The following is a 57,671-nucleotide window of genomic DNA, read 5'->3' as shown; positions in this document are numbered from 1 at the left end:
ACTGACCCGGCTATGGTCAAGGGCCGCCAGTGCTGGCAGAGGGTTATCCATAAGTAGGCTGTAAGGGTCGTCCTCCGCAATATGGAGGTGGTGCCGTTGTGCGACTGCAAGAATATCCTTGCGCCGCTGTAGGGACATTGTGGCGGTTGTAGGGTTGTGGATTGTTGGAATGCAATAGAGCAGACGGGGGTGGTGCTGCGCACAAACCCGGTCAAGCTGGTCTGGCATCATGCCTTCCTTGTCGCTGTCCACACCAACCAGAATAAGGTCAAACTGTGCGGCAATGGTCCGGATGCCGGGGTAAGCAATGCGGTCCGTGACAATCACATCACCCGGTTGCGTATGCGTGCTGACAATGGCGGCCAGTGCGCTCTGGCCGCCTGGGGAGATCATGATCTCGTCTGTCCGGCGTTGGCCGATTATCGGGGCAACCCATTTTGCACCCAACTGACGCTCTTCAACAGTTCCACCGGTCACACGGTAAGACATCAGGCTGTTCAGGTCCTGCTGCTTGAGGATCGCTGCGATGTCCGTCTGAATAATCCGCTGCAAAGGCGGGTCTTGCGGGATGGGAGGAAGGTTCATGGTCAGATCAACCACCGCAGGGCCTGTGTGGCGCCAGTGGCTTTCCCCCGCACCAACACGAATGAAGGTGCCCCGGCCGACTGTTGCGTCAATCAGCCCTCGTCTGCGCGCCTCAGTAAAAGCGCGCGTAACGGTTGTCAGGTTGGTGCCAAGATGCTCTGCAATTGTCCTTTGCGGGGGCAGTTTATCGCCGTCCCTGAGGTCGCCTTTGCGAAGGGAATGGGCAAGGGCATCGACCAGAGTCAGATAAATGGCATTCGGGCTCTGGCTGATTTCCTCTTTCCAATGGGCGAGGTAGGACTGTTCGGGCATGCGACGGGGGTTCCGTATGTTCGAAAAATATATTCGATCTCATACCATACAATCAGTACAATTTTTAGAGGATTATGTTGCCCAGAAGTTGCGGGAGCGCTTTGTTACATTAAATCGAGGGCCGAGCCTCCTAAAAGGCAGGATCAAGACGTGGCTGCAAATTCAATAAAATTGCGCAGATAGTGAATATCTTCATCGGTTTCGCGGTATCCAAGGAATATCTGCTTCGCAATGCCTTTTTTGCCAAGTTTAATGGGGTGGAGTTCAAAGCGGGGGGCGTATTCTTCCACCAGCCACCCCGGGAGTGCAGCCACACCACGACCGTGTGCCACCATAACCAGCATAATATCCGTTGTTTCGATCTGCTTTTGCTGCCTTGGGCCAATACCTGCTGGTTGCAGGAATTGCGTGTATATGTCCAAACGCTCAGGTGGCACCGGGTAGGTAATCAGGGTTTCACCCGCAAGTTGTTCTGGCAAAATGAACTTTGTATTCCGTAAAGGGTGTTGGGGGCCAACCACCAAAACAAGTTCATAATCAAAAACCGGCGTAAACTTTAGTCCCGGTTTATAAAGTGGGTCTGGTGTAACCAGAATATCTATTTCATTACTGAACAATGCGCCAATGCCGCCAAACTGGAACTTTTGCCGCACATCCACGTCAACCTTTGGCCATTGTTCCAGATAAGGAGAAACAACTTTAAGTAGCCACTGATAGCAGGGGTGGCATTCCATACCGATGCGAAGAGTGCCACGCTCACCATTGGCAAATTGTTCAAGCCGTTTTTCTGCAAGCTCAAATTGGGGAAGCATGCGGTTTGCCAAGGATAACAGCCACTCGCCAGCCTGGGTAAGAACAAGGGAGCGTCCTTCCCGGCGCCATATTTTTACGTCAAGCTGGCTTTCAATCTTGCGTATGGCATGGCTAAGGGCGGGCTGGGTAAGGTTCAGGCGCATTCCGGCAGCCGTCAACGAACCTTCTCGTGCGACGGCTTGAATAATGGCCAGATGACTGCGCTCAAGGATACCCATGCCACACCTTATTGATACAAAATATTCACGTTACTGTATAAACATATCAGTTCTGTTCATTTTCATAAACACACACCCTATGTTTTATCCTGCATGGCTTTTACGGCCTATGGCTCCATAAGCCCTTCAGGCAGAGAGTTCGTGACGGACAATTTTTGCACCGGCACCTAAAGCGTGGAGCTTGGCTGTGGCCACATGGCGCGGAAGAGGTGCCATGCCGCAATTGGTGCACGGGTAGAGTTTGTCTGCATCCACAAATTTAAGGGCCTTGCGCAGGGTGTTGGCAACATCATCTGGTGTTTCAATAGCATGGGTTGCGACATCAATCGCGCCAACCATCACTTTCTTACCGCGCAGCAGTTCAATCAGATCCATTGGAACCCGAGAGTTCTGGCACTCCAGAGAAACCATGGAGATATTGGATTTCTGGAGATTAGGAAAAATCTCTTCATACTGCCGCCACTGTGTGCCCAGTGTATTTTTCCAGTCAATATTGGCTTTTATGCCGTAACCATAGCAGATATGAACGGCTGTTTCGCATTTAAGGCCTTCAATAGCTCTCTCTAATGCAGTGATGCCCCAGTCATTCACTTCATCAAAAAAAACGTTAAAAGCAGGTTCATCAAACTGGATAATATCCACGCCTGCGGCTTCTAACTCTCTGGCCTCCTGATTGAGAATTTTGGCAAATTCCCATGCCAGTTTTTCGCGGCTTTTGTAATGGCCATCATAGAGTGTATCGACCATCGTCATGGGGCCGGGTAGAGCCCATTTGATTGGTTTTTGTGTGAGTGTGCGTAAAAACCTTGCATCATCAACAAAAATTGGCTTTTCGCGGCTCACGGCACTGACAACAGACGGCACACTCGCATCATACCGGTTGCGGATTTTGACTGTCTGGCGGTTTTTAAAGTCAACACCGCTCAGGTGCTCAATAAACGTAGTGACAAAATGCTGCCGTGTCTGTTCACCATCGCTGACAATATCAATGCCTGCGCGATTTTGATCATCCAGTGTCAGGCGCAATGCATCCTGTTTGCCCTCGATTAATTCCTGCCCGTGTAGTTTCCAGGGTGACCAGAGTGTTTCGGGCTCTGCAAGCCAGGAGGGCTTGGGCAAGCTTCCTGCTGTTGCTGTGGGGAGGAGTGCTGTTGTCATAGGAGTAAAACCTTGTTGTTCTGGTTAATCAGGCAGAGTAACTGGCAGACCACTGCTCAAGACGCGCGTGATATGGCTTGATAAAACTCTCCTCCGTGTATTTGCCTTGGGCAGTCGCCAGTTTGCTGCGTTCTTCCCGGTCATAAACAATGCGGGTGAGAGAATAATCCTGATGGCTCAGGCTGGGTTGGTAGCTTTGTGGTGCTACAGAATTGGCATTATATATTTCAGGACGATAAATTTTTTGAAACGCCTCCATTGTGCTGATTGTACTGATAAGTTCCAGCGTTGTGTAATCGGAAAGTAAATCACCAAAAAAATAGAAAGCCAGTGGAGCCACACTGCGGTAGGGCATAAAGTAACGGACCTGCATGCCCATTTTTTCAAAATAATGATCAGTTAACGAGTGTTCCTGTTGCCTGTATTCAACCCCCAGAACAGGGTGGTGGTTATCTGTTCGGCAATAGGTTTTGTTGGTAGAAACGCTCAGGCATATAACCGGAAGCTTATTGAAGTTTTTCTTGTAGGCAGAAGAGTGTACAAAACTCTTAAAAAGATTTCCGTGCAGATAACCAAAGTCAGGTGGAACGTGGAATTCAGGCTTATTCTTGTTGTAATTGGGCAATAAGACGCTGAAATCATAATCACGGACGTAAGAAGAAAAATTATTCCCGGCAAGCCCTTTAATCTGTTGATTGCTTTTTTGATCAATAATTGTCGTGTTCAGGATTTCGATCAGGGGGAAAATACTGTTTGTGCTGTCACGATTGATATGGAGCCCCACAGAAACAATATCGAGCGCAACAGAATAGCGGTTGGCCTTGGGATTATCCCAATGTGCCAGATCATTAAACCGATTATTGATCATCCGGAGCACGTTGCGCAGGTTTTCCTGACGATTGTCTCCTCTGGCCAGATTGGCAAAATTGGTTGTGAGACGTGTGTCGGTTGAAGGGTGATAGTTCTCATCAAACGGGATGCTCTTAATTTGGAATGAGGACTCTGTAATCATGGTCGAACTCCCTCCTGTTTTGTCAGAAAGCAGATTTCATCTTCCGGGAGTTGAGAACCTCACGGTTTATGCTTCTGTTTTTCAGGTTATGTTTAGTAGTGTTCTGCGTTTAAGCTGTGGTGAACTCTTTATGCCTGAACACAATATTGAATAAAAATGATTTAATTTCATTAATCCATGAATATCATTCATAGGTTGCAGGCTAGGGATCCAGATGCTCAGCCGCCTGGAGAGCATGTGCTGTGATGCCCAGACCTTTTCTCCCATTACCAGCAGGCATGTAGCCTCTAAACACCCCAAAACGTCTATTCATGAGTATAATTCATGATCATGCTCGTTTTATTGGGGCTAGTCCTGAGAGAGTTCGTTCCTTATGTCCTAAAGCAACCTCAGTCGCTGCTACAGTTTTTCAGGTTAATGCTGTTTGCTGCTTATGTGCGCTGTAGGGAAAATCATGGCTACGGATTGCTATAATACCGAGGCGGAATGGATAATATCTCTCAAACAGTTTCTAAAATAACTCGGAGCGCCAATCAGTCAGCCGGGGGTTGGGGGGCGGTGCTGGCCATGTCTCTGGGTGCGTTTGCACTTGTCGCATCCGAGTTTATGCCTGTTAGTCTTTTAACCCCGATTGCGGCTGATCTGCATATTACAGAAGGGCAGGCAGGGCAGGCTATTTCAGTTTCTGGCGCATTTGCGGTGCTGACCAGCCTCTTTATTTCCGCACTGGCCAAGGGGATTAACCGTAAAACCCTGTTGCTGGCCCTGATCGCCATGATGATCGTGTCGGGGAGTGTTGTTTCCCTTGCTCCGAATTATGTGGTGTTCATGCTCGGGCGGGCAATGATCGGTGTTGTTATTGGCGGTTTCTGGTCCATGTCTGCCGCTACGGCTATGCGGCTTGTGGAAGACCATCACGTGCCCCGTGCTCTTGCAATCCTGAATGGCGGAAACGCTCTGGCTACCGTTATTGCTGCACCTGCCGGTAGTTTTTTAGGCGGTCTTATTGGCTGGCGTGGTGCTTTTTTCTGTGTAGTGCCTGTGGCTGTTGTTGTTTTTGTCTGGCAGTTTGTCAGTCTCCCATCTATGGCGAGCGCGCGGCATCAGCAGTCGGCCAGTGTATTTTCTTTGCTGACACGACCGATTGTGGCTGTTGGCATGCTGGCGGTCAGCCTGTTTTTTATGGGCCAGTTTACGCTTTTTACTTATGTCAGGCCATTTCTTGAAGACGTTGCCCAGGTGAACGTATCCACTTTGTCGTTAATTCTGCTCCTGATGGGTATTTCTGGCTTTGTTGGCACTGTACTGATCGGGAATGTTCTAAAAAACAGTGTTTATCCAGCGCTGATTATTATTCCTGTCCTCATGGCTTTTCTGGCTACTGCTCTTATTGTTCTGGGTAAGTGGGTGGCTGTTTCCGCTGTTATACTTACGGCGTGGGGTTTGTTCGCCACGTCTGCCCCTGTGGGCTGGTGGACCTGGCTTGCCCGAACACTTCCGCAGGATGCTGAAGCCGGTGGGGGACTTATGGTGGCAGTTGTCCAACTTGCCATTACGCTAGGAGCGACCTGTGGTGGCATCCTTTTTGACGGGGTTGGGTATCAGGCCACATTTGCGGCCAGTGTAGTGGTGCTTGCGGTTGCGGCGCTGCTGGCGGCCACGACAGGGCGATTGGCCGGTCGAGGAGCATAAAACCTGTCAGGCATTCAGGCAGGACAAGCAACCGGATTTAACATTTTTGAACCACATACAGGATAGAATGCTTATGGAGATCAAACGCATAGGGGCCCAACCCTCCGCTAAAGGGCCGGTCGACTGGTTTACTGGGACGGTACGTATAGACCCACTTTTTAACCCGCCGGAGCCCTCTCAGGTAACCACCGCGCTGGTTACGTTTGAGCCGGGAGCCCGCACCGCCTGGCATACTCACCCACTTGGGCAAATGCTTATCGTGACGGCAGGGTGTGGCTGGGTGCAGCGTGAAGGTAGCCCGATTGAGGAAATTCATCCCGGCGATACAATTTGGTTCGCTCCGGGTGAAAAGCACTGGCATGGTGCGACAGCAACGACGGCGATGAGCCATATTGCAATTCAGGAAAAGCAGAATGGCTCCCCGGTTGATTGGCTGGAGCATGTTTCTGACACCCAGTATTGTAACTGATTGATTGCAGCTAAAAAGTTTTCCCCCTTTGGTGTTTGTGAGTGTGAAGGGAACATTACGCTCGGGCGGAACCAAAGGGGGAACTGCATAGGCTGTGGTGCGGGATTTTATTTTTCATTAAGTGTATTGTAGTAACGCATTACATGAATGCTGATGAAAGATAGATCCTGTGCGCAATAATTTTTTTATTAAAATATCCGCTTCGTTGATCTTAACAACCTGTTTTGCAGTGTTGCCTACCAATAATGCAAGTGCACGGGATAAGCCTCAGCCAGCATCTTCTGCTGTTATCCAAAAAGTGATTGAACAGGCTTATGACAAATACAAGCCTGTTATGGAAGGGAAAAATGCCAGTTATATTCCCTATCTGGCCAAGGCAGACGGCAAACTCTACGGCATTGCTGTTGTAACGGTGGATGGGCGGGTTTTCCGGATTGGGGATGCTGGGCACCCGTTCCCTGTGGAATCTGTTTCTAAAATTTTTACGCTGGCGGATGTTCTGCATAAACAGGGAGCAGAGAGTGTTCTGCATAAGATCGGCGTGAATGCCACCGGTCTGCCGTTTAATTCCGCACTGGCGGTAGAGTTGAATAATGACAAGCTGGGTGGCAGCCCGCCCCCCGGTAATCCGCTGGTTAATGCGGGGGCCATGGCAACAGCCAGTCTGGTCGAAGGTAAAACGTTGGATGCAAAATGGCAGAGCGTTATAGATACAGCATCTGCATTTGCAGGGCATACCTTGCATTTGAATGATAATGTTTACCGCTCAGAAATGGCCAGTAACCAGCACAATCAGGCCATTGCGATGCTGCTGCAAAGTTATGACCATTTATATGCCGATGTATCGGAAACAGTGGATCTTTATACGCGTGAATGTTCCTACGATGTAGATGCGGTTGATCTGGCAACTATGGGGGCCACTCTGGCCAATGGAGGGACAAACCCGCGTACCCATCATGCCGTGGTTGATGCCGCAACAAGCGCCCATGTACTGGCAGTTATGGCAACCGCAGGTTTGTACAATACGTCTGGCGAATGGCTGTTCAAGGTTGGCCTGCCAGGAAAAAGCGGGGTAGGGGGCGGTATTGTAGCCGTGGTCCCCGGTAAGTTGGCCATTGGTGTTTATTCGTCCCGCCTTGATGCGGCCGGCAACAGTGTGCGCGGGCAGCTTGCCGTGCAGTTTATTGCGCAGGCACTGGGCGCTAACATTTTTGCTGCAGAAGCGCAGTAAGCATTACATCAGGCAGACGTAACTCTGCGCTATTGTCGCGCAAAAGCGCAGGGCTTCCTCCCGCCTGTTATCCGTTAGGTGGTAACAGGCGGATGGACTTTTTGCGTGCCTTGACCACCAATGTATCAAGCTCAGACAGAAAGCGGGAGCGATCTGCCTTGCCAAATGTAGCGCTTCCGGGGGTGATCATTCCAGCCGAGCGCAGGTCAGTCATCAGGTTCCGCATGGCCAATGCCATGCCTATGGCATCCCCATCCAGCAACCGGCCTTTGTGTTCAAGAACATAAGCACCTTTTTCCACGCATCGTGCGGCTAAGGGAATATCAGCGGTTATGACAATATCCCGGCTTTGAACACGCTCGGCTATCCAGTCATCAGCTATGTCGGGACCGGCATCCACAACAATCCGCTCAATAAGTGGAGAAGCGGGGACAGCCATCATACGGTTGGAAACAACAAAAACATGCAATTTATAGCGCGTGGCAACACGGTACACTTCGTCTTTGACGGGGCAGGCATCGGAATCGATAAAAATACGGATCATTCTCGTAATTTGCCGCAGCCTTGCTTATGGAGCAAGCGGCACCATAGGCAGTATTGATAATTCTGTATCCCAGATAGAGTAATACAAAGGGGCACATATTCCGATCAATAGAGTAAGAAGTTCCTGTTGATATTATATACGGGAGTTTGGTGAATGAAGGTCAATTTTAAGCGTATGATGCTTTATGTATCCGGGTGTTTTGTCGCGGTGGGGCTGGCGGCAGCCACGTATCCGGTTATGGCCGATGCCCAACCGGATGTGATTGTGGATACTGCGCAAAATAGCGTGGAAAATGGCCATTCCATGCGTCCGCTATGGGTGCTGGTAGCGCAGCGTGGCCCGGACAATGAAGATGCCATGATTACGGCTTCATTTTATACCAAAGCAGCCTGTGAAGATGCATTGAAGTTTTTCCGTGAACAGCAGGAACATCCCAATCGTGAATTCCATGGGGTGTGCCTGCCATCAGGTGCAGCTTAAACCGCAGCCAGCAAGGTGCATGCCCAAATTACAGGGCTGCACCTTGGGGCGTGTTGAAGGTGTTTATAGTGGCCGCTCGGCCATATACGCATGGAACACACCAAACGATGTGTGTTTGCGCACGTTGCTAAAACCGACAGATTGCATGGTGCCCAGAATACGGGCGGGGGGAACGCATTCTTCTATTGTGTCCCAGTAATAGGCCATAAGTCTCCTGCTGTCCTGCGATGCCGCAACGCCGGACAGTAGCGGGACAACCCGGCCGAGGTAAAACCGCAGCATAAGTTGGATAAGCCGGTTGTCAGCCCGCCCGATCTCAAGGATCAGCACATGGCCGCCGGGTTTGAGCACATCCAGATAACCTGCAAACGTTGCTCTAAGGTCCTGCACATGCCGTAAGGCGTAGCCCATGCTCAGCATGTCCATGCTGGCAGGGGCAACTGGCAGGGCCTGAGCATCTGCCAGCACAACCTGAATGGGCAGTTTGTCGCGGCATTGCTGGAGCATGCCTGCGCTCATATCCAGCCCGATAATGTTGGCGGCATCCGTTATGGTTGCGGCTTCCTGCGCAACAAGGCCCGTGCCGGTAGCAACATCCAGCAATGTCTGCCCGGCACGCAGCCCGGCCATGCGCAACATCCAGCGTCGGTACCATTTGCCGGATCCGAGTGAAAAAACAGCGTTGATCCGGTCATAATAGCCGGCGGTTTTATCAAAAATAGAGCGAACAAACTGCCTGTGTTCCCCCTTGGTGCGATAATAGTCAGGCAGGACAGGGTGAGGTGGGCAGGGTATGCGCTCAGACATTGCCATTTCCGGTTCAATGATCTTGGTATTCGGTTCTTACCGTAATTGAGGTATGTGGACCAGTCTTGCTGTATTTTATTCTGGTTTTGACCCACAGGTATGCCTGCCATGTTCCGCTGTATTGTTCTTGTTCCATCCTATAACTCCGGGCTTTTGCTGCGGAGCACGGTTTCTGCCGTGCTGGCAGTCTGGCCGGATGTAGTGGTGGTTACAGATGGCAGCACCGATGGCAGCGACCGTACACTGGATGATATGCTGCCAGCGCATGCAGGGCTCAAAATCCTGCATCTGGCACAAAATGGGGGCAAGGGGCACGCAGTTTTGCAAGGGGCGTTATGGGCCTTGCAGGCAGGCTACACGCATGCCTTGACCATGGATGCAGATGGGCAGCATCCAACGCAGGCTGTACCGGATTTTATTGCTCTCTCCCGTTCCGCTCCGCAGGCTCTGGTATTGGGCGTGCCGGTCTTTGGGCCAGAAGCACCCGCTCTGCGCGTGTGGGGGCGCAAGTTATCCAATATCCTCATTGGTATGGAAACAGGGGGCGCTGTTAAAGATTGCCTGTTTGGTTTTAGGGTTTATCCACTCAAACCACTGGTCACGGCTCTTCAGGCATCACGCTTTATGCGCGGCTTTGATTTTGACCCGGAGGTTGCCGCGCGTATGGTCTGGCAGGGAGTGCCCGCGCTCAATAAACCCGCCGCTGTGCAGTATTTCAACGCAGCCGAAGGAGGGATTTCCCATTTCCATTATGTGCGGGACAACACACGGCTCGTTTTTATGCATCTGAGGTTGTTGTTTGCATGGGCGAGGCGTGTGTGTTGCGGAAAGCCGTTATCGTCGTCCTGAGCGATACGTGCTGGAAGTTGCGTATGACAAGGCGCCTGACACCTGCCTCCATAACCATGAACAACAGCGCCATGGCAAATGTGCCCCCAGAGAGCGGCCATTGCCACATGCCAGCAGGCCCGAACCAGAACAGCAGCGGCGGTGTGGTCAGGGCTGCGGCAAAAAACATGGTCCAAAAAACCGTTAGTGCGTGTGTGTAGAGTGCAATATCCGCCCGCAAGGGGCCATGTACCCGGCTGGCCATAACAGCAACAAGCGGCTGCCGGGATGGCAAAAGGGAGCGGCCAAAAACGAACAGCATCATCCCCAGAGAAGCCGCATAAAGCACGCAGCCATCGGCAACTGTTGCCTGGTGTGGCCAGTACACGGCCAAAGGCACAAGGCAGATAGCCATAACAGCACTTGTTTTAAGGTGCCGGCTTAGTAGAGCAAACGCCATGCACTGCATGAGAAGCGAGATAATACTAACGGGAATTGCTGCGTAAGGTGTATAGGGTATATGCCCAAGAAGAATTGATAGGGACACAAGCATAGCACCAGCCCCACGCCGGAAAGCTGTGTGTCTTTCCAGCCATGTTGGCTTTGCGATAATGCGTGTTTGTGTTAGCTCACTCATGATATCTGCACTTAACATGAGACATGCTGTGAATACGACCCGCTCGACAACAATACAAACGCCTTTTGAGCATGAAGTTGCAGAACGGCTTGTTGCAGCACTTCAGCTTGAAGTCACGGCTGAAGAAATTGCTCCCGAGGCCCCCCTGTTTGGGGAAGGGCTGGGTCTTGATTCCATTGATGCGCTTGAAATTGCCCTGTTTGTCGGGCGTGATTACGGCGTGGCCCTGCGGTCGGAAGACCCGGATAACAAAAAGATTTTTAGCTCCTTGCGGTCTTTGTGCGCATTTGTGCAGGCAAATCGCACTGCTGGGTGAATCTGATGCCCAATATGAGGCCTGACCAGCAATGGCCTGATCTTTCCCTTGTTTATGCTCCTGACAGATCGCTTTTTCTGACCGATCAGGGGGCTGTTACAGGGTGGAGTTTTCTGCATGCCGCCCATGCGGTGGCTGCCTTGCTGCCCGACTGCCCGATTGTGCCTGTCTGCTCAGGTGTGAGTCATTTTACACTCCTGTTTGCAGCAACCCTGCTGCGGGGGCAGCATGTGCTGCTGAGCAGCGAGCGTAATCCCGCCCGGCTGGCAGAGCTCGCGCAGGAGCATAATGCCGTCTGTGTCAGTGTTGAGGGAGATGCCGAGAGCGCATTGCTGGCCGGTAACGGGCTAACGGTGCCAGATGTTCTGGCTATGCCTCCATCGGCTGAAAGTGCGGCTCGGCCTTGCCATAACCCTGTCATCAAGCCGGATACACTGGTGGCGCTGGTTTTTACCTCGGGGAGCACAGGGCAACCGGTCGGGCATCGTAAATACTGGGGTGGGCTGGTTACACGCAGCGTAACAGCACGTGTGCTGCTGGACCCGGATGATGCCCCGGCCTGTCTGGTTGGCACTGTGCCACCGTACCATATGTACGGGTTTGAGGCATTGGTGCTGCAATGCCTGAATACGCGCGTTACCGTGGTTGCAGGGGGCGGTGGTTACCCGGCGGACTGGCAGGCCAGTCTGAACCGGGCTTTTGCCCCGCGCATTCTGGTCACAACACCTTTGCAGTTGCGCACCATGTTGCGTTCGGGGTTAGCTTGGCCAGCTATCCGGCGCGTGGTCTCGGCCTCGGCCCCGCTTGCGCCTGAGCTTGCCGCTGAGGCAGAAGAAGTGCTGGGGACAGAAGTGACCGAGATCTACGGTTCGACAGAAACAGGCTCCATGGCCATCCGGCGGACGGTGAGCGGGGCACACTGGCAGTGGTATAAAGGTGTCACTCCGCATGAACGTGCTGATGGTGTTGAAGTTTCAGCACCGGGTGTGCCGAGCTATCTGCTCGCCGATTTTATTCAAACTCAGAGCGATGGTACATTTTTGCTGCTGGGCCGCATGAAGGACGTGGTCAAGCTGGGTGGCAAGCGGACGTCTCTTGCTGCGCTGAATGCAGTGTTAAACGCCATTCCCGGTGTGGAGGATGGGGCATTTCTGCCTCCTGAAGGTGAAGCCACCAATGTTCTGGCCCGGATGCAGGTTTTTGCCGTATCCTCCACCTTGAGTGCCCAGAGCATTCTGCTGTCCCTGCGGGAGCAGATTGAGCCGGTTTTTCTGCCGCGTAGCGTCAGACTGGTACCTGCCTTACCCCGCAATGCGTTGGGTAAGCTCACCTTGCAGGCGTTGCGTGCCATGGCAGGGCAGGCCATGCAGGAGGAGGAAGTCGGGTCTTTTACGCTGCCTTCTGATCATCCCTGCCTGCCGGGCCATTTTCCCGGCAATCCGGTTGTACCCGGTGTTTTGCTGCTGGAGGCCGGGCTGGAACAGTTGGGGCAGGCCGGGTTGCATGTGGATATGGTCAAATTCCTGCATCCGGTTCTTCCGGGCCAGAAAGTGATTTTTCTGGCCCGGAGTACAGGTTCCGTTGTGCGCCTGACCGCCAAGTTGAATGATCAGCCTGTCATGCGGGCCGTGTTAAAGGCAGAACAAGAGCATGCCACGCACGGCTGACAGGCGCTGGGTTGTGCCGGAGCGGGGTAACCGGTTTGCCATGCAGGTTGCGCTACTTTTGGCCCGCAAGGTTGGAAGGCGGCGGCTGGGGTGGCTTCTTGGCCCCATTACGCTGTATTTTTTTCTGCATAACGGGGCGGCCCGTCGGGCATCGCGCGCTTATTTGCGTCGTGCTTTGCCCATCCGCTCCACAATAACCACCATTATGCGGCATATGCGGTGCTTCGCACAGGTTGTGCTGGACCGTATTTTTTTTCTGCAAAACACCACGGACATGCCACATGTGCGGGTTACGGGGCGGGAGTGCTTTTTACAGGCTCTGGCGGGTGGGCGAGGGTGCCTTTTGCTGGGGGCGCATATCGGGTCGTTTGAAGCGCTCAGGGCTCTGGGGCGGGAGCACGGCATAACATTGCGCATGCTCATGTACCGCTCCAATCTGGGGGGAGCCACGGATGTGCTGGAGACGCTGGACCCTACTTACGCACAAACCATTATTGCCATCGGGCAGGTGGATACCATGCTCCGCGTTGCGGAAAGCCTGGGGCGGGGGGAAGTGGTTGGTATTCTGGGGGACAGAACGCCCGATACAGACCGGTGTATCCGCACAAAAATGCTGGGGGGGGATGTTTTGCTCCCCGAAGGGCCTTTCCGGCTGGGGATGGCTACAGGCGCTCCCATTGTGCTCGTAAGCGCCATACGTGCAGCAGATGGTGTTTATGACGTAAATTTTGTGCCGTTTGGTGTGCCTTACCCCACATCCCGGCAGGGACGGTCCGCTTTTGTGCAACAGGCGGCGGAGCGATACGCGGGCTGGATGGAGGCGCTGTGCCGCAGGCACCCGTTCTCATGGTTTAATTTTTATGATTACTGGAAAGACCTGCCGTGAAAGTTTTTTCTCTTCTGGTGGCATGGGGGCTGCTTGCAGGCATGGGGCAGGCATGGGCGGTCGATAACGGGACAGACCTGACCGGGCAGATTATTGCACATCTGGGGCAGGTGCCCGAGCGTGCGCAGCCTTTCCATGAACAAAAGGATATGGCGGCTCTTACGCACCCATTGCTCTCCAGTGGCGTGCTGCTGTTCCATCGCCCCGCATATCTGGAGAAAAACACGCAGGCCCCACGCCCCGAAAAACTGGTGATCGACGGGAGTATGGTCTCCATCCAGCGGGGGGCGGGGAGTGTGCATAATGTACCGCTGTCGCAAAGCCCTGCTCTTGCACTGCTGGTCACAACCATGCGCGCACCGCTGGAAGGGGACATGGCAAGTCTGACGCATGATTACACCCTGAGCGCACAGGGCGACCTTGGTGCATGGACACTTAATATGGCGCCTCTTTCCCCGCAGGCGGTGCATCTGGTGCGTCTGGTCGTGCTGAAGGGGCGCAATAACGCCATACAGAGCCTGAAGATTGTGCAGGCTAATGGGGATGTGCAGACCCTGACCCTCGACCCGTGAGGCCGCGTAGAAAGCCTGGGGTTCTGGCCGTTACGCTGGCGGTGTCGGTTCTGTTTGCCGTGCTGGTGTTCCTGAATATCCCGCTGCGGATGGATATGGCGGGTTTTTTACCCAAAGGCCATGATGACGGAACACGCTTTTTATTGCGCGAAGTGCAGGGCGGTGTAGCGGGCACTGTTATCATGCTGGGGGTGGAGGGAGCTCCTGAGCCCGAACTTGCCCGGCTTAGTCTGGGCCTGCACACAGCCCTTGCGGGGGATTCCCAGTTTGTTTCTGTCCTGAATGGTGTTTTTGCCACGGATCAGGCCGAGGCCTTGCGTAATCTCCTGTTTGAGCACCGCTACCAGCTTGCCCCCGATAATTCTGTGCGCAAGCTGGATGCACAGGCACTGGGGCAGGCGTTTTCCAATGTTCTGGATGGGCTGGATTCCGCAGCAGGCTCCGTTTTGTCGGATGCACTCCTGCGGGACCCGACAAACGCGTTTGTGCAGACTGTGCGCGCATTGGAGCCGGATGTGCGTGTCCGGGTGGTGCAGGGCGTCTGGTTTGCGCCGGACCGGCCACGTGCCCTGCTGTTGTTGCGCACGCAGGCCCCGGGTATGGACCTTGCCCGGCAGGCTCATGTTGAACAGACCATAACGGCGGCATTTGCCGCCTTGCACCCCGGTTCGGCCAGACTGCTCATGAGCGGCCCATCAGTTTTTGCCGTGTCCAGTGCGGCGGGCATGCGGCGTGATGTGGATATGATGGCGCTGTGTTCCTTTGCGCTGGTTGTGAGTATTCTTTACTGGCGGTTTCGCTCGCTGTGGGTGCTGGCAGCTATTGGTGTGCCGTTTTTGCTCTCGCTGAGCGTTGCCATGCTTGTTGTGCGTCTGGCCTTTGGCTTTGTGCATGGCATTGCATTCGGCTTTGGTATGACCATGCTGGGTGTGGCGCTGGATTACCCGGTGCTGCTTATCGGGCACCGTGACCATGGTGAAGGCCCACAGGCAACCCTGCGTCGTATAGGCCATAGTTTGCGGCTGGGTGTTGCAACGGCTGTGCTGGGGCTAACCGGCATGGTGTTTTGCGGGCTGCCCGGGCTGGCGCAACTGGGCGTGTTTGCTGCCGTGGGGCTTGTGATGGCAGCGCTTGTTACCCTGCATATCATGCCCAGACTGGTCGTTGCAGCAGATCTGGCACCGCATGTGAGCGGGTCGTCCGGGCCTTTGGCTATGGCAGAAGGCTGGCGGCACTACCGGGTTTTGGCCTGCCTGCCTGTTATGTTCTGCACGGTGGCGTTATGGCGCTCTCCCCCGCTCATGGACACACGCCTTACAGCCCTTAGCCCCCTGCCAGAGAAAACCCTGCGACTGGACGATTCATTACGCCGTGATCTTGGTGTACCGGACTCTTCACTCATGCTGGCAGTCTCAGGGCAGAATGCGCAGGCCGTGCTGGAGCGGGAGGAGGCTCTGGCACCAGTATGGATGCAATTGCAGCAAAAGGGCGCACTGGCAGGCGTGCAGGAGGCGGCACGCTTACTGCCTTCGGTGCAGATGCAGCGCAGCCGGGCCAGCCAGTTGCCGCCCCCGGCCGTGTTGCAGGTTGCTATTGCACAGGCAAGGGAAGGACTACCCTTCCGTGCAACGGCCTTTGATGCATTTGTGGCTGATGTGGCGCGTGCACGGCAAATGCCCCCGTTATTACCGCAGGATATGCTGGGCACGCCGGTTGGGGCGGCAATGGCTCCCTTGCTGTTTGCACGGGGCGGGCAATGGTTTGGCCTCGTTTTTCCGGAAAGTGTGAAGGACCATCAGGCTGTAGAACGCGCACTGGCTGGGCAACCGGATGTTCTGGTGCTGGATATGCGCAGGGAGGTGGATAGCCTATCGGCCTACCATACAGGCCGTACATTGCGTTGGATGGCCGTCGGGTGTGTGCTGGCGTTTGTCGTGCTGCTGGTTGGCCTGCGCGATGCCAGGCGCATGTTCCGCGTAATCGGGGCTGTGGCGGCGGTGCAGATTACGGCTCTGGGGGCGTTTGCCCTGTTACATCAGCCCCTTACACTCATTCATCTGATTGCCCTGCAGTTTGTGCTGGGGGTTAGTCTGGATTACGCTCTGTTCTTTGCGCGCCCCCAGCTGGACGCAGAAGAACGGGCCAGAACCATGCGCACATTGCTGACCTGCAATGCCATGACCGTGCTGACTTTTGGCCTTCTGGCAGCCTGCCAGACCCCATTACTGCGCGAAATTGGGATAACCGTTGCTTTTGGTGTTGCGTTAGCCATGATCTACGGCTTTCTTCTGGCTGGACAACGCCCGAATTTTGGACCACCGGACCGACCATGAAACCACTCGCCATTACTGCTGGAACAGTCCTGAGCGCAATCGGGCGAGGATTGGCCGCGACCGAAGATGCGCTGCTTGCGCGTCGTTCGGGGCTAACACCATGTGACTTTGCCGGAATAAAAACAGGCTATGTCGGCTGTGTGCCACAAGCTGGCACGCATGTGCTGGCGGGAGTTGCCCCCGGCTTTACATGCCGCAACAACCAGTTGGTGGATATGGCCTGTGCGCAGGATGGGTTTGCACAGGCAGTGCAGAGAGCCCGCCAGTTTTATGGTGCCCACAGGATTGCCGTGGTGCTGGGCACTTCCACGTCTGGTATTCTCTCAGCCGAAGATGCTTATGAAGCACTGGACCCGGTCACTGGTGCACCGCCCCCGGAGTTTGATCAGGCCCATACGCAGGACCTGTTCTCACTCCCCCGGTTTGTTGCGGCCCGGCTGGGGCTGGAAGGGCCAATACTGAGTGTTTCCAACGCCTGTGCCTCTTCATCCCGTGCATTTGTGGATGCCCGTCATTGGCTGGAGGCCGGGCTGTGCGATGCCGTTGTCGTTGGTGGGGCAGACAGCCTGTGCCGTATGACATTAAGGGGGTTTGCTGCCCTCGGGCTGGTGAGTGCGGAACCAACCCGCCCGTGCGATGCACTGCGCACCGGCATTTCCGTAGGGGAAGGGGCAGGCTTTGTTCTGCTCGAGCGTGAAGGCGCGCGCTCTGGTGCTGAGGTCATGGGGCGGTGGGTTGGTTATGGGGTGAGTAGTGATGGCCACCATATGTCCTCCCCCGATCCGCTGGCACGCGGGGCTGTGGCGGCCATGCGTGAGGCGCTGGAACGGGCCGGGCTGGATGTCACGCAACTGGACTATATCAATCTGCATGGGACCGGCACGGTTGTGAATGACGCCATGGAGGACCACGCCGTGCATACCCTGTTTGGCCGTAGCGTGCCCTGTTCCTCCACCAAAGGCTGGACGGGGCATACTCTGGGGGCCTCCGGGATTATCGAGGCCATGTTTGCTCTTGTGATGATGCGGGCAGGATTTGCGCCGGGCTGCCTGAATGTGCAGCAGATTGACCCCACATTTAACAGCCATGTGCTGACAGACACACTCCATAAGCCGGTCCAGCGGGTAATGAGCAATGCTTTTGGTTTTGGTGGAACCAATTGCAGCCTGATTTTTGAGGGCGTGTGATGCGGGTTTCTGTGCAAGGGATTTCGGTCTGGGGGCCGGGTTTGTCTGGGTGGCCACATGCCGCACGTGTTTTGCAAGGGCAGGAAGACTGGGCACCCGCACCGGTGCAGGTTCCGCCTGCTACCTGCCTGCCCGCCAATGAGCGGCGGCGTTGTGGCCCGTTAACCCGGCTGGCAATTGCGCTGGCGGAGGAAGCCTGCGCGCAGGCAGGCGTACAGGCGGCAGACATAAGGGGGGTATTCGCCAGTTCCAATGGGGATGGAGCTGTGGTGGATAGTATTTTAACCGCCCTGAGCACGCCCGGAGGAGAGGTTTCTCCGACCCAGTTTCATAACTCGGTGCACAATGCGCCAGCGGGGTACTGGACCATAGGGCACGCCAGTCTGGCTCCCGTTGTGGCATTGGGGTGTTATGACTGGTCTTTTGCGCAAGGGTTACTCAAGGCGGCTGCCGAATGTGTGGTGGAAAATGCGCCCGTGCTGTTTGTGGCCTATGACCTGCCCATACCCGGGCCAATTGGCAAAGTCCGTATTACGCACAACACATTTGGTTGCGCCTTTGTGCTGGTGCCACAGGCTAGGCAGGGCGCGGTTTGCAAGCTGGATATAACCCATGCTCCCGGTGCCGCGGCGCAGGATACAACCTTGCCCCCCCAACTTGCAGAGCTTGCGCGGAGTAACCCCGCGGCAGGGGGGCTGGCATTACTCCAGCAGATTGCCAGCGGGCAGGAGGGCATTGTGCATATGACCTGCCAGCCGGGGACCATTCTGGCGGAGGTAAAGCCATGTTAGAGCGTGTAAAGCTGGAGCGCGTGGATATTCTGGCCTTAATCCCGCATCAGGGTGCAAGTTGCCTGCTGGATACCTGCTCCTTCTGGTCGGATACCACATTGCGCGCGCATACAGCGGCCCATTTGCACTCGGATAACCCGTTGCGCCATGCTGGGCAGCTGGGGGTGCTGGTCGGGGCGGAAATGGCCATGCAGGCCGCGGCCCTCCATGGTGCCCTTACAGGGCAGACCATGGCCAGAACCGGCGGTTATCTGGCAGCCCTGCGAGACCTGCAGGCGCAGTGCGACCGGCTGGATTGTGCAGAATATGGCCTGTTGCAGATTGACGTCCTGCGCGAGCAGGTCGATAGCGCTGGTATGGTTTATGGTTTTTCCGTTCATTCCCAGCCGGGGGATCTGCTTTTGCAAGGTCGCGGGACAGTCATGTTTCAACGCGCTGTAGCTGGTGCAGGACGGGCTGAATGAAGCGCGCACTCGTAACCGGTGGCAGCAGCCCGATTGGAGCCGCCATTTGCCATAAACTGGCGGGGAATGGCCTGCATGTTCTGGTGCATGCCCATGCCTCACGCAGCAGGGCGCAGGAGGTTGTGGAGCGCATACGGGCCGAAGGTGGCTCCGCTGAATTATGGTGCTGCGACCTGACAGATGCCAATGCGACCAGACAGGCCCTGACTCCAGTGCTGGAAGCGGGCGTTCCGCAGGTTATTGTCCATAATGCAGGCACCCATGATGACGTAACAATGGCGGGTATGGCCCCAGCCCAGTGGCGGGATGTGCTGGCCGTATCGCTGGATGGTTTTTTTAACGTGGTGCAACCGCTACTGCTCCCCCTGACCCGTACCCGCTGGGGGCGTATTATTGCCCTGTCGTCCATTACCGCGCAGATGGGGAACAGGGGGCAGGTCAATTACGGCGCGGCAAAAGCCGGGCTGGAGGGGGCAGTACGCTCCCTTGCGCGCGAAGTTGGCAGCCGCGGCATTACAGTGAATGCCATAGCGCCGGGCATTATTGCTTCCCCCGCTACGGCAGCGGTTATGAGCGAGGCGGATATTGCCGCTGTGGTTCCGGCCCGCCGTGCGGGACAACCGGAGGAAGTGGCTGATCTGGTAGGGTTTTTGGCCTCGGAGCAGGCTGCCTACATTTCGGGGCAGACCATTGGGGTTAATGGGGGTATGGCATGAGTGGTTCTGATATGTCTGCGCGGGAATGCGATGTTCTGGTTATTGGTGGCGGGCCTGCGGGGAGCACAGCCGCTACGTTGCTGGCCCGGCAGGGTGTGTCGGTCATTATGCTGGAAAAAGATCCGCATCCCCGCTTCCATATTGGTGAGTCCCTGCTGCCCTGCAACATGGAGCTGCTCCGCGACATTGGCGTGCTGGATAAGGTGCGCGAGATCGGGGTATTTAAACCCGGTGCCGAATTTGTATCAGACCGGGGGGAGGGGCGGCTGGCTTTTCCCTTCAGCCAGGCGATCAGCCCGAAGGATACACATGCGTATCAGGTCAGGCGCTCTGAGTTTGATGAAATCCTGTTCCGCAATGCTCAGGCGCATGGGGTGGAAGCCCTTGAAGGCCTGCGGGTAACAGAAGCCCGTTTTACGCCCCGCCAGCCAACGCAGGTTGTTGCGCAGGACGAGGCCGGGCAAACCCACACCTTTACGCCCCGCTTTGTGCTGGATGCATCCGGGCGGGACGGATTTCTGGCGCGGCGTTTGCATACGCGGCATGCCGATAAAAATAACTCTACAGCCGCCATTTTTGCGCATTTCCGCAATGTTGAACGCCGTGAAGCGGATATGGAAGGCTATATTTCCATCCATCTGGTGGATGATGGATGGTTCTGGATGATTCCCCTGCGTGACAACATTATGAGCGTTGGTTTTGTGGGGGATAAAAATGCGTTCAGCTCCCATACCGGCCCCAAAACAGACCTGTTCTGGAAAAAAGTGGCGGAAAGCCCGAGTGTCTCAGAGCGTCTGGCACCAGCGGAACAGTTGGGGGAACTGACAACCACCGGAAACTACTCCTATTGCGCGGACAAAACATGGGGGGAAGGGTATTACATGATCGGGGATGCGTTTGCGTTCCTGGACCCTGTGTTTTCGTCCGGTGTGCTGCTGGCCATGAAGAGTGCTTACCGTGGAGCCCGGGTGGCGCGCGCATGGCTGCGCAGCCCCGCACAGGGGCGCAAGGCTGCCCGGCGTGAGGAATACTGCACACGGCAGGAAATGCGCCGCGTAGCCTGGCTGATTTACGGGATTAATGACCGGGTACAACGGGAGTTATTCCTCAACCCCCGGAATATCCTGCGGATGCGTGACGCCATTATTTCGCTACTGGCAGGGGACTTTGTGGGGCGCTGGCGGGTGCAGGCGCCTCTGCTGGCGTTCCGCTCCGTGCTGGCAACCATGCGCTGGAAATGGACGAAGAAGCGGGTAGCAAACTAAGCCCTTTTGCTACAAGAGCCTGCTGGTTGCCGAGCCATATGTAATAGGCATTATAAAACGCAGCAAAACCCGCAGGCTCTTTTTTCAGCCACTCAGCTAAAGGCCGGCGTTCCGCCGTGATTTGTGCGTAAAGTGTTTGATACCAGAGCAGGTTGGCATGCAGGTCATGGTAACGCGGTTGAGCCAGATAACGGCTGAATGCCCGGTTGTAGTGGCCAAGCAGTGGGTCATCATAAAAAATAAGGGACAGGTTGGTGTTATAGACCGCATTGGGGGTCTGTACGGGGGTAGAGTCCAGAATAACCCCCGGCTCCCCCGGTAGCCAACCATCACGCAGCAGGGTCTGGCGGGTCTGCGGGTCATGGAATAGGGCGTGGAGGTCACCCGGTTTGTGGCGGTCTGCCCGGTCCAGCAGGTTGACCACCTCGTTTTTGGGAACAGGGAAGGTCAGCGCCGCCTGAAGAATAAACTGATGAACAGGCAGTTCATGCCAGAAGTCCGTTGCCGCGAGTGCATTATGGATAAGATGGTTGCAGTTATCCTGCATGACATTGGTTTCAAATGTCTTGGGGCCGTAGTGGTACAGTGCGTTGCGGCTGTTCAGAAAGTCCACAATCTGGACCATCTGGGTCGAACTGACCGGTAATCGGGCGCAGTATCGGGCGCGTCCGTAACTTACGGCGTAATCCGTGCCGATGGAAACTTCGTATTTCCAGTCTTCTGCCGGGGTGTTGGCTGGCCTGTCTGCCAACGCCCAGTCCCGGAATGTAATGGCACTGTAAAGGCCGCGCTTTTGTGCCTCCATTTTCGTGTTCTGGTAGGCTTCCCGCGTCAGACCTTCTCCGGGTTTGAGAATACCATCATAAAAAAACGCACGTCCGGGTATGCCAACCCAGTTTGCATTTACAAAATGGGCGTTCATGCTCACCCCGGTCTCACCCTGCGGGCAGGCTTTGAGCACCGGGTAGGGGGAGGAAGGGTCCAGACAGGCCCCATGCAGGAATAGGACGGCATGCCCCCCCGGTCCCCCGGCAATATCTGCCCCATAACCGGGTTTCTTGGAGATTTGTGAAACGGCGCAGAGTTCGGCCCACTGGGGGAAGAGCGCGTTGTAGGCGCTTTCCTGTGGCAAGGGACCGGGGGTGTTAAAATTAGGTGGTGTGCAGCCCGCAAGAAGGCAGAACGCGACGGAGACCGCGCAGGAAGCTTTAAAAGAGGGCACACACATTCTCGAAATCAAAATGGAAGGAACACGCTTGGCCTTTAAACTGACCGTTTATGAAAGTTAAGGCAAGCGGCGGGGCAATCAAAATAAGAAGCATGCCGCATCCCTGTTCATCTGGCACTCCGGTCTGCATGTTGCGCAAGGTGGGAGTTCAAACTCCATAGGTTGAACAGGGGTGATCTATTGGATGCTGGCCCGTAATAAAATGGAAATGGCGTTTTTGGCGCTAAAACTATCATATCCTGCGTAATGGATGGGGTTATCCTCATGGGAATGGGCTTTGCCCGGCCTGACCCATTTGAACCCATGCAACGCAGGATTTAAGAAAAATGCTCGACATGCAACGTGCTCTGGACCTGAAGGCACTGGCAGCAACATGCCCGCTTACCGCCGGAGATTACAAAACAGCCCGTTACGCGCTGCCTGTGGCTGATGGGGCAGTTTCGCTCGAACTGGTGGCACCACAAGGCACGGGTCATGTTGATGCTGGCAATGAAGATGTTTTTCTGTTTGTGCTGGATGGACAGTTTTCCATAAACGGTACTGGCATGACGGAAGGGCAGGGAAGCAAGGTAAGCGCTGGTACAGCGTTTGACTGGTCTGCCACACCCGGCACCCGCCTGTTTGCGATGGAGGTAACAGAAGCGGAAAAAGGCGAGCCCGGCGTGGTTGTTATTGACCCCGCCGCGGTTATGTCTCCTTCTAACCCGCCACCAGCCGAGTATCTGACTGGCCCAAAACCGGAGTGCCAGAGTGCGCCTGCGTGGCGGTCGTGCAAAGGGCAGTTCTATGGTGGTACATGGTCGGCAACTCCCTATTACAGGAAAAAGGTTCCTTATGTGCATGACGAGTTCATGTACCTGCTTGAAGGTTGCGTATCCTTTGTGAACGAGGCGGGGGAAAAACAGACCTTTAAAGCTGGGGATGCCTTCCTGATCTGCCGGGGTGCAAGCTGTTCGTGGGAAAGCCTTGAGGTGGTGAAAAAAGTCTATGTTATTTTTCGTCCCACAGAACCGTAAAACGAGGAACGTCTGGAGCGCGGGGTATAAAAACCGGGTTCCGCAAAAACATCAAACGGGCTGCCATGCAAAATGGCAGCCTTTTTTTATATGCTCCATTCCAAGGAAGTTCGGGGTGTTTTTGAACAAGGCATATCACCCGCAGCAGGCCATATTCCATGCAGGCAATTAGGGGGGCTTTGGCCATAATCGGGGAATATCAGGCTTCGGGAGGATTTTACTCATTCCGTTATAAAAACGATATGATGTACTGTATAGCATAGGAAATCGGAGTATTCCGCTGCACCGATCCGCACATAATCATTCGGACAACTGGCGCTGTCTCACGCTTTACCGCCCTATTTTGGGTGTTCCGGAGGATAGGCATGGCAAACACTCAAACTTCTTTTGTTTCGCGGAACTGTACGCTGGCGCGGTTTCCGCGCAATGTAGCGCAGAGGGGTATGTCCCGTTCTCTGGCGCTGCTGCTCTCGGTCTCCTCTTTTGCCAGTTTTGGTGGACTATATTGTTCCGGAATCGGAACGGCGTGGGCGGAGGCAGATCACTCCACACCAGCAGCAAAACGGCATGCCAAAGCAACGCCGCGCAAAAACTCCGATGTGTCCAAGGCAGACCCAGCCGCGCGCAAAACAACTGCGGTTGAATCGGCAAAAACGGAAGAAGTCGGCGTAACAGGCCATGTTACCCTGTCTAATGGTGTTACCAACAGAACACCCGGTGGGGGTATGATGCCACCGCAAACTATTGCCAAATCCCGCAGTGGTCTGACGCGTGACTACATTGCCAAGCAGAGCCCGACCAGCAACCCGGCTGCCCTTGTAGCCAGCCTTCCCGGTGTTGTGTATGCAGGCAACGACCCGCTTGGCACGAATGATGACCAGCAGGGCCTGACCATACGCGGCCTTAACCAGCAGGAAATCGGCTTTCTGTTTGAAGGCATTCCCGCGGCGGCTCCCGTGTATTTGCTGCCCTATACATCTGCCGCAGCGGATAACGAAAACATCCAGTCCCTGACACTGACACAGGGTTCGCCAGATACGCGCTCCCCGCTTTACAACGCGGTTGGGGGTGAGCTGTCTGAAACCATGCATGATCCTTCACACCATTTTGGTGGGTTAATTGATGCGTCCTATGGCTCTTTTAGTCTGCGCCGTCATTTTATCCGTGTTGAAACGGGTGATATTGGCAAAACAGGTGTGCGTGGCTTTATCTCCTTCTCGCACCGTGTGGCGGACGAATGGCGCGGTGTGGGTGGAACCCAGCGTTACCATGTTGATATGAAGTTTGTGAAAGACTGGGGTCGCGATAACCACGCAGCCTTTGTTATGAGCTACAACGATGCCCAGCAGTATTACCTGCGTGCCCCCACCAAGGCCCAGTGGGATGCACAGGGTGTTAACTTCAACTATAACGATACACCTTTTGGTTCCTCCCCCGGGAATTACTACAAGTATTATGAAAACAGGATGAAGAAGTTCATTCTGGGTGCGCCGATCAACATGAAGTTCGACCACGGGCTTGCGCTGGATGTTACGCCATATTTTACCTACTCGTGGGGGTATGATAACGGCGGCACCACGCTTGATCGGAACAACAGCTTTCTGGGCCCCAACCCGGCAGGGCCACTTCAGGTGCCGGGCACAAACAACACAATTGTCGCGGACTCTATTGATACCTACACGCTGGCGTATTCGGGTATTAACGCCGCCCTGTCCTGGACGCGTGGGCACAATACGGTTACCGGCGGTGCATGGTATTCCTATTTTGACCAATCCGAGCCGCAGAGCTATCAGGCTGTTAACGCAAATGGCAGTGTTCCAAGCATGTGGGGCGACAACCCCATCCTGACCGCTAATGGCAGTGTGCTGCGGACATATGACATTCATCTCATCCAGCAAACCAACGCGCTGTTCATCAACGATACGTACAAGGCATTCCATGACCGGTTGACACTCACGGCCGGGTTCAAGGAAGTCATGGTCACACGTTCGCAAACCAACAACGTGCCGGGAGTAACTTACGCAACCGGGCAGAGTGTTGCAGAGCCGCTGCCGCAGTTCATGGCCAGCTTTAAAATTACGCCGCATGACCAGATCTATATTAACGGCACCTCTTCCTTCCGTATGCCTGCCTCGATCATGACCTATGCGGACCGCTACAGCATCAGCAGTGGCAAACTGTCCTCCCGGCATGCGACCAAGATTAATCCTGAGTTCGCGATTGGTGAGGAAATTGGTTACAGGCACACGGGTTTTGCCAACGTATCTGTCGCGCTGTTCAACTATAACTTTACGCACCGGCAACTGAGCACAACTACTTATCAGGGGGGGCTGCCTGTTTCTGAATCGATTGATGCGGGTGGGCAGACCATGCGCGGTGTGCAGCTGGAAGTCGGGCTGCGCCGGTGGCACCACTTCAGCCCCTATGTTTCAGGGCAGTATGAACACGCAACCATCGACAGCAACCTGTCTGCGGGTACCAGCGATGGTTCCAACACAACGGTTGCCCTGCCAACCAAAGGTAAGCGGGCTGTCAATACCCCCGAATTCACGGCGGCAATTGGCCTGAACTATGATGATGGATCCATTTTTGGTGGGTTCAACATGAACTACATCGGCAAACAGTATTCAACGTTCATGAACGATGAATCCATCCCGAGCTACGAGACGTTTAATGCCAACATTGGCTATCGTTTCAAGAATATGTGGCTCGCAAAACACCCACAGATCCAGCTGAACCTGCTCAATATTGGCAATAGCGGATATCTGTCTGGCACAAGCAGCATCAAAACCAATGCCCGGAGCATGGTGGTGAATGGCCATACGGTCGCGGGGAGTGCTCCGCAGTATTATGTCGGCGGTGGTTTTGCCGGAGTTCTTTCCTTCTCAACAGGTTTTTAAGCACTAAGTAACGGAGATTGTGACGTGGCCCGTTTTCCCAAAGCATTAACCTTTGATGTTGTCGGCACCCTGATCGACTTTGAAAGCGGCATGATGGATGCGCTGCAGAAGTTGTGTGGGGTTGCCATTGAGCGTGAGGCATTCCTGAGTGCTTACAGAGGTATGCGCGCACGCGGGCAGACCCTGCCTTTTCCGCAGGACTTAAAGCCCATTTACCTGCAACTTGCTGCGCAGTTTGGCCTGCCTGAAACAGAAGCCTATGCCGACGCATTTGTTTACGCCGCCAAAGACTGGCCCGCGTTTGCAGATAGCGTGGAAGCCATGCAGCGCCTTGGTAGGCACTTCAAGCTCGTGGCCATGACCAACACGCAGCGTTGGGCTTTTTCCGGTATGGAAAAAACACTTGGCATGCCATTCCATGATTCCATTACGGTGGATGATGCGCTGTGCGAAAAGCCAGATACCGCCTTTTTTGGTTTTGCCCGGGGCCGCCTGAGCCGGGATGGTATTTTGCAAGGAGATATTCTGCACGTTGCGCAAAGCCAGTACCATGACATCGGGATAGCCCGCAAACTGGGCTACACGGTATGCTGGATCGAGCGGCGTAAAGCTATTGGTGGGTTTGGGGGCACCATTGCGGTCGAAACCCTGACAAAACCAGACTACCATTTTTCTACCTTGAAGGAACTCGCAGACCTGGCAGACCAGGGCGGCCTGCAGATGTTATACTCCTGAGAGGATACAAGGCATGGAAGTCCGGACCCTTGATGACATACCAGCATCGGCCTTTCATTTACGTCTAGCGCTTATTGCTGGTGGCGGGCCTTTTTGCGATGGCTATATTCTGGGCATTATTGGCGTTGTGCTGCCGTTGCTGGTTTCCAGCTTCCATCTGGGAGCCAACGCTACGGGGCTTGTGGGCGCTGCCTCTCTGGCCGGTGTTTTTGTGGGAGGGCTGGCTGGAGGGGTCACCTCTGACCGGTTCGGGCGCAAGATCCTCTATACCGTGAACATTCTTATGTTCACGGTCTTTTCCGCCGCCCAGTTTTTTTGTGCCAGCTTTGCGGGGCTATTGGTCTGGCGTTTTCTTATCGGCATTGCCATTGGCGCGGATTACCCGATTGCGACAGCTTACGTGACCGAGTTCATGCCCCGGCGCTGGCGTGGACCGGCACTGAGCGGGCTCATCACCTTCTGGTGGTTGGGGTATGTGTGCAGTTTTATTATCGGGTATGCGCTGCTTTCGTTTTTTCCCGGTAACTGGCAGCTTATTCTGGGCTCCAGCTTTGTACCGTCACTCTTTTTGCTGCTGTGCCGTGCGGGTATGCCAGAATCTCCTCTGTGGCTGCTCAGTGTTGGGCGGGCGGCGGAAGCTCGGCATATTGTTAAAACATTCCTGAAAATGGATGTTGCGTTTGAAGCACCTTCCCCTACGGTTGCGGCAGGGGGAATACGGCAGGTTATGGCCCTGCTGTGCAGCCCACGTTACCGGGGGTTACTGCTTTTTGTGAGTGCGTTCTGGATACTGCAAAGTGCTCCTGCATTTTCCATCCATACCCTGCAGGCGCAAATTCTGGCGCAAATGCACCTGACCAACCCTGTTCTGGCGGCTTGTGTGGTCACATGCTTTACATTCCTGGGTATTCTGCCGGTCACATTCGGGTTGATTAACAAGATCGGGCGTAGAACACTCCTGATCTGGTCTTTTGTGCTGGCGGCACTCTCCCTGCTCTTTATTGTTGTCTGGCCAGGGCAGGCCGGGTGGGCGGTTCTGGTTGCGTTTATTGTGTATTCAGCAGTGGAAGCTGCGGGGAGTGGCCTTCAGTTCGTGTATCCCAATGAACTGTTCCCCACAGAAATACGCGGCACTGCAGTTGGTTTTGCCTCCTCTGCCAGTCGGCTGGGGGCTGCTTTGGGTACTTTTCTGCTCCCTGTTGGGGTAGCCCATTTTGGCGTGCAGGCAACTCTTTTTGGCGCTTTTGCTCTTCTTGCCCTTGGGGCACTTATATCCTGGCGTTGGGCACCAGAAACAGCAGGGCTTAGCCTTTCTCAGGCTAGTCATATTACCCTTTCCTGATACGGTTATGAGGAACGCGTTATGAAGTTAACCTCTTATTGGCTGGAAACAGCCCCATCATTCACAGCCAGTCCCATTGCCGCTCTGCCGGGTTCAGTGGATGCTGTGGTGGTAGGGGGGGGATTTAGCGGCCTTTCCGCTGCCCTGCGGTTACGCCAGCTGGGTGCATCTGTTGTTCTGCTTGAGCGAGAGCGCGTGGTAGGCGAGGCATCGGGCAGGAATGGTGGCCATGTGAACAATGGCCTTGCGGGCAGTTTTTCCCTCTCATGCAAAAATATGGGTGTGGATAAAGCAACATCCCTTTATAAGGTCTTCAACGCGGCGGTTGATACGGTTGAGGCCGTTGTGCGGGATAACGCGATTGACTGCGATTTTGAGCGCTGCGGCAAACTCAAGGTTGGCAACTTGCAGGCCCATCGGGCTGCTCTGTTGTCTGATTACGAAAAACTCCAGAAAGAAGCCGACCCAGACGTAAAGTTTATAGATGGGCAGCAGATCCGGAGCGAACTGGCATCAGATCTGTTTAATAGCGGGCTGATCTACCCCCAGAGTGCGCGCATGCATATGGGCCGTTTTGGTGTAGGGCTGGCCCAGTCTGTTATGAAGGCGGGCGGACTGATTTTTGAAAACACGCCCATGACCGGCATTAAATCTGGTAAGGGTGGGTTTGAGGTCTCAACCCCGCATGGCCGGATTTTTGCAAAAAACGTGCTTATGGCAACTGGCACCAGCAGGCACGGTCCATCCTGGTTCCGCCAGCGCATTATGCCGGTGGGGAGCTTTATTGTTGCGACCGAGCCCATGGATGCCACAACCCTTGAGCAAGTCATGCCCGGTGGCCGCAATGTTGTGACCATGCAGAACATCCATAACTACTTTAGGGCAACAGCGGATAACCGGCTTATTTTTGGCGGCCGAGCCAGTTTTTCGCGTTCACGGACTACAACGGATATTGCCAGCGGGCATATGCTGCTTGCCGCCATGCGGCGCACGCTTCCTGCCTTGCCAGACGTTAAAATAGACTACTGTTGGGGCGGGGATGTGGATATGACCGTTGATCGTCTGCCCCGTGCAGGCCAGTGGAATGGTGTATATTACACCATGGGGTATAGCGGACATGGTACACAGATGTCTGTTTACATGGGCCAGCGGATGGCTGAGGCCATGAGTGGCATGCCCAGCACCAATCCTCTGGCAGGGCGGTCCTGGCCGAAGATTCCGTTTTATGGTTTGGCGTCACACTTTCTGCCAGTCGTGGGGGCATACTACCGGGCCAAGGATTACGTGCAGAATCTGGAACCCTGATACCGCCATCCGGTCACTCTCATATTGGTGTGGCCGGAGCGTTGCTTACAGCTACGGGTAACTGAACAGGACGGCGGAACAGGCAGGGATAGTTATCCCTGCCTGTTTTTTTGTAATGCGGATTAAAGCTCAATACCCTTTGGAGCGATCGACTTTGGAGGGGAAGTCCCGCTCCCCGGCCAGGTAGCGTTGCACGGTATCAAGGAGCACACGCCCTGCAGTTTCTGTCTGGCTGTTGCTTGCTACATGGGGTGTGACCAGAACATTGGGGTGTGCCCATAAGGGGCTCTCCGCAGGCAGGGGTTCTGGGTCTGTTACGTCCAGAATGGCTGCGCCAATCTGCCCACTATCAAGTGCAGCAAGCAGGTCTTGCGTAACCAGATGCGCCCCGCGAGCAACATTGATGACCTGCGCACCTTTGGGCAGTTTTGCAAACAGATCGGCGTTGAGCATGCCCCGCGTGGCGTCTGTTAGCGGGAGCAGGCAGACCAGAATATCTGTTTCAGCCAAAAACGCGTCTAGTTCCTCCGCACCGGCGTAACAGGTTACGTTGGGCACAGCGTGGCGTGAGCGCGACCAGCCGCGGCAGTTAAACCCGGCATGGGCCAAAGCTCTGGCTACAGGCGTGCCCAGTGTGCCTACCCCCATAACCCCGACCCGGCGCTGCGAAGCTATTTTGTTATGACGGGTTTTCCAGACATGCTGCTTCTGCTGGGCCAGATAGGTTAGTATTTCGCGGTGCAATGTCAGGGTTGCCCACAAAACGTAGTCAACCATGCCGTCCGTTAAGCCGGGTTCGATCATGCGAATAATGGTTACATGCTCGGGTATTGCGCTCATATCAAACTGGTCAACACCCGCCCCGACCGAAAACAGGACTTCAAGGTTGGGAAAACGCTGGAGCAGGTCCGCCGGAGGCTCCCATGCCGCCATAAACCGGACGTCCTCGGGGCTTCCGGTTTCCGGCCAGATATGGAAGGCAAGGTCTGGTAGCGCCTTTTGGAACAGTGGCTTCCAGACTTCTGCGCGCTCACGGGTGGATTTGAGCAGAAAAGACATAACGTAGTTTCCTACAAAATAAGAACAGCCGTGCCTGGTTCAGCACAGCGCCTGACTGCACAGTGCAAAGCAGATGGGGGGCTGTGTTGCTGCATCACCTGTTTCCACCACGTCGGTGGACATGGACACAACAGAACCCACCCGTAGCAGGCCCCACTGGTCCAGCAGGCCAGCTACGGTTTCGTCCTGTGGAATGTCCACCCGCAGGAACTGCCCGGCACAGGTGCCTGCCCAATATGCCAGCATGGGCAGGGCAAAAGCCTGATCCAGCGCAATTATCGGGCCAGTGGCCTGCCCCCAACCAAATTTGCGGCAGAAGGAAAAGCCCAGAATACCTTTTTCTGAATCCACCAGAATCCCGCGCCCATCTTCCATCAGCCGCGTGAGCAGGGCAGAACGGTCAAGCTTGAGAGTTGCTTTATCCATATCACAGATTGCGGTCAGATCAGCCGCCCCCATAGGCCGCATACGGCAGCCTTCCGGCAGGGGGATCAAGGGCACGGTGGAAACATTGCCTTGATGCTGCATAACTACACCCGTGGAATGGAAACCGCTTTTTTCGTATAGCGGCACACCGGCGGATGTGGCGTTCAGGTGGAGCCGGTAACCTGGCAGGGCCTGCCGTACCAGCGCCATAAGGTGCTTGCCAACGCCATGCCCCTGCCAAGCAGGGCTGACAATGATCATGCCCAGACTGGCTGCCTGAGGGCCCCATGCCCACCACAGGAGCGTGCCGATAACGGAGCCATCTGTGGTAGTGGCAACAAAACCATTACCCAGAGCAAGCATCTGCTCCCAGTCTTCCAGCCTGTGGGGCCATGCCAGATCCTTGGAGAGCTGCCATGCCTGAGGAAGATCCTCCGGAGTTATGGGGCGGAATGCAATCTGGGTTTGCAGGATTGGGGGGGAGGTTGCAGTCTGGGTCAAATTTTCTGCTCCGGGAAAAAGTCCTGAATTGGAAAAGACTCTTTTACAATTGGGGATTTTATCACGATGTAACTGAAGTACTTCTCGATCCCGATGTTCAGTTCAAGAAGATTTTCCATGATAATCTGGTAGTGTTCCACATCGCGGGTAATAAACTTGACCAGATAGTCATACCCCCCGCTAATAAGGTGGCACTCCACAACGGTATCCAGCTTGCTGACATGGCTTTCAAAGCGCGCAAAATCATGGCGCCTGTGGTCAGAGAGGGTGATTTCCGTAAACACGGTCAGGATGGACGTAATCTTACGGATATCAATCTGAGCGCCGTAGCCCGTTATGTAGCCAGCAGCCTCCAGCCGTTTGACACGGATAAGGCACGGACTGGCCGAAAGACCAACCCTGTTGGCAAGCTCAACATTGGTCAGGCGACCATTGCGCTGCAACTGCGTGAGAATTTTAAGGTCAATTCTGTCCAGCTTTGGCGTGGGCTGCATGGCAGAGGTGATCTCCAGAGCAAGGATGGGTCGGCCCCGTTGCGGGGCTGATGGAACACTGATCAGAATGTTCCGGATGTTAAACGTCAAGCCCGCCAAGATGCAGACTTTTCGTTTCCATGAATTCTTCCATGCCCGCATGCCCCCCTTCGCGCCCGAGGCCAGACTCCTTGACCCCGCCAAAAGGCACGCTTTCCATGGAAATGGCGCCGGTATTGTGCCCGATCATGCCAAATTCCAGCGCTTCACCCACGCGCCACAAACGGCGGATGTCATTGGTAAAAAAGTAGCTTGCCAGCCCAAAAGGCGTATTATTGGCAATGCTGACGGCCTCTTCTTCCGTTTTAAAACGGAACAGGGGCAGCACGGGGCCAAATGTTTCCTCGTGAGCCACGCGCATTTCGGTGGTGACACCTTCAAGCACCACCGGCCACACAAAGCGGCCCTCCGTGCGTAGGGGGGCACCTACGTAACGTGCTCCCTTGCTCAATGCGTCTTCCACATGGGCCCGCACTTTGGCTACGGCAGATTCGTTAATAAGCGGCCCAATCGTGCTGCCTGCATCCATGCCGGCACCAACCTGCAAGGCTTCAACCTTACGCATGACGGCCTCCAGCAAACGGTCCCATATGCCGTCCTGCACCAGCACGCGGTTGGCGCAAACGCAGGTTTGCCCGGCATTGCGGAACTTGCTTTGCATAATGCCTTCGGCTGCGGCGTCCACATCCGCATCATCAAACACAAGGAATGGAGCGTTGCCGCCCAGTTCCATGCTGCATTTTTTTACGGTTGAGGCAGATTGTTCGAGCAGGATTTTGCCAACCCCGGTAGAGCCGGTAAAGGTGAGTTTACGCACAACCGGGCTTTCGGTCAGCACTTTGCCCACGGCTGCGGGCAGGCCGGTAATGACGCTCAGCAACCCTGCGGGCAGGCCCGCACGTTCGCCCAGCACAGCAAGGGCAAGGGCGGAAAAAGGCGTTAGCTCGGAAGGTTTGATCACCATGCTGCATCCTGCGGCAATGGCGGGGCCGCATTTGCGGGTGATCATGGCCAGTGGGAAGTTCCAAGGCGTAATGGCGGCCGTGACCCCAATGGGCTGTTGCAGCACCAGAACGCGCCGGGCAGGGTCTGCCGTGCTCAGGATACTCCCCTCGCTCCGGCGAGCTTCTTCGGCATACCATTTAAGGAAAGAGGCCGCGTAGCGCACTTCGCCCCGTGCTTCGGCCAGAACCTTACCCTGTTCTGTGGTCATGATCGTGGCAAGGTCTTCCACATTGTCCATGACAAGCTGGTACCATGTAGCCAGAACTTCTGCCCGCTGTGTGCCGGTTTTACGCTTCCAGTCCAGCTGGGCTACGCGTGCAGCTTCCACTGCTTTTTGGGTATCCTGTGCAGTGCAGGCGGGTACAGAGCCAATAATGCCTCCCGTTGCGGGGTTGTCCACGCCAATCCGCTGGCTGTCCTGCCCATCACACCAGATGCCGGCAATAAAAGCCTGCTGGCGGAAGAGCGTGGGATCATTCAGGTTGAGTAGCGCCATGGTGTTTGTCCTAACAAAAAGGGGAATCAGGATAGGTCTGGTGCCTGTAAGTGGCAGTTAATCAGCGCGCCAGAAGGGGCCTGCCACGTTGGGGGAGGGGTTTGTGCACAGTCCGCAACAGCAACCGGGCAACGCGGCATGTAGCAGCAGCCATGGGCGGGAACAGGGGCTACCTTGCCAGGTTTGAGCCCGTTCTGCCGAATGACCCCGTCCAGCCAGCCTGGGTGCATTTCCGGCACCGAGCTTTCCAGCTTACGGGTATAAGGGTGGCGTGGGGGTGTGTTCAGGGCGGAAGCGGTAGAGAACTCCACGCAATGCCCGGCATACAGAACCGCCACATGGTCACACACAGAACGCAGTGCGTGCAGGTCATGCGTAACAAAAAGCCACGATACCCCCAGCTCGCGCTTGAGTTCCATCATCAGGTCCAAAATGGCGGCGGCTACAACGGTATCGAGCGCTGCGGTTATTTCATCGCAGAGCACAAGGCGGGGGCGGGCAGCCAGCGCGCGCGCAAGGTTGACGCGCTGTTTTTGGCCGCCGGAAAGCTGGGTCGGGTAACGCCCGGCAACGGCAGCAGGCAGGCGCACCATGTCCAGAACCCGGTTAAGGGCCGCGTCCGAGGCATCCTCGTTATAGAATGTCAGAACACGGCGGAGCGTAGCGCCTACGCTCAGGGCCGGGTTAAGCACCAGATCCGCGTTCTGCGCGACCAGTTGCAGGTGCTGGCGCTGTTGGGGCGTGCGGTCCTCAATTCTGGGGGCAAGGGGCTCACCCGCAAAGAGCATGTTCCCCCCTGACCAGGGCTGAATACCGGCTATGGCGCGGATAAGGGTGCTTTTGCCGCAGCCTGATTCGCCAATAATCCCCAGTGTTTCTCCCGCGCGGACAGGCAGGCTTACGGAGTTGACAATGGTATGTCTGGGGTGGCCATTGGGCATGATGGCCCCATAGCCGACCATCAGGTTCTGCACATCCAGCAATGGTGTTGCCGGGGGCAACACATCATGGTTGCGCAGGTGTGGCTGGCTGGCGGCAACAAGCTGCCGGGTGTAGGGTTGTGTGGGTTTGTTCAGGATCTGCCCGGTTGGGCCTTCCTCCTGCACGCTGCCGTTTTTGAGCACAACAGCACGGTCGGCCATCTGGGCTACAATGGCCAGATCGTGGGTTACGTAAACACCGGTAAACCCACACTGGCGCATGGCGACCCTAAAAGCTTCCAGCACTTCTATTTGCGTTGTGACATCCAGCGCAGTGGTCGGTTCATCAAAAATGACCACTTCAGGCTCGGTTATCAGCGCCATGGCCGCCATGATCCGCTGGAGTTGCCCCCCCGAACATTCATGCGGGTAGCGTGCGCCGATGGTGTGCGGCGTGGGCAGGGCCATCATCTCGAACAGTGCAATGGCGTGGTCCACAGCCTCCTTGCGGGGGAGAATGTGGTGGGTCAGGGCGGGTTCGATCACCTGCTCCATAAGGGGCAGGGCCGGGTTAAAGGCAGCCCCGGCATTCTGGGCAATATAGGCAATGGTTTTGCCCCTAAAGCTGCGTAACTCGCTAGCTCCCATGGTGCGCACGTCATGCCCGGCGACCCGTAATTCCCCCTGTGCTATGCGGCAGCCTGTGCGGGCATAGCCGGTCAGGGCCAGAGCAATGCTGGTTTTGCCTGACCCGGATTCACCGATCAGGGCCAGCATCTCACCTTCTGCCACGTCAAAGCTGACATTGGAAACAATGGTGGTTTCCGGCCCTGTGGCCCTGCGGCCGGTCAGGCAGAGATTCCGGACTGTAATAAGGGGAGGGGGGGAGTGCCCGCTCATTGGCGTCGCCCTTTACCATCCAGTGCAAGATTGAGCCCCACGGTCAGGAACGCAATGGCCAGTGCGGGCGCGATAACTGCTGGTGCTCCGTAAACAAGGCCAAGCAGATTTTCCCGCGTGAGGGAGCCCAGGTCGGTCTGTGGGGGCTGTAACCCGACCCCCAGAAAGCTGAGATTGCTCAATAACCTTACGGCGTAAATAAACCTCAGCCCCACATCGGTCAGCACGGGACCAGCCATGTTCGGCAGGATTTCCCGCACGACCAGATAACTGGTTTTTTCTCCCCGCATGCGTGCTGCAAGAATGAAATCCTTTTGCACGATGGACAGTGCCAGCATGCGGCATGTGCGGTAGGAGCCGGGCAGGTAAATGCACGCCATTGCCAGCACAAGCACCGGCACGGAGGAGCCAAAGGTCGCCACCGCCACAAGCCCGCTCAACAGGGAGGGTATGGAAATAACACCATCCATGAAGCGCGAAAGCAGGGTATCGGTCATGCCCCGTTTAAGGGCTGCCATCATGCCCAGAAAGGCTCCCGCGCCACAAGCCATGACTGTTGAAGCCGCACAGAGCAGTACGGTGCTGCTGGTGCCATAGAGCAGGCGGGTCAGCACATCGCGGCCCAGATAGTCCGTTCCAAGCCAATGCCTGGCGGATATGGGTGCAAATACGGTGGTGCTGACCACTTCTCCGGGCAGGTAGGGGGCAACCCATGGTCCAGCAAGGGCTAACAGAAGCCACAGCAAGGCGAGTAGTGCGGGGGCCTGCAAAAACGGGGTCAGGTAACGTGGCCGGGGGAACGCAAGCATCATGCACGGCTCCTTTCCTGTGTGGAAAACAGGGCCACAACATCGGCTAGCGTAGTCAGCAGCAGATACGCAGCACAGAAGATGAGCGCACAGGTTTGTACCAGCGGAATATCACGCGATGCCACGCTATCCACCATCAGGCTGGCAATCCCGGGGTAATGAAAAACAGATTCCACAATGACCACGCCTCCAAGCAGGTAGGAAAGGCTGAGTGCCATGACATTGAACAGTGGTGCCACAACATTGGGCAAAACGTGGCGCAGGATAATGGCGGTGGGAGATACCCCCTTGAGCACGGCCATTTCCACCCATGATGAGCTGAGCACATTCACCATAACGGCGCGTGTCATGCGTGCCATTTGCCCCACAATCACACATCCCAGTGTGGCGACTGGCATGGAGAACGCCGCCAGAAACGACCCGATGGAATGAATATCGCTAATACTGGCAAGGGCGGGCAGCAGGTGTAGCTGCACGGCAAACACCAGCACCGCCAGTGTTGCGACCAGAAACTCGGGGACAGACACAACGCAGAGTGTCAGCACGGATACACAACGGTCAAAAACCGTATTGCGGAATATGGCCGAAAGCGTACCAAGCAGCAAAGCCGTGGGAACGGCAAACAGCGTTGTAATGCCCGCGAGCAAAAGGGAGTGCAGCAGGCGCTCATGCACCATGCTCATGACAGACTGGTGGCTGACCAGAGACATGCCAAAATCCCCCCGGAGCAACCCGCCAGCCCAGCTTGCAAAACGCAGAAGAACAGGCTCATCCAGCCGCAGGCTGTGGCGCAGGGCGGCAACTGCATCAGGCGTTGCAGCCTGCCCCAGCAGGGATTGCGCAACATCGCCGGGCAGGGCCGAGGTAATAAAAAAGACCGCGACCACGACAAAAACAAGCGATACGCAGGATGCGCCAAGCCTGCGGGCAATGGCTATGCCAAGCTTGGCATTCATGGAGCCGTCCCCCCTGCTGTGGAGCGGGTAGGCTGTTCATCTACCCAGATGTGGCGGGCAAAATTATACCCCATCAACTGCCCGCCCTGATGCGGGCGTAAACCCTGTATGCGGGGATGAAAGCCGTCCAGACTGGTAATAAAGCTGGGGATGCACACGCCTGAGCCTGCGCGGATCATGGCCTGCATATCGTTATACAGGGCGTGCCGTTTGGCCGTGTCTGGCTCCTGGCGGCTCAGGGCGAGTAACTGGTCAAACCGTGGATTGCGCCAGTGGGATTCGTTCCATGGGGCGGTTGATGCAAAGCTGACAGCAAAGGTCATGTCTGCGGAGGCACGGGGGTTAACATTGCCAAACCCCATGGGAAAGCGCATCCAGGACTGCGTCCAGTACCCATCTGCTGGCATGCGGCGCACATCCAGCTTGACTCCAATATTCTGTGCCGCATTCTGCAGGAGCACTGCCATCTCTACCGAGCCGTTAGCGGCGGGGGAACAGATGAGCGGTGGCAGACTCTGGTTGAGAAAACCATTTTTTTTGAACAGGAAGCGCGCCTTGTCCGGGTCAAACCCGGTCTGGGGCAGGGTTGTGTTGCAGTCGCGGTGTTCGGGGGGCAGAGGCTGGTCATTACCTGTGCGGCAAAAACCCAGATAAATGGAACTGCGCATCTGTTCGCGATTGAACAGCAGCTTCATGGCCTGCACAAAATCCGGGTTCTGGCCCGGCCCCACATCCTGCCGAATGGCCAGATTGGTGTAGGTGCCTGTCGGGCTTTCCAGCACTGCGATATTGCGTTTGCGGATGAGCGCTACAAGCCGGGGATCCACGGCAGCAATAATATCTACATCGCCTGAGAGTAGGGCATTATGCCGGGCCATATCATCACTGATGGAAATGAGTTCGAGGGAATCCACCCACACACCACCGGGTTGCCAAAAATTGGGGTTACGCAGGGCTACTGAACGAATACCCGGCTGGAAAACGGCGCAGGTAAACGGACCGGTGCCATTGGCTTTATGAAACTGGGTTGTCCCCTCACGGATGATGGCAAAATTGGTTAACCCCAGAACCGAGGGGAACGCGATATTGGGTGCATCCAGTTCAATCACAACGCCAAGCGGGCCATCGGCTTTTACGGTGCGCATGGTCATGGCATGATAATGGACCTGTGATCCAAGCTCAGGCGCTTTATGGCGAAGAATGGAATACACAACATCGGCTGATGTCAGAGGGGCTCCATCATGGAAGCACACGCCACTGCGTAGCCGGATATGCCATGTTCTAAAGTCGGTGCTCTCTATGCTTTGGGCAAGAGCCGGGTGTGGGGTCAGGGTCTCGTCCAGTGCGACAAGACCATCGTAAAACATGTTACCCCGCATGTAATCAGTCGCCATGGACTGGCGCGCAGGGTCCAGCGTGTCGCTCAGGGAGCCCGATGTGGAGGCTGCCCGCACGTGTCCGCCGGTGCGGGGCTGTGCGGGCGGCCCGGCTTGTGCAAAACCGGCTCCACCAGCATTGTTATCCTCTGCCCACGTTGTGCCGAGCCAAGGTTGAGCCGCGCAAACCCCTGTGGCGAGCAGGCGTGTTCCCTGTTTTATCATGTTGCGTCGGTTCAGCATCAACACGCTCCAACTGGGGGAAAACAGGGGGGAGGGACAAACAGAACGGGGCGAATATTGTATGGGAATAATCGCCCCGCATCCGGGCTAAAGGCTTACAGGCCCAGAACGCCGGGCAGGCCACCAATATTGGGGATTTCGGTGTAACCGTAATACGGCGTGGAGGGTTCATGCCCGCGCGCAACAAAAACCTTGTTGCGAATACCCAGATCATGCGCGGTCATCAGGTCATAGCGCAGGGAGGATGAAACATGCAGGATGTCCTCCGGACCACAGCCCAGCTTGTCCAGCATGTATTCAAATGCACGCATATGCGGCTTGTAAGCCTGCGCGTCTTCCGCTGTGAATACAGCGTGCACAGGTGCGCCAAGCTTGGCCACATTGGAGTGGATTTGCGTGTTGGAAGCATTGGAAAGGATGACCAGAGGCACTTCCTTGGCAACCTTTGCCAGCCCTGCGGGCACATCGTCCCAAGGCCCCCATGTGGGAACGGCTTCATAAAACTTGTTGGCCACTTCGGGTGCAAAGGGAACATTCCATTTTTTGCAGGTGCGTTCCACGGCATTGAGCAGCACGTAGCGGTAGGGCTGCCATGGGCCCAGAACTTCGTCCAGCCGGTAGGCGGCAAAGTCCTTGCAGAACTGTTCCATGCCTTCGGGGGGAACAACATCTGCGTAAAGCTCACGCGCCATGTCGCTCATACGAAAGCGGGTCAGGGTGCCGTAGCAGTCAAATGTTACGAATTTTGGCCTGAACGTCGTCATGATGTTTTTGTCCGTCTGGTTAACGTTACGATATGACAACATAAACTGAACGGAGAATGCTACTGCTTTCTTGGTTTATGCAGCAGAGCCTTCTGTATGTTGGAAAAAGGACCACAGATCATGCCGTGGGCATATTTGGCCTGATCTGCCCGCCCAGAACCGGCAGGCAGATCAAAAAATATTATAGGCTGACCGGAGCCGCAAAACGGGCAATGCTGAAGGGTTCAAGGGGAATTTCGGTTTTGCCTGTAGCCAGCAGGTCCGCCATGGTTGCCCCTACACCCGGCCCGAGCTGAAAACCGTGACCGCAGAATCCAAAGGCATAATACAGGCCCGGCACGCGGGCACTTGGCCCCATAACGGGTAGATCATCATCGGTATAACCTTCAATGCCGGTCCATGTCCGAATAATGCGCAGGCGTGCAAAGTCAGGCAGAATACGCTCCAGATGCGGCATCTGCCTGACAGTGTTCAGCGGGTTAAGCTGTGCCCGTTTGGTGTTCAGGTCCACAGTGCCCCGTAGCCCGCCACCAAATACAATATTACCGCGTTCCACCTGCCGCAGATAAACGCCTTCCTCCTCCACCCATGAGGCATAGCCAATAACCGGGTGAATACGGTAGGGGACGGGTTCTGTTACCCCCATCTGTGGAGCTTTGGGGGTTAGCGGCAGGTTTTCGCCAAACGCGGCAGCCATTTTTTGCCCCCATGCTCCGCTCGAAATCTGGAGCAGGGGGGCGGTAAAGCGCAGGCCATCAGCTGTTTCCACCACAAAATCTTCTGCCGTGCGTGTAATATTGCTGACTTCGGCCCCCTCCCGCACAGTTGCACCCGCCCGCCGTGCAGCACGGCCAAACGCCGGGGCGGCAAGGCGGGGGTTGGCGTGCCCGTCAAGCGGGGAAAAAGACGCGCAGTCCACATCTGCCGCGAGCATGGGAAAGCGCTCTACAGCCTTGCGGCCACTGTAAAGCTCCAGTTCCAGCCCATAGGGTTTGCAGTCCTGTGCGTATTTTTCCAGTCGGGCGCTGTCCTCGGCTTTAAAAGCAACACGCACATGCCCACTGGGCAGAAATTCAACATTTTCGCCAATCAGGCGGGGGAGGTCGCCCCACAGGGCGCGGGACCTGTTGGCAAGGGGGAGTTGGGGCAAAAAACGGCCCTGGCGGCGCACATTGCCAAAATTGGTGCCCGAGGCATATTGGCCGACCAGATCGCGCTCAAGCAGAATAACGGACAAACCCCGCTGGCGCGCAAAAAACGCGGTTGCAGCCCCCATAATGCCGCCGCCAATAATAATAACATCGGCCCGTGCAGTGGTGTTGGTAACAGGCTGGCTCATGTCATAATGCCCCGGATTTTGGCGGGTAAGGGTTTAATGGGCGCCGCACTGCGGATACGGCCTGCCTGTTCAATGGGTATGTTACGGGCGGCTGCCAGGACCTCCGCGCCGGCAAGGCCGCACATGCGCCCCTGACAACGGCCCATGCCCACACGCACAAAAGCTTTGGCACGGTTGAGTTCCGGTGCATCCAGCGAGCCGGCTGCCCGGCGAATATCACCTGCTGTCACGTTCTCGCAGCGGCAGATAACAGTCTCGTCCGGTAAGGAGGCAGCATTCCGCCATGGCCACGGAAAACCCGTTTCCAACCCGGTGCGGAAGGCCGTCATAGGCTCCAGCGCCTTGCGCAAACGAGCGACTTCCTGTGCAGACACAGTCAAGCCCAGATCAGCAAGGCAGCGCAGGGCGGCCAGAGCACCGGCATATTCCGCGCCATCTGCACCGCGTATGCCTGCACCATCCCCTGCTGTGTAAACGCCTTGCTGCGATGTTGCGCCATCCTCGTCCGTAACAGGTAGCCACTGGCGGGATGTGGGGTCAAAGGCGAAGTCGCATTTCAGCAGGTCGGTCAGCTGCGTTTCCGAGCGCAGGCCATACCCCATGCCAACGGCATCGCCCACGGTATGGCGTAACTGCCCGCGGCTGTTGCGCCAGGTTACACCTCTTACACGCAACCCATCGTCATCATCCCGTTCTTCTATGCGCACGGGTTGAATACCGGCATGCAGGGCCACGCCTGCCCGCATGAGCTCGGCCATATAACGCACACCCTGTGCCAGTATGGCGGGCCGGTGGCGCAGGCCACGCAGGCCTTTGATACGTGTTTTGAGGGATGACGTGTCTAGCACTGCCCGTGGCTTGATGCCAGCCTTGAGGTACTGCCACGCCACCAGATACAAAAGTGGCCCCGTGCCCATAAAAACTGGGGCCGCGCCAACAGCGCAGGCCTGTGCTTTGAGCGCGATCTGGGCACCCCCAAGGGTAAACACGCCGGGTAATGTCCAGCCGGGGCAGGGCATAATGCGGTCGGTAGCCCCGGTGGCAATGATTAGCGCATCATAGGGAATGGCCTCTACCCGCTGGTTATGTTCCACCAGCACCTGCTGGTCCACAACACCCCATGCCAGCGTTTCTGGGCGGTATTCTATATGCGGGAGTAATTCTGCAAAAGCTGTATGCAGTGCCGTGGCGGAACGTGCGGAAGCGCCATAGAGCTTTGATGCTGGCCGCACAAAATTTTCTGGCTGCCTGCGGTATATCTGGCCACCCTGCTGGCGGTTTTCATCCAGCACAATCGGGCGCAGGCCGGCCTGAGTAAGGGTTTGTGCCGCGCGTGTGCCAGCAGGCCCCGCCCCGACAACAATAACTACTGGCTTGTCCATGGCACCTCTGCTGTCACTATACGTAGGCCGGGGGTGGCGGGGGTGGAACAGGCGCGCAGTTCATCACCGCTTTCGGTCCATACGCGGCAATCCTGACAGGCTCCCATAAGACAGAAACCTGCCCTTGGTTTTTGATCAAACTCATTCACACGGAGCTGCCCGCCAGCCAGAAGGAGGGCGGTTAGAATGGTGTCCCCCTCAAGCGCTGTAACGGGTTGCCCGTTCACTGTTATGGTAATGGGTGACCGCTGTGTTTCGGACACACGTCGGAAAAGTCCCTTCATGAGGGTGAATCTCCTGCCATGGCCGTGGCGGCACATGTGCGCCACGGCTCGGTGTCTCAGGCAATTGCTGCGGCTATGTCCTTGTCGTCCAGCAATGTGTTTAATACGATTTCGATACGATCGCACAGAATATCTGTTTCTTCCAGCGTCATGCACAGCGGAGGAGCCAGCCCGATGATGTCATCCCCAAAGGCGCGGAACAGAACGCCATTTTCGTAACCAATTCTGGCCAGTTTTTTGGAAATACCCAACGAGGCCGCAGGCTTGGTTTTGGCCTGTTTGTCTGTCACCAGTTCAATGGCTGCAAGCATGCCCATGGACCGGGTATCGCCCACAAGCGGGTGATTTTTCATGCTGGCAAGGCGCTCAGCCAGATGCACACCGGAGCGTACGCCGTTTTCAAGCAGCCCGTTCTGGTAAAGGTCCAGCACGGCAAGGCCAATGGCAGCACTAACGGGGTGGGCGCTGTAGGTCATGCCGTGGCCTACGGCAACACCTGCGGGGGTTGCATCGCGGATTGTGGCATACATGCCCTCGCTCATGAATACGGCTCCCATGGGGGCGTAGCCAGATGTCAGGCCCTTGGCTACAGTCATCATGTCCGGCACAACATTTTCATGTTCACAGGCAAACAGGGGGCCTGTGCGGCCAAAACCGGTAATCACTTCATCCGTTACAAACAGAATATCCAGTTCCCGGCAGGCGTTGCGCATGGCGCTCAGCCACCCGGCCGGCGGCACGGCCACACCACCCGAACCCTGCACAGGTTCACAGAAGAATGCGGCAATGTGTTCTGGCCCGCCAAGTTCGGCCACCTTGTTGTGCAGGTCAGCTACACAGGCGGCAATAATGGCGGCGGCATCCGGCCCTTTGGGGTGGCGGTAGGGGTCAGGGCTGGGGATGTGATGCTGCCAGGCTAAAGGCACATCTGCATTACGATGGAACGCCGCAAGGGCTGTAAGGCCAGCCCCGGTGTAAGTGCTGCCATGGTAGCCACGGGCCAGACCAATTACGTGGCGTTTTTCCGGTGTGCCGCGGGCATGCTGGTAAAAGCGGATAAAGCGCAGGGCGCTATCCACGGCATCCGATCCACCTTGGGAGAAAAAGACCCGGTTAAGGTCACCCGGCGTTACGGCCGCAAGGCGGGAGGCAAGGGTAATGGCGCTCTCGCTTGCAAAGCCAAAATAGCCGGTGGCGTAGGGCAGGCGGGTCATCTGTTCTGCGGCCGCCTGCACAACACTTTGCTGGCCGTAACCCACGTTAACGCACCAGAGTCCGGCAAACCCGTCGAGCAGCTTGTTGCCATGAATATCCGTCAGCCATGATCCTTGACCGGATTGCAGGATGCGCGGTCCCTGCTCTTCCTGATCACGCCATGATGAGACGGGATGGATCAGGTGGGCACGATCGAGTGATACAAGTGTCTCTGGAGTCATGGCTGTTTGGTATCCGTTGTGTTGTTGGCCTTGTTTTTCCTATGCTGGTACGGGCGGAAAATATGGTGCTGTAACCAGTCGTTACGATAGCGGATTGTGCTGTTCTGGAGGCAGGGGCTGTAAGAAAGCATTAAATTGCCATTCACCCCGTTTTAGTATTTGCGCCAACAGTATGGATAAGAAAAACTACGATACCGCAATGACCTGAATGGCGTTTGCAACAGCCACAGTGCAGGGGAGTAGAGCGTGAACAATCTTGGTTTTCGTCCAGAAGATGTAGCGCTGCCCGTTGGGCATTTTCTGGCAGGCAGGCTTGTGCCCGGTAGGGCGGATATTGCCGTAACCAGCCCAGGGAATGGCCGCATTCTGGCGCATCTGCCAGAAGCCGGGGCTGATCTGGTGGACGAGGCCGCACAAACTGCTGCCCGTGTGCAGCGCCAGAGTGGGTGGGCAAGCTGTGCTCCACGCGAGCGTGCAAAAGTTCTGCGTCGCTGGGCTGATCTGGTCGAGCGTAACGCCATGGAACTGGCCCGGCTGGAAACAGTCTGTTCCACCCGCCCCATTGCCCAGACAGTTGGGTGGGATATTCCTTTCCTTGCTGAAGGTATAAGGTTTTTTGCAGAGTATTGTGATAAAGTTGGTGGAGACGTAGCCGTAACAGCCACCAATCTTTTGGGCATGACCGTGTATGAGCCCTACGGTGTTACTGGGGCCATTGCGCCGTGGAACTTTCCGCTGGTCATGGCAAGCTGGAAAGTAGTGCCAGCTCTTGCCGCAGGGAATGGCACGGTGCTCAAGCCATCTGAAATGACGCCGTTTTCAGTAGTCAGGCTGGCCGAACTGGCGGTTGAGGCCGGGTTGCCCGCAGGGTTGTTCAATGTTGTGCAAGGCACGGGCCTTGCAACGGGGGAGGCCATTTGCCGACATCCGGCTATTGGCAAACTCAGTTTTACCGGGTCCACCCGCACGGGTATTGCAGTCATGAAAGCCGCTGCTGAAAGCGGGCCAAAACCGGTTACGCTGGAACTGGGCGGCAAAAGCCCGCAACTGGTGTTTGATGATATTCCGAGTGTGGATGATGTGGCGGACCGTATATTCCGTGCCTTTACTGGCAATGCCGGGCAGGTGTGTGTAACCGGCTCCCGCCTTATTGTGCAGCGTGGTGTGGCCGAACCCCTGATTGCAGCGCTTGTTGCACGGTGCGGGCAAGTAAAGGCATTAGCCCCGTGGGATGAAAACGCTGCGTATTCCCCCATTATTTCAGAACCACAGGCAAACCGTATTCTCGCACTGGTGCAAGGCAGTGTGCATGCCGGTGCGCAGGAACTGGTGGCCTGCAAACGTATGGATACGAATACCGGTGGCGTTTTCCTCTCCCCCGGTATGGTAATGGTCCAGAATGCAGAATGCCCCTTATGGCAGGAGGAGGTCTTCGGACCCGTTCTGGCCATACAGGTGTTTGATGAGGATGATCAGGCATTTGCACTGGCTGAACATCCTGTTTATGGGCTTGCAGCCGGTGTGCATACTGCCTCCCTGCCCAGAGCCATGCGCGCCATTCGTACGCTCAAGGCTGGCACGGTATGGGTTAACCGTTATGGCCGTTCTTCAGACTTTGTTATTCCAACTGGCGGGTTTGGCGGTTCCGGAATTGGCAAAGACCTCGGCAGGCAGGCGTTTGAAGCTAATCTGAGGCTTAAAAGCGTGCTAATGGCGGCGGAGTAAACAGTTATGGAACCATTGACTGTTGATGTCGCTTTTCTGGCTGAACTGCGCAGGGATTTGCATACGCACCCCGAACTCAGGTTTGAGGAGCACAGAACGTCGGCCCTTGTTGCCGAGTATCTGCAAAATCTGGGTTACGCGCCCCATATTGGCCTTGCCGGAACAGGGGTTGTCGCCACGCTGGATACGGGGATTGCAGGCCCCGCCATTATGCTGCGCGCCGATATGGATGCCCTGCCAGTAAGCGAAGCAGGACAAGCGCCGTGGGCATCCTGCACACCCGGGGTCATGCATGCCTGTGGGCATGATGGGCACACCGCCATGCTGCTCGGTGCAGCGGCACTACTGAAAGCAGACCCACCGCCACGTGGCCGGGTGCACTTTGTTTTCCAACCTGCGGAAGAGGGCGGGGCTGGTGCACAGGTTATGATAGATGAAGGCCTGTTTGATCTGTTCCCAACCGATTACTGTTTTGGCCTGCATAACTGGCCGGGGCTGGAAGCCGGGCGCATGGGGGTTCGTTCTGGCCCGATTATGGCGGGTGGCTGGCGCTTTGCAATCCAGATTACAGGCAAGGGGTCCCACGCTGCCCAGCCACATCTGGGCACAGACCCGCTGACCATTGGGGCAGCATTGGTGCAGGAGGCCCAGTTACTGGTGGCCCGTCGCACGGACCCTACCATTCCTGCCGTGGTGTCCTTCTGTATTTTTGATGCAGGAACAACGGATAACATATTGCCAGAAACAGCCCGGCTGGCAGGCACCCTGCGTGCTCTGGACCCGGTGGTGCTTGATGAACTCAAGGATGGGCTGCAACGCCTGTGCAGTGGGTTACAGGTGGCCCATGGTGTTACCATACAGGTTAACTTTCATCAGCCTTACCCCGTTACGGTTAACGAGCACCATGCAACCCAGCTTGCACGCAAAGCCATGCGTGCACTGGAAGCACAAATGGGTGGCCCAGTGCCGGATATGGATATTACTCCCAGTCTGGCCTCTGAGGATTTTGGCTTCATGCTGCAAAAGAAGCCTGGAGCCTATGCCATGATCGGGAATGGGGAGTCACATAAACTCCATTCTCCTGATTATGATTTTGATGATTCAATCATAACCAGAGGGGTGCGCTACTGGCACACTCTTGCCCATATATGTGCCGCGCAAGAGCATGCCCTCTGATTGAAAAAGACGTGTTTGTTCATCTGGTAATAAGGATAAAACCGCGTGAAGACTTATGAAATAGCCGTTATTCCGGGGGATGGTATTGGCACGGAAGTCATGCCGCAAGCCCTGAATGTTCTGGAGCGTGTGGCAGAAGTTTGCGATTTTGGAATAAAATTTCGCAATTATGACTGGAACTGCGAAACATGGCTGCGCACCGGGCAGATGATGCCAAAGGACGGTATTGACCAGCTCTCGCAAAGTGATTCCATTTTGCTGGGCGCTGTGGGCTTTCCATCTGTTCCAGACCATATTTCGCTTTGGGGGCTGCTTATTCCCATTCGGCGGGAGTTCCACCAGTATGTCAATTTGCGCCCGGTCCGGCTTTTGCCGGGTATCCCGTGCCCATTGGCCAATAAAAAACCCGGCGATATCGACTTCTGGATTGTGCGTGAAAACTGTGAAGGTGAATATTCCCAGATAGGCGGCGTGTTTGGTGAAGGTACACCATCCGAAGGGGCTATGCAGACTGCGGTCTTCACCCGTTATGGCACAGACCGTATTCTCCGTTACGCGTTTGAATATGCCCGTAAACTAGGGCGGTTGCATGTAACGTCCGCCACCAAATCCAATGGTCTGTTCCATTCCATGCCCTACTGGGATTCCCGGTTTGAAGCGATTGGCAAAGAGTATCCGGATGTGCGGATGGACCAGTACCATATTGATATTCTGGCCGCGCGGTTTGTCATGTCTCCTGAACGGTTTGATGTGGTTGTTGGCAGTAATCTGTTCGGGGATATTCTGTCTGATCTGGGGCCGGGCATTACAGGCACAATTGCCGTTGCTCCCTCGGCCAATATTAACCCAGAACGGGCTTACCCCTCCATGTTTGAACCCGTTCACGGCTCCGCCCCCGATATTGCAGGCCGCTTTATTGCCAACCCCGTAGGACAGATATGGGCTGCGGCCATGATGCTGGAGCATCTGGGCGAGCCAGAAGCCGCAGGGTTGGTGATGCAGGCAATTGAAAAAACGTTGGAAAATCCGGCAACACCCCGCACCCCAGATATGGGCGGCACTGCGGGCACGCGTGAACTTGGCGCTGCCATTGTGCAGAATATTCTTGCGTAAAGACAATACTCCCTACAGTCCATGGCCTCGTGTAAAGGGGCATGGACTGTGGGTACACTCAGGCCGGATTAATGCGGCACAACGCGGCAGGCAGCCAGATCCCACGCGGCACACCCAACGGATTTGAAAAAAACAGCCCGCTCCAAAGAGGGGGGAGTATGGAGTGCTGAAGCAAGAGGGCGCACCTGCGCCCAGTCTACACCAGCCTGAAGCAGATCCCCTGCTTCGCTGGGGGCGCCTATTGGGTCATCAACATAAAGCTGGCTTGCGTGTACAGTGCGCGGTCCAACTTCGATCATATCTGGCCGAAAAGCACCAACGCCAATAATCAGGCTTTCTGGAGCTGGTGGTTCATTGTACAGGCACTCCCTGCTTGGTGTCACAGTGATAATGACATCAAACCGGGTATCCTGCGTGGCTGCCGGGCGCAGGTCGAGAGGCAGGGCCTGGTGCCGTTCGCAAAACTCTTTTGCCCGTTCTGGGGTTCGGCCGCGTACAAAGACTGTTGTCTGGGGGTGTAGGCTGGCCAAGGCTGCACAATGGGCACTGGCCTGTGCACCTGTGCCAATAATCAGCACTTTACGGACAGGTTTGCGGGCTAGCAGGCGTATGCCCAGCATGCTTATACCTGCGGTGCGGCGCATGGTTACTGTTGGGCCATCGAGCGAGAACAGGAGTTCGCCCGTTTTTGCATCCGCGCAAGTTACCTGCCCCTGAATGGTCGGGCGTGATGTGCCAGCGTTATCGGGGCATATGGTCAAAAGCTTGGTGACCAGAATATCCGGGCTTGCACAGGGCATGGCCATGAGCAGGCCAGTCCCGCCCGGCGCACCAACAACCGTGCGCTCGGGGCAGGTTATGGCACCATTGGCGTAGTCCTGCACCGCAACGGCCAACGCATCAACCAGACTGGCAAAGGGCAGGTATTCTGCTGTCTGGGCTGCGGAATAGTGCTTCATATCCGAATGGCCTTTCAAACCTTAATCGGTTGCCGGGTTCTGCTGGTGTTTCTACTCGTGCAGTCCCGGTGCTTCCCGTCCGGTTCGGGCGACATATTCAGTATATCCGCCATCATAACGGTGCAGGCCATCTGGAGTGAGCTCCAGCACACGGTTGGAAAGGGCTGCCAGAAAATGCCGGTCATGCGAGACAAAGAGCATGGTGCCATCATAATCTGCCAGTGCGGCAATCAGCATTTCCTTTGTCGCGATATCCAGATGGTTGGTTGGTTCGTCGAGCACCAGAAAGTTCGGCGGATCATACAGCATCAACGCCATGACCAGCCGGGCTTTTTCACCTCCCGAGAGCACCTTGCAGCTTTTGTCCACGTCATCACCGGAAAAGCCGAACCCGCCAGCAACCGTACGCAAAGCCCCTTGATTGGCCAGAGGGAAGGTATCGCACAATGTTTCAAACACCGTGCGCTCGCCGTCCAGCAGGTCCATGGCATGCTGGGCAAAATAGCCCATTTTAACACTACCACCCAGCGTAACGGTGCCTGCATCGGGCTCGGTGGTGCCTGTTACCAGCTTGAGCAGGGTGGATTTGCCCGCGCCATTCACGCCCAGCACACAGCAGCGTTCCTGCCGCCGGATTAACAGGTCCAGACCTTTATAGATAACACGCGAGCCGTAGCTTTTATCCACGCCACGCAGGTTGACCACGGAATCACCCGAGCGGGGCGCCTGCGGGAATGTAAAAGACAAAGCCTGCCGGCGCTTTGGTGGTTCCACCCGATCAATTTTATCCAGCTTTTTAACCCGGCTCTGCACCTGTGCTGCATGGGAGGCACGTGCCTTGAACCGTTCAATAAACGCGACTTCCTTGGCCAGCATGGCCTGCTGCCGGTCAAACTGGGCCTGCTGGTGCTTTTCATTCAGGGCGCGCTGTTGTTCGTAGAACTCGTAATCGCCTGAAAAACTGGTCAGGGCGCCCCCATCAATTTCGATCACCTTGTTGATGATCCGGTTCATGAACGCCCGGTCATGCGATGTCATGAGCAAGGCACCATCATAACCTGCCAGAAACTGCTCCAGCCAGATCAGGCTTTCGAGGTCCAGATGGTTGCTTGGTTCATCCAGCAGCATCACATCGGGCTTCATCAGGAGAATACGGGCAAGTGCGACACGCATTTTCCAGCCACCGGACAGGAGTGCTACGTCTCCGTCCATCATTTCCTGGCTAAAGCCCAGCCCATGCAGCACTTCACGCGCGCGGCCATCCAGTGCGTAGCCTCCGAGCTCTTCAAAGCGGGCCTGAACCTCGCCAAACTGCTCCAGTATGGTATCCAGCTCGTCAAACCGCTCAGGGTCAGCCAGAGCGGTTTCCAGTCTGGCGAGTTCTGCTCCCACTTCGGCTACGGGGCCAGCACCATCCATGACCTCGGCAACCGCGCTGCGGCCTGCCATCTCTCCTACGTCCTGATTGAAAAAGCCGATGGTAATGCCCCGGTCGGTCAGCACATGCCCTTCGTCCGGTTCCTCCTGCCCCGTAATCAGGCGGAAAAGCGTGGTCTTGCCCGCACCATTGGGGCCAACCAGTCCGATTTTCTCGCCCTTTTGCAAGGCAGCAGACGCCTCGATAAAGATCACACGGTGACCATTATGTTTACTGATATTGTCGAGACGGATCATGGAACCTCAGGAAAAACGCGCATATGGGGGAACAGCAAAGCAGTCTTATCGCGTAACACCGGGGCTTCGTAAACTGCTGCGGGCATTAAGTTTTGCGCGGGCCACGCTTTGAGCGTGGGCTGACGTGTGCACAAAAAAGGCGGCATTGCACGGTGGGGCGTTCTGGTTGCTCCCGTACCGGGCATATGCCGCCTTTATCAGCCTACCTGACGGGCAGACAGGCTGCAGGAAACGGTGTTAAGCAGAGGCCGTAGAATGATCCAGAGTAACCGTTGCCTCGCTGGTCAGCACGCGGAACATAAAGCTTTCCTGCAGGTAGAGTTCCACGGTTTCTGCCGTATGGCTCAGATAGCCAATGGAGAGATCCTGCCCGATATCAAGCATAAAATCCCCACCACGCATGGAAACGACAAAAGCGCCTTCAAGTGCTGGTGCCCAGATGATTTTGCCATCAATCATGCTCTCAATATGCTTGCGAACGGGATAGCCATCATCATCCCCGCTGCTAACCGCCAGATGCGCCTGTGCGCCCAGCACAACTGAATAGGGGCCATTGACGCCAGCAAGGCGCAGGGTGTTCAGGGCCTCGGCAATGGCGTGGGGGTAGTCCTTGGCCTGCGGCGGCAGTTTGAGGTGGGGGTTGGAAGTGCCTTTACGCAGCCCACAAATACCAGCGGCTTCAAAACCGTCGAATATGGCGTGGTCTTCGGCAAAAGCAATTTTTTGCGCGGCGTCCTTGACGGTCTGCCAGTCTGAATCCAGAGCACCGCGTTCCACGGCATCAATTTCTTCACGGGATAGAGTGAAGGGAACACGCAGTTCAACCAATGGCAGCACTTCGCGCTGGGTGGCCAGAACACCGGTATCCGAGGTGTCGATTTTTTTGCCACGCCCGGTTCCAACGCCTGCAAAAGCGGTGCCTTTGGGGTCTGGTGTATCTACCACACGGCGGCCAGCCAGATGGCGGCGGATGGTGCGGGTGGCTTCCTCCTCAATCTGGGACCAGGCTTCGGCGGAAATGGGGGCAAGGTGTTTGTGCAGGTTGTTCATGTCTGGCGTCCTTAATTCTTGAGTGATCCAATGCCGAGGGAACCGTCTTGTTTGTCACGCGGTGGAGGCTGAGGGGCAGGGGAGGCGGGTTGAGCCGGCCCTTCCATGTCCGGGGCAGCGTCCAGAAATTCACAGGTAGGTGTAAAGAACAGCGAACCGGTAACTGCGGTGCTCACGTCCAGCAGTCTGTCATAATTGCCCGGTGGTTTGCCGATAAACATGTTCTGGAGCATCTGCTCCGTTCGGGCCGGGGAGCGGGCATAACCAATAAAGTATGTGCCAAACTCCCCTTTACCTACGGTGCCAAATGGCATGTTTTCACGCACGATCTGGAGTTGCTCACCGTTCTCTTCAATATTGGTGAGAACATTATGGGCGTAGCTGGGTTTTGCGGCTTCGGGCAGTTCTATGTCCGATACTTTTTTGCGACCAATAATGTGCTCCTGCACCTCGGTGGGAATGGCATCCCATTTTTTGATGTCGTGCAGGTATTTTTGCACAATCACGTAGCTTCCCCCTCCAAAAGCGGGATCTTCTTCACCAATGATTGTGGCATTCGTGGCAACCTGACCAGAAGGGTTTTCCGTGCCGTCCACAAAGCCGAGCAGGTCGCGGGCATCAAAATATTTAAAACCGTGGACTTCATCCACAACGCTTGCAGCACCTTCCAGCCGGGCCACAAGCGCTGCTGCCAGTTCAAAGCAGAGGTCCATCTGGGTTGCACGGATATGAAAAAGCAGGTCCCCCGGCGTTGCAGGTGCATGGTGCACGCCATTGATCTCACGGAAGGGGTGAAGTTCTTTGGGGCGTGGTGCACCAAAAAGCTGGTCCCATGCCTGTGACCCAATTCCGGTTACGCAACTCAGCTTGCCATCTGGAATCCGAAAGCCAATTCCTCGCACAAGAGACGAAATATCCCCCAGAAGGTCCAGAACCTGCGGGTTGACCGAAGTATCGCTATCAAGGGTCAGAACCAGAAAAACTGCGGCCTGAGTCAGTTTTGGATCAACAAGTTGAGGTGTGGACAACGGACACAAGCTCCCAGCAGAAACGCACACGGTAACAACGCCAAGCAGCATAAGCCCATAAGGCGGGATGGCAAGATACAAGACGTATCATGCCCTGTAGCGGGAGCATTGCTGGCATTGCACCCGACGCATGAGCCGCTCTTGCTATAAGCGGGGGAGCCATAAAGGATGAGTCGCCCCCCACCTTAAATATTTAGAATGCGCCGCATTCGCAAAAAACAAAGCGGAAGGCTAGGGAAGTCCGGCCTTTGTTGCAAAGCTGGGGTTTTGTGCGGAATTTTGTACGTGCCAAATACCAGATATGGTGCAATCATCATCTATAAGACACAACATGAACGATTTTTGGCCGATTTTCTGCGGCTGGGCGAGATGATGGAGTCAATCAATGAACGGGCATTTTTTACACGCGAGCACTCTGGCCGCGCGACCTGTGGCAGCGCCGCGCTACCCGTTTGAAGAGGCTTTTGGCCTGCGCCCGGCACCGGCCCGTGCACTTGACCGGGGCATGGGGGAAGCGGTCGGGCGGCGGACAGTCTTCCGTCCATCGGATCATGAAAGTTTTGGGACAGTGGCCAGCAGAGTAGCCGCAGGCAACACGGGCCTGCTTGCCTGTGTGGATGAGAGGGAAACCCAGCAACTCCGCAATGCCATTGCCACCGGTGCGTTGCTGACATCCGGCAGGCACCTTCAGCACGGGGATGAGGATCAACCGGGCCGCAATATGGAAGTGTTTACCAATTGCGCGACGGCTATCTGCTCCTTTGCCAAGTTCTACCTGCTGCTAAATGGCTCGGGGGTAGGCCGTGCGTATGACGATGAACTCTGCATTGTAGATTGGGCACAGGCCCCAGACCTGCATTTTGTGCTGGGGAAAGATCATCCGGACTACCCGCATGACCGGGCAGGGTTGCTCCATTTTGGGCTGGAAATGCAGATATTGCCCTGGGGCACCCTGCTGGATGCGTTTGATGCAGACATGGAAGCGCAGGTTAGCAGTTTTTTAAACCAGTTTGTTCACACCTCCATGCCAGCACAGCCCAATGCGCTTGTGCATGTTATAGAAGATAGCCGCGAAGGATGGGCCAAAGCGGTCGAAATGATCGAAGCCATGGCCTTTCAGGGCGCGGAAGGACGCTCTCTGGTGCTGGACTTCAGCCGCATACGCTGCGCGGGTAGCCCTATTGCCGGCATGCAGGGGCGGCCAGCCTCTGGCCCGATCTCGCTCCTGCGTGGGCTGTTGAATGTGCGTGTGCATGTAATTGAACCCGCACGTAGCAACGGCATGCCCAAATGGGAGCAGGCGCTACGTGTGGACCACTACCTATCTGTTGAGGTGCAGGTAGGTGGTGCTCGCCGTGCTGCGCGCATGGCCACCAAATCCTGGCGGGATACGGAAGTCCTCCGTTTTATTCGTGCCAAGGAAGAAGGGGGGCTATGGACAGCCAACCATTCGGTCATGGTGGATCAGGAATTCTGGCAGTGTGTAAATGACCCAGCGCAGGTCGGGCCGCTTGCCGAGCATGCAAGAGCAGTGTTTGCAGAAGCAACCCGCTGTGCATGGATTAATGGTGAGCCCGGTTTTATTAACGGCGATAAACTGGAAGATAACCGCACCGGCAGTGCCCGCCGTAAGCCCGTGCATGCGGATGGCAGGGATTTCCGTTCGTCGCGTTATCAGGCAACGCATGCTGCGGCATTACTGGCAGAGCTGGCGGGTTGCGCGGCCGAAGCACATTTCCCGGTTACGACCAACCCGTGTGGTGAAATTACGCTCCACGTAACGGGTGGCTACTGCGTTATTGGAGATTTTGCGCCGCTGCTGGCATGCCCTGTGCCTCTGGAGGACGTCACTCCGGGCGATCTGCCGCTTGAATTGGCACAGGCGTGGGATGCGCGAGTAAGGGATTCCGTGCGGCTGGGCGTTCGTTTTCTGCTGCGGGCAAACCGGATGGATGCCTTGTATGCGCAGGAAGTAGCCCGCACAAACCGCATAGGCATTGGTCCCACCGGGCTGCATGAATGGGCATGGCTACGGTTCGGCCTCGGCTTTAAAGACATGCTGGACGAAAAACGGGCAGCCTCTTTCTGGAAGGCGGTGCACCAGCTTTCCTGCATCGCCAAAGCTGAGGCAAACGCCTATGCGCAGGATATGGGCGCAGAACGCCCGGTTACAGTGACCACAGTCAAACCCGCAGGCACAACCTCCAAGCTGTTCGGTCTGACCGAAGGGGCACACTTGCCAGCCAGACGGCAGTATTTGCGCTGGGTACAGTTTAAAGGCGTACGGCGTGAAGATGGTGTGTGGGAAAACGGTACGGACCCGCTTTTGTCAACCTACGAGGCAAAAGGCTACCCTGTTCGGTCGTTACGGAGTTTTCCCGGTATGAGCATTGTCGGATTTCCAACAGTGCCTCTTATCCAGCGGCTGGGTATGGGCGAAAGAGTCCTGACTGCGCCGGAGGCCACACCGGAGGAGCAGTTTCGCTGGCTGGAACTTTTGGAAAAATACTGGATTGGTGCAGAGCAGGGGAATCAGGTTTCCTACACGCTCAAAATTTATACGGACCGCCATGATCTGGAAAATTTCCGCGCCATGGTCGCCAAATACCAGCCGGGGGTCAGGTGCTGCGCCGTGCTGCCAAGCCGTGCGGATTCAGACCTTGGCTACGAATATCTGCCGGAAGAGGAAGTTTCCGCAGGTCGGTTTGCAGCCATTACCGCAGGGATTGCGGATGAAAAGGTGCGTGAGGTTGTAGACTGGGCGCATCTACAATGCGCCAGTGGCGTATGCCCGGTCTGACCGGATAAAGCTGCCATATACACACCTTACCTAAAGTACGGTGTGTATATGGGCTGTCCTGCGTGGCGGGTTTACGCGTTACCCGCCCGGCGGAAGCGGATAATGCTGCGCGACAGCCGCCCAGCCGCCCAGTTAGGCATTTTACGCCATGGGGTGATAACATCCGCATATTCACCATTAAGGGTGACTGTTCTGCGCTGTTCGGTGCCAACCCATTCTGGTGCCCATGCGGTCTGCACGCTGGTAATCCACTGATCACCTTCAACACGGTAACGCCCGATATAGGCCACCAGTGTTTTCATCAGCTGGGAGCGGTCGGCATCTGTTGTTGCGGCAAGGCGGTTGCTGCCTTCCAGATTAAATGCGACCCAGCCATCGGGGGTAAAGACAACACGGCCACGGGGTGCTGGCCCCATTGCGTTGATGAAGTTGCCGGTTTCTTTCTCTTCCACCTTGTAGGACACGAGTTCCCATGTGCCGATAAGGTTCTGCCGCAGGGTATCTTCATGCGATGGGGCAGGAGCGTTATAATCTTCCTTGATCCGCTCGACGGTCGCTTGCATTGGCATGTCTTATTCCGTTGCTATTTCGTATCGTCTGTCTGTTTTTTGACAGATGGGCAAAGGATGTTTTGCGCTTTACCTTGATGTTCTGAAGCGAATATGCCCCTCCTTTCACATCTTCGGTAGTGACAATTAAGGAAAAATAATATTACGCTAAACGCAAAACTGGGCGACCAGAGTGCGTTACCAAAGGAGCAGGCACCATGTCTTATGACGAAACCGGAGATCTACGTTTTTTCATAAGTCTGGTGGATGCAGGCAGTCTTTCCGCTGGAGCGCGCAGTCTGGGCACATCTCCGGCCGCGGTATCCCGCCGTCTGGCACGTCTGGAAATGCGGCTGGGTAGTACGCTGGTTATCCGGAATACGCGGCATTTTGGCCTGAGCGAGACGGGGCGTTTATACTACGAACGCGCCCTGACCATTGTGGCTGATATTGACCAGTTGGAGGAAGAAATATCGTCCAGCACCAACGCGCCGCGTGGCACGTTGAGTATTGGCGCTCCGGTAGAACTGGGCCGCAGACAGATCGCACCGTTTATTGAAGCCTTTAGCGCCAAGCACCCACGCCTGATGATCAATCTGGCGCTTGCGCCAGAAGGGAATTATGACTTTAACGATTATCTGGACGTTGTGCTCCGCCTTGGTCTGCCAGAAACACCGGGGGCGGTAGTGACCCGTCTGGCCTCCACAATGCGGGTATTATGTGCATCGCCCGCTTATATTGCACGCCATTCCATGCCAACCCATCCGCGCGATATTCCCAAACATGATTGTTTATGCCTGCGCAAAAACAAAACCATGGCGTTGCTGAATAAATGGGTTATCGGGAACGAGACGGAAACAGATGTGGTTATGGTGGAACCCCGCCTTTCCACCACCAACGCCGAGATCATTCATGACTGGGCACTCTCAGGTCAGGGGATTGCCTACAAACTGCTCTGCGACGTTTATCAGGACCTTGAAGAAGGCAAGCTGGTGCGTATTCTGCCGGACCTGCAGGGCGAAAAAATTGACCTCTATGCTGTTCTGCCAACACGACAGCATACGCGGGCCAGCGTTAAGGCTTTTTTGAGCGATTTGCGGCCTTATATCCGCACGGCAGGTTTTTTGTAAAACTGCTGATTATTGCGTGTAAGCCCCCAGAACCTGCCGCGAAACACGGAACAGGGTTTCGCGCAGCCAGCGATGCACGGGGTCTGTATCCCGCCGTGGGTGCCATGCCTGAAAAGCATCAATACTGGGCAGGGATAACGGAAACTCGAATGTTGCCAGCCCCAGTGCCTTGAGCGAGATATGCTCCACAACAATACCTGGCAGGGGCAGAATAAGGTCAGAGCCCTTCATGCTCTCCACCATGCAATGGTAGTTAGGCACCACCATGGCTATGCGCCGGGTCAGCCCGAACTGGTTGCGCAAAATCCAGTCTATAGGGCCTTGCGCACGACCACGGCGGGACACGCTGATGTAATCATACAGCACCATGCTCTGGGGGGTAACGGGGGTTGCCAGAATGGGGTGGTCCTTGCGCACAACGCCGCGCATATGGTCGCGGAACAGGGTCTGGCGCCTGATTTCGGGCTTCATGACATCCGTTGCGCCAATATAAAGGTCAACGCGACCATGGCGGAGCGGGTCGGATGCAG

At 55.8% G+C, this 57,671-nt stretch carries 51 protein-coding genes (2 of these 51 cut by a window edge); 25 read left to right on the top strand and 26 right to left on the bottom strand.

Annotated elements, in window-relative coordinates:
• The 4 genes from HK20_RS09565 to HK20_RS09550 all read right to left on the bottom strand — a co-directional run.
• Nucleotides 1-897: the 5' portion of a PLP-dependent aminotransferase family protein gene (locus tag HK20_RS09565; RefSeq protein WP_086646839.1), read on the bottom strand. The gene continues 507 nt to the left of window position 1, outside the view; only the first 897 of its 1,404 coding nucleotides appear in the window; the start codon lies at nt 895-897; its stop codon lies beyond the left edge, outside the window.
• A gap of 143 nt (nt 898-1,040) precedes the next feature.
• The gene (locus HK20_RS09560) at nt 1,041-1,928 is read right to left on the bottom strand and encodes a LysR family transcriptional regulator (protein ID WP_086646838.1); all 888 of its coding nucleotides are present in this window, start codon (nt 1,926-1,928) and stop codon (nt 1,041-1,043) included.
• 126 nt (nt 1,929-2,054) lie between these two features.
• A complete protein-coding gene (locus tag HK20_RS09555; protein WP_086646837.1) occupies nt 2,055-3,086 on the bottom strand; it encodes a methionine synthase in 1,032 nt (343 codons plus the stop codon).
• 28 nt (nt 3,087-3,114) lie between these two features.
• Nucleotides 3,115-4,098 carry a DUF1852 domain-containing protein gene (locus tag HK20_RS09550; protein ID WP_086646836.1) on the bottom strand — a complete coding sequence of 328 codons (984 nt, stop codon included), beginning with the start codon at nt 4,096-4,098 and terminating at the stop codon, nt 3,115-3,117.
• Between the two features lie 567 nt (nt 4,099-4,665).
• Here HK20_RS09550 and HK20_RS09545 point away from each other — a divergent pair.
• The 3 genes from HK20_RS09545 to glsA all read left to right on the top strand — a co-directional run bounded on the left by HK20_RS09545 (nt 4,666) and on the right by glsA (nt 7,490).
• Nucleotides 4,666-5,790, top strand: coding sequence for an MFS transporter (locus HK20_RS09545; RefSeq protein WP_198943914.1), 1,125 nt, complete (start codon nt 4,666-4,668; stop codon nt 5,788-5,790).
• Between the two features lie 73 nt (nt 5,791-5,863).
• Nucleotides 5,864-6,259 (top strand): cupin domain-containing protein, encoded by a 396-nt coding sequence (locus tag HK20_RS09540; protein WP_086646868.1) that lies wholly within the window; start codon nt 5,864-5,866, stop codon nt 6,257-6,259.
• Between the two features lie 169 nt (nt 6,260-6,428).
• Nucleotides 6,429-7,490: a glutaminase A gene (gene glsA / locus HK20_RS09535; protein WP_369823053.1), complete on the top strand. Its 1,062-nt coding sequence runs from the start codon at nt 6,429-6,431 to the stop codon at nt 7,488-7,490.
• 67 nt (nt 7,491-7,557) lie between these two features.
• On the opposite strand, the gene HK20_RS09530 is transcribed toward glsA, so the two are convergent.
• Entirely contained in the window at nt 7,558-8,034 is a 477-nt protein-coding gene (locus HK20_RS09530; RefSeq protein ID WP_086646834.1) for a YaiI/YqxD family protein, read from the bottom strand.
• Between the two features lie 153 nt (nt 8,035-8,187).
• On the opposite strand from HK20_RS09530, the gene HK20_RS09525 reads away from it, so the two are divergent.
• Nucleotides 8,188-8,514, top strand: a complete 327-nt coding sequence (locus tag HK20_RS09525) for a hypothetical protein (protein WP_086646833.1) — start codon at nt 8,188-8,190, stop codon at nt 8,512-8,514.
• Nucleotides 8,515-8,577: 63 nt separating this feature from the next.
• Here HK20_RS09525 and HK20_RS09520 read toward each other — a convergent pair whose 3' ends face one another.
• Entirely contained in the window at nt 8,578-9,321 is a 744-nt protein-coding gene (locus tag HK20_RS09520; protein ID WP_086646832.1) for a class I SAM-dependent methyltransferase, read from the bottom strand.
• 108 nt (nt 9,322-9,429) lie between these two features.
• Here HK20_RS09520 and HK20_RS09515 point away from each other — a divergent pair, with 108 nt between their 5' ends.
• A complete protein-coding gene (locus tag HK20_RS09515) occupies nt 9,430-10,170 on the top strand; it encodes a glycosyltransferase family 2 protein (RefSeq protein ID WP_198943912.1) in 741 nt (246 codons plus the stop codon).
• Here HK20_RS09515 and HK20_RS09510 read toward each other — a convergent pair.
• Entirely contained in the window at nt 10,100-10,786 is a 687-nt protein-coding gene (locus HK20_RS09510) for a hypothetical protein (RefSeq protein WP_143296487.1), read from the bottom strand. The two genes, HK20_RS09515 and HK20_RS09510, sit on opposite strands and share 71 nt — an antisense overlap.
• 16 nt (nt 10,787-10,802) lie before the next feature.
• On the opposite strand from HK20_RS09510, the gene HK20_RS09505 reads away from it, so the two are divergent.
• The 15 genes from HK20_RS09505 (at nt 10,803) to HK20_RS09435 (ending at nt 29,509) form a co-directional block, all read left to right on the top strand.
• A complete protein-coding gene (locus HK20_RS09505; RefSeq protein ID WP_086646829.1) occupies nt 10,803-11,102 on the top strand; it encodes a phosphopantetheine-binding protein in 300 nt (99 codons plus the stop codon).
• 5 nt (nt 11,103-11,107) lie between these two features.
• Nucleotides 11,108-12,769 (top strand): AMP-binding protein, encoded by a 1,662-nt coding sequence (locus tag HK20_RS09500; protein ID WP_086646828.1) that lies wholly within the window; start codon nt 11,108-11,110, stop codon nt 12,767-12,769.
• Nucleotides 12,753-13,655, top strand: a complete 903-nt coding sequence (locus tag HK20_RS09495; protein WP_086646827.1) for a hypothetical protein — start codon at nt 12,753-12,755, stop codon at nt 13,653-13,655. Before HK20_RS09500 ends, HK20_RS09495 begins: the two co-directional genes overlap by 17 nt.
• Nucleotides 13,652-14,227 (top strand): LolA-related protein, encoded by a 576-nt coding sequence (locus HK20_RS09490; RefSeq protein WP_086646826.1) that lies wholly within the window; start codon nt 13,652-13,654, stop codon nt 14,225-14,227. Before HK20_RS09495 ends, HK20_RS09490 begins: the two co-directional genes overlap by 4 nt.
• The gene (locus HK20_RS09485) at nt 14,224-16,560 is read left to right on the top strand and encodes an MMPL family transporter (protein WP_233129160.1); all 2,337 of its coding nucleotides are present in this window, start codon (nt 14,224-14,226) and stop codon (nt 16,558-16,560) included. Before HK20_RS09490 ends, HK20_RS09485 begins: the two co-directional genes overlap by 4 nt.
• The gene (locus HK20_RS09480) at nt 16,557-17,747 is read left to right on the top strand and encodes a beta-ketoacyl-ACP synthase (RefSeq protein WP_086646825.1); all 1,191 of its coding nucleotides are present in this window, start codon (nt 16,557-16,559) and stop codon (nt 17,745-17,747) included. Before HK20_RS09485 ends, HK20_RS09480 begins: the two co-directional genes overlap by 4 nt.
• 41 nt (nt 17,748-17,788) lie before the next feature.
• Nucleotides 17,789-18,538, top strand: a complete 750-nt coding sequence (locus HK20_RS09475; RefSeq protein WP_233129159.1) for a beta-ketoacyl synthase chain length factor — start codon at nt 17,789-17,791, stop codon at nt 18,536-18,538.
• Nucleotides 18,532-19,002: a hypothetical protein gene (locus HK20_RS09470; RefSeq protein ID WP_086646823.1), complete on the top strand. Its 471-nt coding sequence runs from the start codon at nt 18,532-18,534 to the stop codon at nt 19,000-19,002. The genes HK20_RS09475 and HK20_RS09470 overlap by 7 nt, the downstream gene beginning before the upstream one ends.
• Entirely contained in the window at nt 18,999-19,718 is a 720-nt protein-coding gene (gene fabG, locus HK20_RS09465) for a 3-oxoacyl-ACP reductase FabG (protein WP_086646822.1), read from the top strand. The genes HK20_RS09470 and fabG overlap by 4 nt, the downstream gene beginning before the upstream one ends.
• A complete protein-coding gene (locus HK20_RS09460) occupies nt 19,715-20,983 on the top strand; it encodes a tryptophan 7-halogenase (protein WP_086646821.1) in 1,269 nt (422 codons plus the stop codon). The genes fabG and HK20_RS09460 overlap by 4 nt, the downstream gene beginning before the upstream one ends.
• A 1,554-nt stretch (nt 20,984-22,537) precedes the next feature.
• Complete coding sequence (locus tag HK20_RS09455) at nt 22,538-23,227, top strand: cupin domain-containing protein (protein ID WP_086646820.1); 690 nt, start codon at nt 22,538-22,540, stop codon at nt 23,225-23,227.
• 443 nt (nt 23,228-23,670) lie between these two features.
• The gene (locus HK20_RS09450; RefSeq protein ID WP_086646819.1) at nt 23,671-26,127 is read left to right on the top strand and encodes a TonB-dependent receptor; all 2,457 of its coding nucleotides are present in this window, start codon (nt 23,671-23,673) and stop codon (nt 26,125-26,127) included.
• A 24-nt stretch (nt 26,128-26,151) separates the two neighbouring features.
• Nucleotides 26,152-26,862, top strand: coding sequence for an HAD-IA family hydrolase (locus HK20_RS09445; protein ID WP_086646818.1), 711 nt, complete (start codon nt 26,152-26,154; stop codon nt 26,860-26,862).
• Nucleotides 26,863-26,875: 13 nt separating this feature from the next.
• Complete coding sequence (locus HK20_RS09440; protein WP_086646817.1) at nt 26,876-28,204, top strand: MFS transporter; 1,329 nt, start codon at nt 26,876-26,878, stop codon at nt 28,202-28,204.
• Nucleotides 28,205-28,225: 21 nt separating this feature from the next.
• Nucleotides 28,226-29,509, top strand: coding sequence for an FAD-binding oxidoreductase (locus HK20_RS09435; protein WP_086646816.1), 1,284 nt, complete (start codon nt 28,226-28,228; stop codon nt 29,507-29,509).
• A gap of 129 nt (nt 29,510-29,638) precedes the next feature.
• Here the strand turns inward: HK20_RS09435 and HK20_RS09430 are convergent, their stop codons facing one another.
• The 13 genes from HK20_RS09430 to HK20_RS09370 all read right to left on the bottom strand — a co-directional run bounded on the left by HK20_RS09430 (nt 29,639) and on the right by HK20_RS09370 (nt 43,938).
• Entirely contained in the window at nt 29,639-30,568 is a 930-nt protein-coding gene (locus HK20_RS09430; protein WP_086646815.1) for a glyoxylate/hydroxypyruvate reductase A, read from the bottom strand.
• Between the two features lie 39 nt (nt 30,569-30,607).
• Nucleotides 30,608-31,495, bottom strand: coding sequence for a GNAT family N-acetyltransferase (locus HK20_RS09425; RefSeq protein ID WP_086646814.1), 888 nt, complete (start codon nt 31,493-31,495; stop codon nt 30,608-30,610).
• Nucleotides 31,492-31,989, bottom strand: coding sequence for an Lrp/AsnC family transcriptional regulator (locus HK20_RS09420; protein WP_086646813.1), 498 nt, complete (start codon nt 31,987-31,989; stop codon nt 31,492-31,494). The genes HK20_RS09425 and HK20_RS09420 overlap by 4 nt, the downstream gene beginning before the upstream one ends.
• 79 nt (nt 31,990-32,068) lie before the next feature.
• Complete coding sequence (locus tag HK20_RS09415; RefSeq protein WP_086646812.1) at nt 32,069-33,529, bottom strand: NAD-dependent succinate-semialdehyde dehydrogenase; 1,461 nt, start codon at nt 33,527-33,529, stop codon at nt 32,069-32,071.
• Nucleotides 33,530-33,555: 26 nt separating this feature from the next.
• Complete coding sequence (locus HK20_RS09410; RefSeq protein ID WP_086646811.1) at nt 33,556-35,349, bottom strand: ABC transporter ATP-binding protein; 1,794 nt, start codon at nt 35,347-35,349, stop codon at nt 33,556-33,558.
• Nucleotides 35,346-36,161: an ABC transporter permease gene (locus HK20_RS09405; RefSeq protein ID WP_086646810.1), complete on the bottom strand. Its 816-nt coding sequence runs from the start codon at nt 36,159-36,161 to the stop codon at nt 35,346-35,348. Before HK20_RS09405 ends, HK20_RS09410 begins: the two co-directional genes overlap by 4 nt.
• Nucleotides 36,158-37,114, bottom strand: a complete 957-nt coding sequence (locus HK20_RS09400; protein ID WP_086646809.1) for an ABC transporter permease — start codon at nt 37,112-37,114, stop codon at nt 36,158-36,160. Before HK20_RS09400 ends, HK20_RS09405 begins: the two co-directional genes overlap by 4 nt.
• Nucleotides 37,111-38,733, bottom strand: a complete 1,623-nt coding sequence (locus HK20_RS09395; protein WP_233129158.1) for an ABC transporter substrate-binding protein — start codon at nt 38,731-38,733, stop codon at nt 37,111-37,113. The genes HK20_RS09400 and HK20_RS09395 overlap by 4 nt, the downstream gene beginning before the upstream one ends.
• Before the next feature lie 95 nt (nt 38,734-38,828).
• Nucleotides 38,829-39,497 (bottom strand): haloacid dehalogenase type II, encoded by a 669-nt coding sequence (locus tag HK20_RS09390; protein WP_086646808.1) that lies wholly within the window; start codon nt 39,495-39,497, stop codon nt 38,829-38,831.
• Between the two features lie 181 nt (nt 39,498-39,678).
• Nucleotides 39,679-40,836, bottom strand: a complete 1,158-nt coding sequence (locus HK20_RS09385; protein ID WP_086646807.1) for an FAD-binding oxidoreductase — start codon at nt 40,834-40,836, stop codon at nt 39,679-39,681.
• Entirely contained in the window at nt 40,833-42,218 is a 1,386-nt protein-coding gene (locus tag HK20_RS09380; protein ID WP_086646806.1) for an NAD(P)/FAD-dependent oxidoreductase, read from the bottom strand. Before HK20_RS09380 ends, HK20_RS09385 begins: the two co-directional genes overlap by 4 nt.
• Nucleotides 42,203-42,502, bottom strand: a complete 300-nt coding sequence (locus HK20_RS09375; RefSeq protein WP_086646805.1) for a (2Fe-2S)-binding protein — start codon at nt 42,500-42,502, stop codon at nt 42,203-42,205. The genes HK20_RS09380 and HK20_RS09375 overlap by 16 nt, the downstream gene beginning before the upstream one ends.
• A gap of 56 nt (nt 42,503-42,558) precedes the next feature.
• Nucleotides 42,559-43,938 carry an aminotransferase class III-fold pyridoxal phosphate-dependent enzyme gene (locus HK20_RS09370; RefSeq protein WP_086646804.1) on the bottom strand — a complete coding sequence of 460 codons (1,380 nt, stop codon included), beginning with the start codon at nt 43,936-43,938 and terminating at the stop codon, nt 42,559-42,561.
• A 246-nt stretch (nt 43,939-44,184) separates the two neighbouring features.
• On the opposite strand from HK20_RS09370, the gene HK20_RS09365 reads away from it, so the two are divergent.
• Genes HK20_RS09365 through HK20_RS09355 form a run of 3 tightly spaced genes read left to right on the top strand, consistent with a single transcriptional unit; the run spans nt 44,185 to nt 47,952 of the window.
• Nucleotides 44,185-45,663 (top strand): aldehyde dehydrogenase, encoded by a 1,479-nt coding sequence (locus tag HK20_RS09365; protein WP_086646803.1) that lies wholly within the window; start codon nt 44,185-44,187, stop codon nt 45,661-45,663.
• A gap of 6 nt (nt 45,664-45,669) precedes the next feature.
• The gene (locus HK20_RS09360; RefSeq protein ID WP_086646802.1) at nt 45,670-46,839 is read left to right on the top strand and encodes an amidohydrolase; all 1,170 of its coding nucleotides are present in this window, start codon (nt 45,670-45,672) and stop codon (nt 46,837-46,839) included.
• 45 nt (nt 46,840-46,884) lie between these two features.
• Nucleotides 46,885-47,952, top strand: a complete 1,068-nt coding sequence (locus tag HK20_RS09355) for a tartrate dehydrogenase (RefSeq protein ID WP_086646801.1) — start codon at nt 46,885-46,887, stop codon at nt 47,950-47,952.
• A gap of 68 nt (nt 47,953-48,020) precedes the next feature.
• Here the strand turns inward: HK20_RS09355 and HK20_RS09350 are convergent, their stop codons facing one another.
• The 4 genes from HK20_RS09350 to HK20_RS09335 form a co-directional block, all read right to left on the bottom strand.
• The gene (locus HK20_RS09350) at nt 48,021-48,911 is read right to left on the bottom strand and encodes a delta(1)-pyrroline-2-carboxylate reductase family protein (protein WP_086646800.1); all 891 of its coding nucleotides are present in this window, start codon (nt 48,909-48,911) and stop codon (nt 48,021-48,023) included.
• Between the two features lie 51 nt (nt 48,912-48,962).
• Complete coding sequence (locus HK20_RS09345; protein WP_086646799.1) at nt 48,963-50,585, bottom strand: ABC-F family ATP-binding cassette domain-containing protein; 1,623 nt, start codon at nt 50,583-50,585, stop codon at nt 48,963-48,965.
• Between the two features lie 237 nt (nt 50,586-50,822).
• Complete coding sequence (locus HK20_RS09340) at nt 50,823-51,635, bottom strand: family 1 encapsulin nanocompartment shell protein (protein WP_086646798.1); 813 nt, start codon at nt 51,633-51,635, stop codon at nt 50,823-50,825.
• Nucleotides 51,636-51,646: 11 nt separating this feature from the next.
• Entirely contained in the window at nt 51,647-52,663 is a 1,017-nt protein-coding gene (locus HK20_RS09335) for a Dyp-type peroxidase (RefSeq protein ID WP_233129157.1), read from the bottom strand.
• A gap of 385 nt (nt 52,664-53,048) precedes the next feature.
• Between HK20_RS09335 and HK20_RS09330 the strand changes: the two genes are divergently transcribed.
• Nucleotides 53,049-55,463, top strand: coding sequence for a recombinase (locus HK20_RS09330; RefSeq protein WP_086646796.1), 2,415 nt, complete (start codon nt 53,049-53,051; stop codon nt 55,461-55,463).
• Nucleotides 55,464-55,534: 71 nt separating this feature from the next.
• Here HK20_RS09330 and HK20_RS09325 read toward each other — a convergent pair whose 3' ends face one another.
• Complete coding sequence (locus tag HK20_RS09325) at nt 55,535-56,032, bottom strand: lipocalin-like domain-containing protein (RefSeq protein ID WP_086646795.1); 498 nt, start codon at nt 56,030-56,032, stop codon at nt 55,535-55,537.
• 197 nt (nt 56,033-56,229) lie between these two features.
• On the opposite strand from HK20_RS09325, the gene HK20_RS09320 reads away from it, so the two are divergent.
• On the top strand, nt 56,230-57,141 hold the full coding sequence (locus HK20_RS09320; RefSeq protein WP_086646794.1) for a LysR family transcriptional regulator: 912 nt from the start codon (nt 56,230-56,232) through the stop codon (nt 57,139-57,141).
• 9 nt (nt 57,142-57,150) lie between these two features.
• On the opposite strand, the gene HK20_RS09315 is transcribed toward HK20_RS09320, so the two are convergent.
• Nucleotides 57,151-57,671, bottom strand: partial view of a LysR family transcriptional regulator gene (locus HK20_RS09315; RefSeq protein ID WP_086646793.1) — the 3' portion only. Its footprint extends 403 nt past the window's final position; the window shows 521 of its 924 coding nt (coding positions 404-924); its start codon lies off the right edge, out of view — the gene reads right to left on this strand; it ends in the stop codon at nt 57,151-57,153.

Origin of the sequence: Acetobacter sp. DsW_54 (assembly GCF_002153575.1) — a bacterium.
Classification (GTDB): domain Bacteria; phylum Pseudomonadota; class Alphaproteobacteria; order Acetobacterales; family Acetobacteraceae; genus Acetobacter; species Acetobacter fabarum.
Note: the sequence above shows the minus strand (reverse complement) of the source record. Positions and strands in the feature narration are given on the sequence as shown.

Excerpts from the sequence above, each read along its gene's own strand:
- HK20_RS09560 (WP_086646838.1), bottom strand. The coding sequence starts at position 1,928 with ATGGGTATCCTTGAGCGCAGTCATCTGGCCATTATTCAAGCCGTCGCA.
- HK20_RS09555 (WP_086646837.1), bottom strand. The coding sequence starts at position 3,086 with ATGACAACAGCACTCCTCCCCACAGCAACAGCAGGAAGCTTGCCCAAG.
- HK20_RS09550 (WP_086646836.1), bottom strand. The coding sequence starts at position 4,098 with ATGATTACAGAGTCCTCATTCCAAATTAAGAGCATCCCGTTTGATGAG.
- HK20_RS09545 (WP_198943914.1), top strand. The coding sequence starts at position 4,666 with ATGTCTCTGGGTGCGTTTGCACTTGTCGCATCCGAGTTTATGCCTGTT.
- HK20_RS09540 (WP_086646868.1), top strand. The coding sequence starts at position 5,864 with ATGGAGATCAAACGCATAGGGGCCCAACCCTCCGCTAAAGGGCCGGTC.
- HK20_RS09530 (WP_086646834.1), bottom strand. The coding sequence starts at position 8,034 with ATGATCCGTATTTTTATCGATTCCGATGCCTGCCCCGTCAAAGACGAA.
- HK20_RS09525 (WP_086646833.1), top strand. The coding sequence starts at position 8,188 with ATGAAGGTCAATTTTAAGCGTATGATGCTTTATGTATCCGGGTGTTTT.
- HK20_RS09520 (WP_086646832.1), bottom strand. The coding sequence starts at position 9,321 with ATGTCTGAGCGCATACCCTGCCCACCTCACCCTGTCCTGCCTGACTAT.
- HK20_RS09515 (WP_198943912.1), top strand. The coding sequence starts at position 9,430 with ATGTTCCGCTGTATTGTTCTTGTTCCATCCTATAACTCCGGGCTTTTG.
- HK20_RS09510 (WP_143296487.1), bottom strand. The coding sequence starts at position 10,786 with ATGAGTGAGCTAACACAAACACGCATTATCGCAAAGCCAACATGGCTG.
- HK20_RS09505 (WP_086646829.1), top strand. The coding sequence starts at position 10,803 with ATGAGACATGCTGTGAATACGACCCGCTCGACAACAATACAAACGCCT.
- HK20_RS09500 (WP_086646828.1), top strand. The coding sequence starts at position 11,108 with ATGCCCAATATGAGGCCTGACCAGCAATGGCCTGATCTTTCCCTTGTT.
- HK20_RS09495 (WP_086646827.1), top strand. The coding sequence starts at position 12,753 with ATGCCACGCACGGCTGACAGGCGCTGGGTTGTGCCGGAGCGGGGTAAC.
- HK20_RS09480 (WP_086646825.1), top strand. The coding sequence starts at position 16,557 with ATGAAACCACTCGCCATTACTGCTGGAACAGTCCTGAGCGCAATCGGG.
- HK20_RS09470 (WP_086646823.1), top strand. The coding sequence starts at position 18,532 with ATGTTAGAGCGTGTAAAGCTGGAGCGCGTGGATATTCTGGCCTTAATC.
- fabG (WP_086646822.1), top strand. The coding sequence starts at position 18,999 with ATGAAGCGCGCACTCGTAACCGGTGGCAGCAGCCCGATTGGAGCCGCC.
- HK20_RS09460 (WP_086646821.1), top strand. The coding sequence starts at position 19,715 with ATGAGTGGTTCTGATATGTCTGCGCGGGAATGCGATGTTCTGGTTATT.
- HK20_RS09455 (WP_086646820.1), top strand. The coding sequence starts at position 22,538 with ATGCTCGACATGCAACGTGCTCTGGACCTGAAGGCACTGGCAGCAACA.
- HK20_RS09450 (WP_086646819.1), top strand. The coding sequence starts at position 23,671 with ATGTCCCGTTCTCTGGCGCTGCTGCTCTCGGTCTCCTCTTTTGCCAGT.
- HK20_RS09440 (WP_086646817.1), top strand. The coding sequence starts at position 26,876 with ATGGAAGTCCGGACCCTTGATGACATACCAGCATCGGCCTTTCATTTA.
- HK20_RS09435 (WP_086646816.1), top strand. The coding sequence starts at position 28,226 with ATGAAGTTAACCTCTTATTGGCTGGAAACAGCCCCATCATTCACAGCC.
- HK20_RS09430 (WP_086646815.1), bottom strand. The coding sequence starts at position 30,568 with ATGTCTTTTCTGCTCAAATCCACCCGTGAGCGCGCAGAAGTCTGGAAG.
- HK20_RS09420 (WP_086646813.1), bottom strand. The coding sequence starts at position 31,989 with ATGCAGCCCACGCCAAAGCTGGACAGAATTGACCTTAAAATTCTCACG.
- HK20_RS09415 (WP_086646812.1), bottom strand. The coding sequence starts at position 33,529 with ATGGCGCTACTCAACCTGAATGATCCCACGCTCTTCCGCCAGCAGGCT.
- HK20_RS09410 (WP_086646811.1), bottom strand. The coding sequence starts at position 35,349 with ATGAGCGGGCACTCCCCCCCTCCCCTTATTACAGTCCGGAATCTCTGC.
- HK20_RS09405 (WP_086646810.1), bottom strand. The coding sequence starts at position 36,161 with ATGATGCTTGCGTTCCCCCGGCCACGTTACCTGACCCCGTTTTTGCAG.
- HK20_RS09400 (WP_086646809.1), bottom strand. The coding sequence starts at position 37,114 with ATGAATGCCAAGCTTGGCATAGCCATTGCCCGCAGGCTTGGCGCATCC.
- HK20_RS09395 (WP_233129158.1), bottom strand. The coding sequence starts at position 38,733 with ATGCTGAACCGACGCAACATGATAAAACAGGGAACACGCCTGCTCGCC.
- HK20_RS09390 (WP_086646808.1), bottom strand. The coding sequence starts at position 39,497 with ATGACGACGTTCAGGCCAAAATTCGTAACATTTGACTGCTACGGCACC.
- HK20_RS09385 (WP_086646807.1), bottom strand. The coding sequence starts at position 40,836 with ATGAGCCAGCCTGTTACCAACACCACTGCACGGGCCGATGTTATTATT.
- HK20_RS09380 (WP_086646806.1), bottom strand. The coding sequence starts at position 42,218 with ATGGACAAGCCAGTAGTTATTGTTGTCGGGGCGGGGCCTGCTGGCACA.
- HK20_RS09375 (WP_086646805.1), bottom strand. The coding sequence starts at position 42,502 with ATGAAGGGACTTTTCCGACGTGTGTCCGAAACACAGCGGTCACCCATT.
- HK20_RS09370 (WP_086646804.1), bottom strand. The coding sequence starts at position 43,938 with ATGACTCCAGAGACACTTGTATCACTCGATCGTGCCCACCTGATCCAT.
- HK20_RS09360 (WP_086646802.1), top strand. The coding sequence starts at position 45,670 with ATGGAACCATTGACTGTTGATGTCGCTTTTCTGGCTGAACTGCGCAGG.
- HK20_RS09350 (WP_086646800.1), bottom strand. The coding sequence starts at position 48,911 with ATGAAGCACTATTCCGCAGCCCAGACAGCAGAATACCTGCCCTTTGCC.
- HK20_RS09345 (WP_086646799.1), bottom strand. The coding sequence starts at position 50,585 with ATGATCCGTCTCGACAATATCAGTAAACATAATGGTCACCGTGTGATC.
- HK20_RS09340 (WP_086646798.1), bottom strand. The coding sequence starts at position 51,635 with ATGAACAACCTGCACAAACACCTTGCCCCCATTTCCGCCGAAGCCTGG.
- HK20_RS09330 (WP_086646796.1), top strand. The coding sequence starts at position 53,049 with ATGAACGGGCATTTTTTACACGCGAGCACTCTGGCCGCGCGACCTGTG.
- HK20_RS09325 (WP_086646795.1), bottom strand. The coding sequence starts at position 56,032 with ATGCCAATGCAAGCGACCGTCGAGCGGATCAAGGAAGATTATAACGCT.
- HK20_RS09320 (WP_086646794.1), top strand. The coding sequence starts at position 56,230 with ATGTCTTATGACGAAACCGGAGATCTACGTTTTTTCATAAGTCTGGTG.